A 57,671-nucleotide genomic window follows, 5' to 3' on the forward strand; every position below is an offset into this window, starting at 1 on the left:
GACTGCTCCGATGATATGTCTACCCATACAAACCCCTCCTTGATTACAGCTTGTAAAACTCGCGGGCGTTTTCGAAGAAGATTCGATGGCGCAACGATTCATCCAGCTTCGGAAATGCGCGGGTTGGAGAATCGAAATCCCAGTGAGGATAATCGCTGGAAAACATAAGGATATGCTCGGCATCCATCATGTCGAAGATCTGAAGCAAATGTTGATCGTTGTCCGGCCGTTCCAACGGCTGCGAAGTAATCCGTACATGGTCGCGCAAATATCCGCTTGGCTTGCGCTTCAGCCATGGAACTTCATAGCGCAGCGCTTTATATTCCGCGTCAAGACGCCACATCAACGGTGCAAGCCAAGAGACGCCGCCCTCGACAAGGACGATTTTGAAACCCGGAAAACGCTCGAATACGCCTTCTGTCAAGAAGCTGACCAGATGGGCTTGGAAGCCAAGAGACAGACAGGTATGCCATTCGATGTAATGGGTCGGATAACCGGGGCTTGGCTGCACGTTAATACCCATCCCATCGGTACCGGGGTGAATGGCAAAAGGGAGTCCGAATTTCTCGCACGCTTCATAGATCGGATAATACTGCCGCTGTCCAAACGGGGCTCGTGCGCCGGAATCGGTCATCACCTGCACAAAATGCGGATGCCCTGCCCATCGCTCGATTTCGCGGGCGGCTGCCGCAGGATCCTGCGGATTTACCGTAATGGATCCTTTAAATACGCCGTCATGATTATACTTACTGAGCCATGTATCTGCGAGCCAATCGTTATAGGCTGCCGCGATTGCATTGCCGAAATCGGGGTCGGGGTGCAGGTTGCAGAATGCGCGGGGCATTAGAATCGCATATGCATAGCCGTACTCCTCGACGAGCTGTTTTCGCAGAAGCTCCGGATCGGACCCCGAGGGTCCTCCCTGTGGAGGTCTTGCATCCAGGCGGTCCCCATGCACGGGGTTGCCGTAAAACCCGCGTCCTCCTCCGTTATAACGCTCCCTCCAAGGCTGCTTCAAGTAAGATCGGATCTCTCCTGCGTTTTTGGGATAAGGGTGTACATCGCAATCAATGATACCTGTGCGGGTTATTTTCGGGCTGAACTTCAAGTCCCGGTGCTGCTCCATCCTGCATCACACCTTCCTTAAATAAAGATATAGCCGTTTTGGCATTACCCATGAGCCAAGCTTTCCTATTGACTTCTCTATTATAAAAGAAGATCTTTCCTTCAATAAGGACTGAAATGTTTGTCAGTTAGTTACCTGAAAGTAACTATTCTTATGTTCATGGGTATATAACATTCTCTGAATGTATAAGCTTAAAGTTATTGAATTCAACGTTTTCTTGGGGGACATATGGCAATTCCATTCTTTATTTCAATATGTCTGATCGTATTGATGATTCTAATCATTGCCCCAAAAAGACTTCACCTTCTTGAGATCCTTTTCATGTGGGCAATCATTACATACGTCAAAGCAAATGCGTATTTTCAAATTTCGCTTAATAATGAAATGTTGCTGCTCCCTAAAGAAATGGATAAATACTGGCTCTTCATGTTCGTTAGTTATACCGTTGTACCATCACTAATTATTGCAGGTCAAAATGTTTTGTTGATCGCGAGTCGAGTATACGCAAAAATCGCAATCATCCTCGTAAGTGTTACGTGCCTAGTTGCATTAGAGTATTGGGAAATCGGGCTGCACATATTAGAGCGAAAGAAATGGTATCTCTATCACAGCATGTTATTCTGGTTTTCGTTGGTTCTTGCCGGTATAGCGGCAAGAGGATTCTTTCAGTTTATTGCTAAACGAGAGGTAAAAAATCAATGAATTTGTTACCGAATCGGTTTGATGGTAATGAATGGTTTATTATCATTACGCTTGTTATTACCTATACGTTGATGTGGAGACTTCCCAAGCGGTTTTCGTCTACGATGATGTTAATGATCTGGGCTTATTGTTTATTCGTTTCGATTACCACGGATGAAATTTTAGCCGCGCCGCCTTTTGATTTATATGATATAAACGATACGAAAAAAACGGATATCTTCGATATGCTAACGTGGTTCATGTATAGTCCGTTCGGTTATTTTTTCCTGTATCTGTATGATCGATGGCGCATCAGAAGTTTTTCTCTTATCCCGTACGTTTTACTGTGGTCGTTGTTCTCCTTGGGGTTCGAAGCATTAGCTGCATGGGCCAAAGTCTTTAATTATAAATCTTGGACAATCGCATATTCGTTTCCAATCTACTTAGTGGTTAGCTGCCTGGCGCTGCTTTATTTTCACTTTATCCGCTCGTATTTTTATAAAACAAATAAAGGATAGGCAAGGCAAAACAAGAACACAGAAAAAATAAGGGGCTCCCATCTTTGGAGCCCCTCAAGCTATCTATAAAGTAATTAGGATCAATCGCGAGTCTTCGATAATTGCCTCATGCTGCCGCGCATACGCTAACGGTTGCCACGCACGCTATTTAGCCACAAATGGCCCTTTTGAAAGGCTAACGGTTCTCAGAAAGGCTATTTGGCGATTGGGGCAGCGATTTCTTCCGATTTGGGCCAAATAACGCCTCTGGCGACCGTTAGAGTTTAAGAAAGGCTATTATTTTGCAAATAAGCACTGGAGCATCCGTTAGAAATTTCGTAGCGCTCTCTCATGCTACCCCGCACACGCTAACCATATAAAAGTTGACAAGCCCGCCAATTAAACGATGGTGGAAAGACTCGAGGTCCTAACCTGAAACGACTAATGGACATCTATGTCCTTTCATCTCTCAACCGTGACGTAATAATTCCCCTCTACAAAAGGGAAACGCTCTAGCGCGTCTTCGGCCAGTTCCACTCCCAGACCGGGTTTATCCGGAATCTCAAGCCATCCGCTCCGAATGATCGGGCTTTCCTTCACCATTCCCCATTGCAAAGGCCCCTGAATGCGGCACAATTCCAAAATGATCGGATCCGGAAGAGCGGCAACCAGATGCGCGTTCGCCATCGTCATAACGCCGTTATGCCAGTTATGAGGAATTGTCGGTATACCATACTGCATGCCGAATCGGGCAATCTTCATTCCCTCGGTAATCCCGCAAATCCCCGCATCCTGCTGAATGATCGAGTACGCTTTCCGTTCCATGTAAGGGATAAACTGCTCTACAGTCGTGTACTGCTCACCTCCGGAAACTGGCGTATTCAAGGCTGCGTTCAGCCTCGCATAGCCGTCAGTATCCTTCTGGGGGATCGGTTCCTCGAACCATTTGAATCCTCCGATTCGATCAAGACCTTTACCGAGCGCAAGCGCGATTTCTTCCGTGAGGCGCTGGTTTCCGTCAATGGCAAGCTCCATTCGGCCCTTCACTTCTTGAGACAGCTCCTGGATCAGACCCAGCATGCGATCTACGGTCACGCCATCCCAAGCCCAATGCGTGCCTACTCTGAACTTGAACACCTCGTAACCTTCGGCGATATACGATAAGGCTTCTTCGATCAGCTGTTCAGGCCGCTCTCTCCAATCGTAGCTGCAGCCGCCGGAAGCATATAAACGCACTTTGTTTATGGGGTTAGGCGAGAGCAGCTGAGCAACCGGCTTGCCGGCTAATTTTCCGCGGATATCCCACAGAGCGCAATCAATGCCGGAGATCGCACAATCGTAAGCCCAGGAATGTCCGTTCGGATGAAGTACGATGGAAGGGTCTCTCGGGTCACGGCCAATGAGCAAAGGGCTGACTCGCCGTACCGTGTCGCTGATTAATCCGGGTACGCCATAGGCGCAGGCTTCGCCGATTCCTGTGATGCCGGCATCGGTGCGAACGACCACGATTGCCCCTTCCGCTTTGATCGTCCGAAAGGTCGACGTTTTCCATTGCCTCTCGGGTTCATGCATTCTCGATAACAGAATCGTTTCCACATGCGTTATTTTAACTTCCGACATCGCATCTACTCATCCCTTCTTCTTGGCAGGAATTGAATAAAAGTATAGTCAACGAACTCTTGAAAACAAATGGACATTACTACGTTTTTTGGACAACGAAGTTGATAATTCCTTACATCTATTGCTGTTTGTCGATGATCGCCACCGTGCAGCGGGAAACGCAAATGAGTTTGTTTCGTTCATCCGTGATTTTCACGTCCCAGACCATCGTCTTTCGGCCTTTGTGCAAAGGGGTAGCCGCGGCGGTTACAATGCCGCTGCTTTTGCTTCTAAGATGATTGGCGTTAATCTCCAGACCTACCGCGGTATATTTATTGCTGTCGATATTGATAAACGAAGCGATAGAAGCAGCCGTTTCCGCGAGCAACACAGACGCGCCGCCATGCAGAATGCCATCCGGCTGATGGGTTTTGGGGCCGACCGGCATCGTCATGACAACGCGATCGGACGCCAGCTCCGAAAACTCAATATCCAGGGTCTGTATTGCGGTATTCGCTCTCACATCATTCATGAGTCGAATAAAATCGTCTCTTTGAACGCCTAGTTTCTGCAAGATTTCATCGGATACGATCATGTCAAAGAACCTCTCCTTTAATGGATGAAATTCAAGCTCCTGGGGACACTAGTTTAGAATTGGCACAAAAAACACGAAAGGCGGAGAAACGATGACAACCAGTCGCGGCCATCAAGGAGCTCATGGAATCGGGCAAGTGGAGAAACAATTGAATCAGCAAGCGCAAGCAGCCGAAGAAATTCAGGGCAGCAATGCTACGGATCAAGCGGTGCTTGAAGCTAGCAATCAGCACTCCGAAGTGTTGGAGGAAATCATCGACACTCAAAGTGAATAACGCTCTTATAAAGAGAGGCATGATCAAATCCGCGCAAATCGCGGATTTTTTTATTTTCTCAATAGCCTATTTGTGCATCCGAAATAGATTCGTTACACTTATTAGATGAAGGGAGCGAGCCAGAAATGAACCATTCAGCTCATGACATGGAAATTGGCATTAGTACTTTTTTGGAAGCGACGCCCGATCCGGTTACGGGAGCCCCGGTGAACCACGCGGAGCGTTTACGCCATGCCGTGGAGGAAATCATGCTGGCGGATCAGGTCGGGCTTGATGTATATGGAATCGGCGAGCATCATCGTCCGGACTACGCTGGCTCTGCGCCAGTGGTTGCGCTCGCTGCCGCAGCCGGTTTGACCAAGCGAATCGGTTGACCAGCGCCGTTACGGTGCTGTCCTCCGACGATCCGGTACGGGTCTATCAATCTTTCGCTACACTTGACGGTATCTCGAACGGACGAGCTGAAATTATGGCGGGCCGGGGGTCGTTCATTGAATCATTCCCGCTGTTCGGCTATAGCTTGGAGGATTACGATGCATTGTTCGAAGAGAAGCTGGAGCTGCTGCTCGCCATTCGCGAATCCGAGAAAGTGAGCTGGCGCGGCGGCCATCGCCCTGCTTTCCGGGACATCGGAATTTACCCTCGTTCCGTGCAAGACCCGCTTCCGGTATGGATTGCAAGCGGCGGCAACCCCGAGTCCGCCGTGCGGGCAGGCATGCTGGGACTGCCTATTGCATTTGCCATCATCGGCGGCATGCCGGAGCAATTCGCCCCGCTTGCCGAGCTTTATAAACGGGCTGCCAAGCAGGCCGGACATGATCCGAACAAGCTGCAGATTGCCACGCACTCGCACTGCTTCGTCGCGGATACGACAGAGCAAGCAGCGGATGCCTTCTTCCTGCCTACGCAAGCCCAGATGAATGTCATCGGCCGCGAACGGGGTTGGGGCCAGCCTTACTGCCGTGCAACTTACGATGCCGCGAGGAGCCTGCGCGGCGCCCTATATGTCGGTGATCCGGAATATGTCGCCGAGAAGATCGTCCTGCTCCGCAAAAATCTGGGCGTCACAAGATTCTTCCTGCACGTGAACGTTGGAACCATGCCGCATCGCGAGGTCCTCCATGCCATTGAACTATTGGGTACGAAGGTCGCTCCGATCGTCCGCAGGGAGCTGGCACGATTAAAGCTATAGCTGCATGAACAAGAACGACGTCAGAGAGCCGGGAATCGTTTTGATCCCCGGCTTCTTTCTAGGCTTTATACACAGCCCGGATATTGGCGTCCCCGCACGAGCAGATGCGGGTTGCGCGTTTGGTTCTCTTGTTTCGATCTCGCATTTAAATAATGCAGGACGTATGCGCGTCTCTGGCGATCCGTCGTTACGTTATCCCCCGATCGATGCAGCATCGTCCCCGGGAAAAAGACGGCCGATCCTTTCGGAAGACGGCATGGAACTTCTTTATTCTTATTCGCGGCATGAACTTCCGAAAAATACTTCCGCTGGCGCTCGTCAATCGGTACTTCGTGCGGATAAATCGGCCCGCGATGGCTCCCCGGAATAACATGCAGGCAGCCATTTTGTTCATCGACATCGTCCAGTGCGATCCAGACGCCGATTAACGTGTCCGGCTTGGATTTTAAATAGTAGGAATCCTGATGGTAAGGTTGACCGACCCCTAAATGTTGGGGCTTATCAATATACATGCTTTGAATGCACTTAATATCTGATCCGACCAAATCGACCAGGACATCTGCTATTTTGTCATGCATCGCATAGTAACGGAAAATCTCATCTGACATATGCATGCGATGGCCTATTTTAAACAGATAAGCCGGATCGGGCTCATCGTCCGTGACTAGCCCTAGCGCGACCGCCTCCGGTTCCATATAGATTCCGTTTTTTGCGCCAAGAGGTATTTTGCCGGTAATCATATCATTGGCATTCTGAATCAGTTCATCGCATTCGGCGATCGTTAATACTTGATCTACGATTAAGTAGCCGTCCTCTCGGTATTGATTAATCTGTGCTTCGGTTAGCGTAAAATTAGTTTGACTAGTCAATGAATTAGCCTCCTAAATCGTTTTCTCTAAATGATCTTCTACGCCGGCTTCACGTTAACCTGCACGATGATAGAACAAATTATTGCGCGAGTCGAATCAGCTAAACAATCGGTAGAGGGTGTCGATCGTATTGTCCCATCGCCAATTCTGGACGGTAGCCATGCCATTTTGAGTAAGTTGCCGACGCAGCTCGGAATCATGGATCAACCGATTTAAACTTTCCTTCGCCGCGTCCTCGTTGCCAAGCGGAACGACCAAGGCATTATAGCCATCGATAATGTACTCTTCATGACCCGTGCAATTTCCCACTACAGCAGTACCTCCGCAGGCCATCATCTCCATCGGGGGCCCGAAAAATCCTTCAACCTGACTCAATTTCAATAAAATATCGCAGCTGGAATAGATGTGCTTCATGTGCTCCATCGGAACATGGGAGAAAAACCGGTCGCATCGCCAATCAGGCTCGGGTTCTCCATTGCTCGAAACACACCATACTTCGCAATCCAGATCTTTGACAACGCGGAATGCTTCTGCCATTCCCTTGAGCGGATTAAGAATCGGGCCTTCCAGCAGCACTCTAACCCTGCCGCTTTTCAATTCAATGGGTTCAGTGGGATGAAATAGCGCTTCCTCTATGCCATTCGGTACATAGACGGATTGATGGCCGTTGTTTTGCAGTAACCAATTTTGAATCCAGTGTGCCTCTGTCATATAGATGAAAGGCAGTGTATACGTTTGCAAGGCGGCTTCAAACTCGGGGCTGCCCTCGGGATAAAACCGGCTTTCGATCGATTGGACGAAATACACTTTACGGTCTGCGGATAATTGAAGCGCAGGGTGAGCGGTTGACCAATGCGTGGCTACTACGACGTCGAAATGCCGCTGCGAAGCAGCGTCAAGCGTAATGATCGGCACATTCTGCCGAGGGAACCAATCTATGGTGCTTCTAGCTTGATCCATACTAATCAGAACCGTACGAAGACCTCGGGCTTGAAGTCTGTTCACGTGCTGGCATATAACGGCGACTCCGCCCGATATATCGCAGCTCGAAATGACATAACCGATCGTTTTCGGTTTTTTCCGAACGATGCGCTTACGTCTATTTCGAATTTTTTTTCGAAGCGGTCGCTTTTTTATCTTTCGAAGGGTTCGTTTTCTCCGTTGCTTTGGTTTGCCTTTCACGATACGGCGATTTCGCCGCTTCTTTCTTCTGTTAGTCGCAGCCACCAGAGCAGACCTCCCACGTACAACTTTCCAGACAATCTATTCAGCTGCGCATATGAAATTGTTAGGCCGGTTACACGGAATTGGTTTCTGGCAAGCCTGTTTGTTGGCGCAAAAAAAGCACCCGGATATTTCCGGATGCCTTGATTGGTTATTAATGCGAGGGGACCCATCCCAAGATTTGGAAAATGGTAATGAGCACTTCGATCACAATCAGAATGACAACGATCCATTCGACGAATAGGCCTCTGATCGAATGACTGATGTCCGAGAACCCTTCCGTGATGTGATATAAAATATCCGTCTTGCTCTTCAAGATTTTATAGCGGTCGTTCAACTCAAAAAAATCCATCATCCCATCGTAAAACTGACTTGCTGAGTGATGGGTCCACGTGACCTCGGGTTTGTCCAAAATCATGATATAGGCAAGGGTATTAAATTCATGGCGGACGATTTTTGCCGTTGTTCTGGCTAATTCTTTGTTCCCAATCCGAAGCTTTCCTTTCTCCAGCCTGTCGATCATAAGTTCCAATTTATCTTGAATGATCCCTAACTGCTGCTCTGCCTTTTCAAGCGCTACCGATTTGGCCAAAACCGTGGAAATCAACTCAGGCAAAAAGTATTCATACTCATTCACGACTACGTACTCGTCGGTCAATTCCATGCTCTCGATCTCTTCGATATGAAGACTATAATCATCCGTGAACATCTCGGCTTGCGTGAGATCGATATCCGGCTCAAACGTTTGGATGAATTTCAAAAAGCTATAGATTTCGTCCTTGTGCGAGTGATTCACAAAGACGACGCTGCCAAATGAAAATACCAGCACTTGCTGTAATTCATGTACATGAGTTAGGTAAATCTGTTTAAGCTGGTGCTCTCTAATGATTAGAGGCTGTTCCCATGTGAATTTTTTTGGAATGCCCAAGTGGATTGCAATTTTGTTTAGATCGATTTCATTTGTGATGGATAAGGCTTTAAACGCAATATTTTTCATCGTTCTCCATCTTCCGCTGCTAGAAGTTATGCTTTCCAGTTTTCACATGAAATCTGAATTGTAAACTTAACTATGTCCCACAAAAAAAAGCACGCGGATTCGCGTGCTTTCCTTGCATCTTATCGACATTCAAATTATAACGAAACACCCAAAAAGCCGCGCGTTAATTGGAAATCGACGTTACCCTGCTGGTAAAGACGAGGCGTATAGGCATGCTCAATGGTTTGCTTTATGCGCTTGAGAATCTGTTCCGTCCAAGCGTTCGCATCTCCCATGAGCAGCAAATCCAAATCATTGTCGTAGTTTTGCAGCATAGCCGGTTCCGATGCGATTTGCAGCATAGGAACGAACGGATGCGTCTGCATCGGACGATTGCCGACAAGCGCGATCATGATTTCCACTCCCGTGGCGGCTAAACCCGTAACCGTCTCCACCCAATGCTCCGTCGGCGTCTCCATGATGTGGAAGCCGTTGCAGCGTACATGCTCACCATAGGCGATTGATGGCCGGACATTGGATGTAGCGAAAATTGGATTTCTGTAAGCAGCTGTGGAAAGAAGTCCGCTGTTCTCAGGCACGACCACCAAACCGCCTGCGCCGGCCACCATTTTGGTCAGCTTCGCCAGCTGCTCTCCGGCTTCGTCGGAGATGGGACCATCGCTCATGATGCCAATACGCAGCCCTTCCAGCCCGACCGTCTCCTTCTCTGCTTCACCATCGGCTGCCAATTGACCGGCAAACCACGCGACTACCTTTTGCGTCACCTTCGTAATTCCGCCGTCAAGCTGAATGCTGGCAAAGCCAAGACGGCTCGCGTCAACGCCCATCTCATCCATCTGATGGCGCATGTAGTCGTTATGGGTTTTTTCGCAGCCATGCTCTAACAGCAGACAATGCTTCACCATCGGGTGGGTGACATAGCCGATCATCGTTCGGGCATGCAGCTGCTCGGCTTGTCCCCCCGAATTCCCGCAGCCTTCGGTATGAGCCAAAGCCACATAACGCGAGATGACGGGTTGCCCGGCACCCTGTTTGTTCAGCTGCTGCGTAATCATATTGGCTACTTGTCCGGCGCAAAGACTGGTCGGCAGGATCAAGCCGATGCTGTCGCTGGACCGGCCGTCATGCTGCCTTGTGAAACTAAATTGGATTGGGCTAGCCGTGGCGGCTCCTTCCTCTTGAATTTCGATAGGTTCGCCGGTCGGCGCAGGAGCATGAAGCAACTTCTCTAGCTGACTTGCATCATTTTGCCGCCAGTTGCGCCAAATCTGTACCTGGGCATGGCCCGCTTTCTCGCCTACGCTGCGCTGACCGGAGGCGATTTGGATCGTCAGCTCGAATACCTCTTTTCCGAGCTCATCCATAGACGTGCCTTCCAGATACTGACCTGCGTTGACATCCATATCATTGGACAGCAATTGGAACCTGTTCGTCGTCGTGACAACTTTGACCGTCGGCACATAAGGGAAATTGGTAATCGAACCGTTACCTGTCGTAAAGAATATCATGTTGCAGCCTGCAGCCACCTGTCCGGCGATGCTCTCGAGGTCGTTGCCCGGGCTGTCCATGAAATAAAATCCGCCGCCATCCTTCATGAGTTCCCCATACTCTGTGGCATAATCGAGGCGGGTGGTTGGATCCTTCTTGCGGGCCGCACCAATCGATTTGAGATAAATGTTATAAAGGCCACGGTACTTGTTGCCGCCGGATGGATTGCCTTCCGCGCTGGAACCATGCCAAGCCGTGCGCTCTTTGAACCGTTCCAAGAGCTCCATAAATTTACGGGCGGTTTCCACGTTGCGAACCTTCGATAGGACATAGGGCTCCGCGCCGATTAATTCATCGGTTTCAGCCAGGCTGGCAGAGCCGCCGTAGCGCACCAATTCTTCCGAAATCCAGCCAAGCAGCGGGTTCGCCGAAATGCCGGAAAAAGCATCCGAGCCACCGCACTGCAGTCCGATCTTCAGGTGGCTTATGGATTCAGGCGTCCGCTGCATCGCATTAACCGTCGGCAGCCACTCGCGGACCATCGCTTCGCCTTTGGCCAGATTCTCTTCAAAGCCGCCTTGGAGCGACATAAACTTGTGCAGCACTTCATCGATCGGGTAATTGTATTCGCGTGAATAGGCCTCCACCATCTTGTTGGTTACCGGTTCAATGCCATAATCAACAACCAGAACTGCACCGACGTTGGGGTTCACCATAAATCCGGCGAGCGTCCGCAGCAGTAAATCCAGATTATTCGGCTTTTCCGTGCCACCCTCTGTATGCGCCGCTGGTACAATCCCATCGATATGGGGGTAGTTCTTCAGTTCGCCTTGCAGACGAGCGGCAAGCTGCTTCACAAAGCTGCCTGTTCGCGAGGTAGTGCCGAGCAGAACCACGTGATTGCGAGTACCTACACCGCGGTTTTCACTGCGGCGATATCCCATGAACGTACGCGTATCCGAATAAGCGGGCGATGCCGGGGCAGGCTGAAAGTTTGCCTCGTCCAGCGCATACGGGGGAATTTGATCCGTAAAATTGGGCTCAGCCGGCAGAGCAAAATCCAGCTGACGCACGCTAAGCGCGTCTAATACCGCCTCATTGATCACATATTGACCGGGCTGGATCGCTAGTGTCGCCACGCCAAAAGGCAATTCCCAAGAAAGCAGCTCTTCGCCGGGAGCTATTGCTTTCACAGCAAAACGATGGCCCTCCATAACCGTATAATCCAAGGTCAAAGCATGACCTTCATAATAAATGACGGTACCGGCGTTCAGTGGGCGAATCGCAACGGCGCAGTTATCCCCGGGTAAGGGAAGTCTAGCAACCTCGTCAAATTGATAACTTGCATTCATCGATTCCACGCTCCTTATCACGATCACATGACCTATAAATATACATCGAAAGCGCTTGCAAATCCTAATGAACTAGAAATGAAATCCGTCCATCGCTAGTTCAGATTATATACTAGTTTTACCTAAAAGTCTTTTACGAGTGACATTGATGCTATCTTTAAATTCCCAGCCCTCGCCAACGATCCAAATCACGAAATGATCATGTATGGTATCGTCCTCATTGTATTTCCAAACACAATTCCAACTGGTTATGTTTCCGAATGCTGCGCAAACGAGCTGCCTGTTCTCCCATTGTTGAGTTCCCGTCGGCACTCTCCACACTTTTATCTCCTTTGCGTTCGAGGTTTCTACGTGAATGATCATTTCTCCCCTGCCTTCGGGGATATAAGTCCAGCCTCCTTCGGGAGCAGGAATGGTTTCGATTGTCGTTACAGGAGTCGATTGTGCATTAGACTCAAATAAGCCAGACAGCATAAATAGACAAAGAATCATTTCAACCCTCTTCACGAACTTCCCGCTCCTTGACGCCTCATAAGCGACAAGCCAAGTATGATCAGCGGCAGCAACACGCCGAAAGTCAGCGAGTAAAAGCTCCAAATCCGCGTGACGATGTGAAAGAAGTAAGTTGTATTCGGGTATGAAATGATCGAGAGCACAATCAATGAGAAACCGAGCGGCAAATACAGCTGCCGGCACTCCTTTAGCTTGAAAACATGCGCTAAACTTACAGTTGAAGCATAATAGCAAATCGTTAATTTGAAATAAATCGTAATAAACCAGATCCCGGCCATAATGACTTCCACGCGCTCCAAAAAATGCCCCACGCTTATTTTTTTGGCTAATATGTAACTCGGGAACATTTGAACGGCGGTAATCTTAGGACCTAATACCAAGATGGTAGTCATCACGATCAGAAATAAAATGAATCCGGCAATCAGGACTCCAATTGCAAATGCTTTCCCCGCTTTGCGGTTGTTGCTTACATAAGGATACAACACCAGCAACGTAATAAGCTCAGCATAGGGAGAACCGATATAAGGCAAAGCCGCTCTAGCGACCGGAGCGATGCCGTAGCCGACGACCGGAAGAAGATTGTCGAGCTTAAACTGGTACGGGAGCAGCACGATCAAGAAAAGAAAGAAGAGAATGACCCATGGCAAAAAGATTTCCGCCGTACGGGTAAACACTTCGAGTCCGTTTCTGACGCCGGAGATGACGACAAGCACAAACAAGATATGGATATACTGAATCGGCGTGTTGGGCAGTACCTGCGTCGTCATAAAGTCGCCGAGATTGCGGAGAACAAGCGCTCCAAGGATGAAGAAGAAGAAAACATACAGCAATGAAATCGCTCCGCCGATCCATTTGCCGAGCGTATGCATAACAATTTCAACAAACGTCAAAGCCGGATAACGCTGTCCTAGCAAATGATACAGCGCCACGAAGATCAAACCGACAGCCGGACCGATCAAGCTGGATATCCAGGCATCATGCTTCGCTTCGAATGCGAGCCCCGATGGAATGATGAGAATGGTGCTGCCGACCGTGAATAAAATGACCAGAATCGTAAATTGATAGGGCGCGATTTTGCCTTGCTCAATCATGGTTTCACCTGCTTTCATTTCGATGCCCCAAGTAGTGCGTATACAAAGTCGCTGATCGGCTGGTAGACGGCCGTAATCATATCCAGCGGATTCGGCAATGGGATTTTGATCACTTCAAGGACCGAAAGCAATATACCGGCTGCCAGTAACATGCTGAATACAAGCAGCTCCTTCTTATATCCTTTTCGCCTTAGATAAGGGACTTCAACCCCAATGACGAATAAGCTTGCCACGATGATTCCCGATAGATTCCAGAACAACTTTGTCTCACTCCCATGACTCGATCGCCGAGTTGCTGGTGGTCCCTAAACGGCGTATCCGGGTGTCCACATTGATGTCAACATCCAGGTCGGAGAAGCGATCCGGCCAATCGTTCTTGAGCTTTTGCCATTGCCGCGGATGGGCGTTTTCAATGGCTTGTCCAAAGCCGAAAATATCCGCTTTATTTCGTTGCGCCTTTCGAATCGCCGATTCCATCATTGTCGTGAGCTTTTGATTGGACAAATCTTCGATTTCCCGGATCGTCTCCGGCTTCGTGAGATCGATTTGACATTGGACACCGGCAACATTTTCCTCGATAAACAGATTGATTTTGATTTTTGGCTTGCCGTTCGAGAGGATCCCTTTGATTTTGGAGATTGTACGTGTAACATCGACGGTCAGCACGCCATTGCCATCGGGACATCGAATATGGCCGATTGAATTTTTTACATTGCCGACGATATAGTTATAGCCTTTACTTTCATCCTGGTTCAGCCAATCCACGAGACGATCCCCCTTAAAAACGGCAATCCCCGAGTATTGCAGTATTGCTGACGGTACGATTTGCTCCACATTGCTCAATTTATTTCCCGCGCTTGCATCGCCCGCAATTCGAATCCCAGTCAAAATATTTTCTTTCGAAGGGTCGGAAAGATCAGCCATGAATTCGAACAGCTCTACTTTCGCAGCAGGAGCCCACGTGCCCTCGGAAACTTCAAGGGAACTGAACATTTTGTTGGACGGTATTTTCTCGATCGGATTCAAAATCGAAAGTACGCTCTTCGCTGTCGTCCCTTTCGGCACGATGATATAAAAATCGGACCGAAGCTCATGGTTTCTTGAGATGCTGTCCATCACTTCCGCCACGCCATTTCTCGCCAGTGCTTCGCCGATTACGAGTATGCGCAGATGAGAAGAAAACACTTTCCGCGGTGAGACGGAGGTGATTTTGCGAAGCGCTTCTAATGTTGTCCTTTCCGTCGCGGTAAACGTAGTTACCGGTGCGCTGTAGCCCCCGCCTCGCTTCGTTGCGACTTCAGAAGGGTTAACGATCTGAGTCGACACTTGAACTTTATTTCCTTTCTTGTCCAAGCCCATCCCGACGGAAACGGCAAGATCATTGAGTTCATTGCTGTCCCAGCAACCGGATAAGACGACGGAGATCAAAGCCAAACAGATCAAGAGCAGATATCGATTCATTAAGTCAGTACTCCCGGATAAATTTATTTCTTATTCGGCTTAGTCGTCGGCGGATTTGCTTCCCGAGTTTTATTTTTATCCCCGATAAACCGAGGCCGCGAGAACAGCCCCCATAACGGCAAACGAAGAATGGTATCTTTCTGGTCGGGCATATTTAGCGGTGCCATCGGCGACATGTAAGGAACACCGAATGACCGCAGACTGCACAGATGCTGCACCATCGCGATCAGTCCGACCGTTATGCCGAACAAGCCGAACGTAGCGGCAAAGAGCATCATTATAAATCGGATTATGCGAATAGAGATCCCCATATTGAATGAGGGGATGACAAAGTTGGAAATAGCCGTGACCGCTACCACGATTACCATGGCCGGGGATACGAGACCCGCTTCGACGGCTGCTTGACCGATAACCAGCGCTCCAACGATCGATACGGCTTGACCGACCGTTTTCGGCAACCGTACACCCGCCTCGCGAAGAATTTCAAATGTCAATTCCATCACAACCGCTTCGATGAATGCAGGGAAAGGGATCCCTTCACGCTGGGCGGCCAAACTAAGCAGCAGCTGGCTCGGCAGCAATTCCTGATGAAATGTCGTAATGGCGATATACAGCGATGGGGCGAGCAGCGAAATAAAAAAGCAGATATAGCGCAGCAGCCGGATCAACGTTGCGAATTCGAAACGCTGATAGTAATCCTCCGCGGATTGATAGAACTGCACGAATAAGGCCGGAGCGAGCAATACGAATGGCGTCCCGTCTACAAAAATGGCAACCCGTCCCTCAAGCAGTCCCGAAACAACGACGTCGGGCCGCTCTGAATTGTAAAGGGTCGGAAATACCGTAAACGTTTCGTCTTGAATCAATTCCTCGATGTAACTGCTTTCTAATATTCCGTCAATGTCAATTCGGGATAATCGGAGACGGACTTCCTCAACGATCTTGTCGCTGGCGATGCTGTTCACATACATAAGCGCCACTTTGGTTTTGGTAACTTTGCCGATTTCCATGGATTCAAGCCACAGGTCGGTCGATTTGATCCGTCTTCGTATCAGTGCAATGTTTGTGTTTAGATTCTCCGTGAAACCTACCCGCGGTCCTCGTACGACGCTTTGAGTCTCCGGCTCTTCGACGGAACGGTCTTCCCCGCCCTGTGTGCAAACCGCTAACCCTGTAGAGAAGCCATCAATTAATAGGACCGTGACGCCGGTCATTACGCTTGTATACAGACTTTGGAAATCGATGATGTCCTTCATTTTACCGGCAGGCGCAAGTATGCCTCGGATCAGGTCAAGCTTGTTCGGTTCGTCTGCCTCGGTAAACACATCGATCCACCTGCGCAAGGATTCGCAGGACTCAAGCATCATGTTCTGGACTAGTGCCGAGCTCACCAGCCCTTCGGTGTAAATATATCCGATCTCCAAATGACTGCCTGGAGCAATGCTGATGCGCTCGGTTACGATATCACTGCTGTTTCCGAACGCCGCTTTAACCTTGTCCATGTTCGACTGCAGGTCGGATCCGAGCAGCTCCGGCTGTTCAGCCCGTTTTTCCATTCCCATTCGGATACCTCAATTCCGGTTCATGCTTGGATTTATTCTGTCTATTCGCTGGAAAATTATCCAAACCTAAATAAAGAGCCCGGAACGCATGTTCCGGGCTCTTTATCATTACTTCTTCTCGTAGTTGCTTACAACATATTTATCGTCATCTTCGATCCATTTCAGTGAATAGACACCCTGATCCGATGTAGTAAGTGTGTATTCTTTCTTACTGCCCTCAATCTTAACATCGTCAAGTTGAGAGGTTGATAGAATTGAAGCGCTGAAGAAGGGCTCATTATTTACAATAATATTGTCCCCGTCTTTTTGATCCGTGATATAGTGGGCAAGGATCTTGTCAACTAACGATTCATCAAAGTAACTAAGAAGCAACTCTTTTGCTTTCGCTTCAGTGCCAATGACAGGATCAAGGATTGGCGTCTTCTCATCCTTTAGCAGTGCTGTAGCGAATAATGTATTTACTTTATCTTCTGCGATTCTAGCTGATGTGTATGCGTTCTCTTTATCCATATCTGAACCTTCATCCTTGTTTGAGCATGCTCCCAGTACAAAACCTATGGATAGTACCAACAAAATCATCATTAGTTGTCTCTTTAGCATCTTTCTTCTACCTTCCTTATTATGATTTGAATGCTGCATGATGTCGTATCCTCCTCTCGTTCCTATTATGCTACCGGTAAAAAGGGAAAAAAAGTGAAGAATCTATTGAACTTACTTCCCCTTTTATGATCCCGCTAGTAACAGAATAAATAGGCATTATCTGCACATAACTAATGCAATCTCAGGAAAGGAGCAATTAAACATGACCGAATCGAGACCAAACGGCTCGCAACATGCCGCACCGCCATCGAATGATCCGAAGAAGCAAGGCAGATCCGCGGCTAAGAAGAAATCGAAGTAACTCTTGCGTTTAAAAAAACAAATCCCCTTCTCTACCGCATATTCGGGTAAAGAAGGGGATTCGTTGTTGTATTCAAATTCAAACTAGTGGTTGATATCGCATTTGTTTAATATGAACGTGATTTGATTTTCAAGCCGATTGACCGCTTCCTGTGTTTCATTGTCGTCTGCTTGACGGCTTCGAAGCGATTCGAGCTCCTGCTTGAGTTGATGCAAATCATCGCCCGCATTGGCGCAATCATAATTGCTCTCGAGGTTTTCGAGCATGTTTAATCCTCCAATCCATAGTAGGTGCACTTGACTATTATGGTGGATATTACTTCAAATATTCATTTCCCTCGGATTTCGTTGTCAGGTCTCTGCTCTTAGAAGGAATTGTGGAAGTGAATCGTGAATGCATGTACTGAATTCGCAGGTAAAAAGGGGATAATGGAGCATGAACAAATTCATTCGAGCGGTGAAAGCCTTAGATGCTGCAGGGATCAAAGAGTTGCTTCAAAAAGAGGCAAAGTGGCTTCAGTGGTCGGAGGAAGACGGCAAAAATGCGCTCCATTATGTGTGCGGTCTGGCTACTTCGAGTGACCCGCAGAAGGTGGAAGCGAGTCTTCAAATCCTAAAGCTGCTCTTAAACGGCGGCATGGACATGAATGCCGTTCATCGAATTCCGGATAACAATTGCGGGTTTTTCCCTGCCACCCCGCTGTGGTACGCATATACGCGCGGCAGAAACGAGAAGCTGTACACCTATTTGCTAAACGAAGGCGCGAATCCCAATCACTGCATGTTTGCAATTGCTTGGTACGACGACGTCGAAGCGGCCGATCGATTTAAAAAACACGGAGCGGACATTGAGGATGGAGCCTTTCTTGCCGCGTTCAATTGGAAAAGATTCGGAATGGCGGAATGGTTTTTAAAGAACGGCACGGATGTCGATTTTGCCGATCCGGATGGAAATACGGCGCTGCATCAAGCGATACAACGAAATTATAGATTGGAGAACATTCAATTGCTGCTGCGGTACGGGGCAGATTTCAATCAAACGAACAAAGAAGGAGAATCCCCGAAAACGTTGGCCGAACGCAACAATCGAACAAAATTGCTGCGGCTTTTTGGAACGAAATAAAAAAAAAGCCGCAATCATGCGGCTTCTAAATCGGATCTGTTGACCGGTCATCGTAACAGATTTAAGTATTTTTCAGCTTCCTTGAATTCCGGCGAATCTTTCATTTGTTCATATAAGGCTTGGAACTCTTCCGGGTTGAAAGTACCGTTATCGATTTGGCGAATGTATTCGTCTATCTTTAGATTGGCCTCATCCGAGTGCGCGGCGAGTTTTCCGTGCATGCTCTTTAATTTTGCCGGGGGCTCCGTCTCAACAAGCTTCTTCATTTCTTGTTTTACCGTTATTAATTCTTGTTTGATTTCTGCTTCTGCCGACTTATCCGGTTTTACTTCGGAGTCCGTTCCTTTCTTTTGATTTTCCTTTGCTTTTTGAATCAATGCTGGCATCTTTTCATTTACCGCATTTACGGTCGATACGGTTTCCTTCGTTTGTTTGGCGAATTGGACCGTTCCCATAATGGTGTCTTTAAAATACAGGAAGGTTCCGCCCAATATGACAACGAGAACACCCAGTACGATAAGCAGTTTTCGGAACATTCGTTTTATCCCTCCATGCTAAAATTGCATAATTCTATTTAACCCTCTGACTCACAAGAAAAACAGTTACTAGTGCATGGACGAGCTGGGCACCGAATTTGTTGCAGCCATCCCCCTGTACGACAAAAAAGGCACCATGACATGGTGCCTTTAAACAGGAGTAACTCCAGTAATCACAAGGTTTAAACCTGACATAAGAATCCATTTGATGCAAAATTGATGCAAACCGTTGTTATCCAAAACTTTTCTTTGCGGAAAGAAGCGGGTGCGCAACCAACGCAATTTTGTCGGGACGTCCATCCAACTATCTGCCCGTTAGCTGAACGAAGGCAGCCGATCGTCTCCGACCTGGCACACACCGTCTAACAGGTTACTGGTCTTATCCAGAACAGTAAGTCTCTCCATGACCTCACCTCAGCGAGAAGCCTTCCCTCTAAACGGGTTTCCTGTCGATTCCTCTTATTGCTCTATCAATTGTACCACTTGATCGGCCAGTTCCAGCAGCTTCGCCTTCAGCTCCGACGTGATCTGCGACTGCAAATCCTCCGCGTTCAGATTGCTTCGGAACCCGTTGAACTGAGCCGCGGCGGCGTCCTTGTTGCCTTTGCCGAACTGCTTCTCGGCTTGCTCCAACCAATTAAGCAAATTCGATTTGAGCACCGAACCGACGTTGCCGGATTCGATCAGCTCGCGAAGCTCGGCAATACCTTCAGCCGGGGTCGCGATCGGTTTGGCGACGAATTTCATATCGCCCCAGTTCAGCTGGTTGTCGCCGTCCCCGAGCCACATGATCTGACCCCAGTTGTCCGGGCCGTCATTGTCAGTCGCCAGCAGCGTCATCCCGACCGTCTTGCCATCGGCAGGCGAGAAAGGCATGACCTGCAGGCTGCTCCACGGAATGGCTACTTCCATCGTGTAGCCGTCCGTCCGCACGGTGGAAGCGATCGCCCCGTCCGTGTACGGGAACTCCTGCACGCCGCCGTTATGGCCTTCGCGCATGAACATGTGCGGCTGGCCGTCCGGACCGCTCGGCGTTACGAATATCGAGTAGTCGCCGTCGCGGAACGCGGTGCCGTTCTTGCCGCGGTCCAGATCGAGGAAGAGCAGCGTCGCGTCGGACAAATACATTCTCGATCCGGTTTCCGTAAATTGCAGAGCGTCGTCGGTCCGTTCCTCCAGCAGGTACAAGTTGTCGTCGTCCCATTTGATCCGGTACTTGGAGGTGATGTCCGGGGCGTCCGTCTCCGCTCCCCAGACCGTTCCGTATTTGTTCACGTCCTCGGACTCGGGGCTTACGATCATTTCCGCGGCATCCTCCCACTCGCCGGGTGCTGCAACGCCGTCAACAGCGATAGCAGGCTTCGCTTCCTGCGACTCGTAGTTGATCGGGGCCTTCACTTCCCACGGCTTCGCTTCTTTGTAGAAGCGGAAATACGTGTACGGGTCGACGACCTCGAACTTCAGCTCGGGATAATGCTCTTTCACATAATTGACGGCATCGACGACCATGCTTGGCTTGGTCAGGATGTTCCGGAACATGAAAAACTTTTGATTCTTCTTCAGCTGCGCGGCGATCTGTTCGCCGTATACGGCGGCATCACTTACTTCGTGTCCCAAATCCTGCACCCAGGCGAACGGCGTGCCGTTCACGACCGGCTGCTCGAATCCGCCGTTGTTGCCGACGCCGTTCGGCGAGAAGCGGCTGTACGATTCCTGGACGCGGAGCGGAACCGAACCGCTGTTGCCGCTGATCAGGAACCCGGTGATGTCGATGTCGAATTTATCGTACATCTCGGTGTTGTACTGCTCCCAGACGTGCAAGAAATCCGGCAGCCCGTCGGGACGGTTCTCTTCGAGCAGCATGATCGGGTTCAAGTACCCGGCTCCGTTATCGCCGGCTACGAAATAGTCGTTCGGCGACATCGTTTCGTAAAGGTAGTTGAACATTTGCGGAATCCGTTTGGACAGGCCCATAACCGGCGGCCATGCGAGCGGCAGCTCGCCACGCTTCGGGTCGTTCCAGAGCGCGGGCAGCGCTCCGGCCGTCCATGCGCCGGCATCGTAGTCGCCCATGTAGAAGGCGACATACTTCGTGGCAGGGTCGTACGTTTTGCCATTGTTGCCTTTATCGTTCTTCTGCGTGAACGTCGCATTCAGCGGTACGTTCTTGAACGCCGATGCGTTGGACAAGCCGATCAGGCCATAGGCGTCCGCGTCTTTCTGCGCATTGTATTTGGAGATGATGTCGGCGTACTTCCATTCCGCTTGCACCGGCTCCAGCCCCGCTTGCGAATCGGCATGCTTCGTATACTTGATCCACCACGGCACGAAGCCGCCGATCGTAAAGATCGTTTCACCCGCTCTGGCGTTCTGGGAACGCAGCAGCTCGATTAACGTATTGTAGTCGGTGCCGAGCGGCTGGTTGCGGTCGTCTATAGGCTTCGTCGTCTCGTCCGGGCTCAAGTCGAAGAAGAACGCTTTGTTCGCGATAAAATAGTCGGCGTTCGGCAGGAATGAGTTGAACAGGTCGGGATAGACGAATTGCTGCCCTTCCTGAGGAACGGGCACTTCGGCCGGAGGCACGGTCGACTGGTCTTCGGCCGTCACTTCGATGGTCCGCTGGATGCTGGCGCCGTACCATGTCACGCCGTCGCGCACCATGTCCGCGTCGAATTTGTAAACGCCCGGCACATTCGGCGCGATGATCGAGAAGCGGAATGTCTTCTGCTGCCCGCTTGCGATTTGCTCATCCGCGCTCATGAATACCCGTTGATTGGCCGGATCGATCGAGAACCCACCGTTCAGGTTTCCCCATTTGAACTGGTTCGTGCCAAGCGCGCCGAGCCGGTCGTTTGTCGCCATCGTCCAAGCCGTCTTGCCGGTGTTCTTGAACGTGACCGCCACTTCAATTTCCTGGCCGACTTTCAGCTTGGCGGGCATGGCGATCGATACGACTTGACCGCTCAAATCTTTGGCCGATTGGTTGATCGACCAGGATACGCCGTCCAGCCCGTAAGCCATCATCGTCGGGTTGGTCAGGCCACTGTCCAAATAACGAACTTTTGCCCACAGGTAAGCATCGTTCTTAGCGCTGCCTGTCGAAGTGAGGTCCGTGTCCGGAATCGTCCCTTGTCCGGTAAATTTGCCGACCAGGTTGACCGCTACCGGCATTTGCCGTTTCACGACCAGCTCGTCGTACGGGCTGCCCGGCGTTTCATCGAACCGTACCGGCAGCAAATTTTCGGCACCAGCCGCCGTCGAAGCGACGTTGGCTGTCGCGGGAACGTTCTGATCCCATACGACCACGCCATTGAATGCGCTTGCAAACTGGTCGAGTACGGCGGAGAACGATACAGCCGTTGTCAGCGTGCGCGACGCCAAAGCGCCGCCCTCTTTGCGCAGCTCGTCCAGCCAGAAATGGTCGATATCCATTCCCGCCTCTTTGGCGATCGAATTGGATTCGTAGAAATAATACAATCGCGTATTCGTCCGGTTCACGACGCCCTGCAGCGCCGTAGCCAGCTTCAAGTAGTCATAGCTTAACTTGGATGTCGGTTGGGCGGCGATGAACGTCTTTAAATCGAACACCGTCAATTCGCTGGTGTCGGGCTCGCCGGCAGCGGGCGCCGTTGCGCCGTTGGCCAGCGCGGGCGGCAGCGCGAGCGTGAATATCATCAGCAGCAGTAAAGCGAGTCGGGATCGTCCCAGCAATTTCCTCATTATCAAAAGCCCTCCCTTAACGCGCGTATTCGTTCTGTTCGGCAACTTATCCTATCGAGCGTTCTTGATTGCAACATCCCTGCTCAAAACCCGAAAGTTCTGGAAGTGGGAAAAACCATGGGAGAAATTTTAGAGTGTTTGATATCTCGGTTTTTGCATGAAGTTGAATCCTAGAATCAATAATGAAAACTGTGACAATTTTGCATCGCAATGGGGCAGCCGACTGATTATCGGCTGCTGATGCAAAACTCAGCGCAACTCATGCACACACAGTTTCAGCGTTTCCGCACCCTGCGCGGCCTATCTCCTACTCAGCGCAACTCGGGTTAACACCATGGCATGGTGCCTTCTGATTCGATCCGATCTTATGGACGTACGATCGTGCCGTCCGCCTTCCGGTCGATCGGATACGGCTGATGATAAATCCGTGTCCTAGCCTCCGGATTCACAAGCTTCGCCGCTTTCTCCTCGTCGATATCTATGCCTAGCCCAGGTCGCTCATTAGCATAGAGATGTCCGTCCTTCAGAACCGCATGCCCCGGGAATGCTTCCAGTTCCTCAGCCCGGAACGTATTTTCTTCCTGAATGCCGAAGTTCCAGATGGCCATATCCAGATGCATGGCCGCAGCCTGGTTGACCGGATCGTTGTCGCCGCCTTCTTGCCATGCCGTGCGGACGCCATAAGCTTCCGCAAAGGCGGCGATTTTCCGGCAGGCTGATATGCCGCCCCCTTTGGACACGCGGACGCGGATAAAATCGATCAACCTCTCTTGAATGAGGGGCATCCATTCATGCGGACTCGTGAATAACTCTCCCATCGCTTGCGGCGTCGTGCTCTGCTGCCGAATCGAACGGAACCATGCGATCTGCTCGGGCGGCAGCACATCCTCGAGGAAGAACAAGCGATAGGGCTCTAGCCGCTTAGACAATATGACAGCACCTTGCGGGCTGAGATGCTCGTGTACGTCGTGCGTGAATTTAGCGCCTGGTCCGAACCGTGCGCGAAGCTCCTCGAACATGTTAGGGATCGCATCCAAGTAAGCCTCTTCGTCGAATACGGCCTTAGCCGGCCAAGCATTTGCCGGCCTCTTTGCCTGTTCGGCGGGGATGAAGCCTCCTCCGCCGTAATTGCCCAGCTGACATCGGATCACCGGATAGCCTTCTTCCATATAGCGGGCAATATCCTCCGATAGCTCTTGGATATCCCTTCCGCTTGCATGCGCATAGCAAGGGACAGCCGAACGGCATGGGCCGCCAAGCAGCCGGTACACGGGCATGCCGGCCTCCTTCCCCTTGATGTCCCAAAGTGCCATATCGATTGCGCCAATTGCGGTCATGAGAGCGGAACCATTGCGCCAGTATCCGCTCTGGTACATGGACTGCCAAATATCCTCGATGGCTCCGGCATCTCGACCGATCAGCGTTGGCGCAAGCAGCTCCTCGATAACGGCAGCCACTGCGCCTGGATTGAAATAATCGTTTGCCGATCCAATGCCGTACAGCCCATCCTGATCGGTTTCCACTTTCACGATCGTCCAGCTTGCGTTTTCGCGCGTGCGAATAATCCGAATCCGTTTAATCTTGGACATCTATTAATCCTCCTCTGGATTATATAACGATAAAAAGGCCGCTGTTCAGAGCGGCCCTGATCGTGGCTATTTGACCATATGAACCGGGTAATAAGGCGGGATCGGTTTCGTGTAGGTCTCCTTAGCGAATTTAATTTGGTTCGGCGTCCATTGCGAATAGAACAAGCGGGTATCATGATCGTCGCTTAGCGCGAGCACTTCAGGTACCGTCGCCCAGTTGGTCAGCGGGTAGCTCGTCGCCCGCGAATGATAGTTGTGCATCGTCCGCCGGCCATGCGTACAGTCCGCTTGCCCGCCCTTGCGCGTATGATAGGTCGTAATGTTGTACAGCACGGCGGTACCGGCTTTGCCCCGAATAGGGATCTCCCGGAAAGCTTCCCCCTGCTTCTCCTTCGCTTCATCGAGCGTTGCATACATATGGCTATTTGGGACCAAGCTGAACGCCGGGCAGCAATCGTGTACGTCAGACAAGTAATAAATGACACAAGCGTACGTGCTGATATAGGGATTCTCCGGATCGTAGATTTTCCCTCCTATCGTGCCGTAATAGCTGATATCGCGGTGGTAATTCATTTCGCTGGCGCTCGCCCGCTCGACGGAAACATCGCGGAAGTCAAATTGGGCAAAACGCGCCTCTCCAAGCAGCACTTCCTGAATGAGCGGAAAAATTTTGTGGTGACGGATGAATTTATCCATCTCTAGAGGATGCTTCGCGAGAAAGCTGCCTGTGCCGACTGCGCCCTCGATCGGCTTATGCCAGTGCTCCGGAGTTTCTTTCAGAGACTCATCCACCAGGCCGTTCAAGTAGTCCAGCTCCTCCTGAGACAAAGCATTGGGAATGACGGCGAAACCGTTTTCTTTATAATGCGCCAAAATCTCCTCTTTCGTCGTTTGAACAGCGTTCGAACTCATAACCTACCTACCTCTCTTTCGCTTTGCGTAATGGTTAACCTTTGACAGAGCCCAGCATAATGCCTTTGACGAAATACTTCTGCAAGAATGGATAGACAAGGAGAATCGGCACGATCGCGAAAATGATGGTAGCGGCCTTAATATTCTCCGGCTGGACGATTAATCTGCTCGAATCATTCAAGGTATTCGTGTTCTGCGTTCCCATATTGAGCATGTTGAAATCGATAATTATCGAACGCAGCACCATCTGAAGCGGCCATTTGCTGTTATCGCTGATGAAGAACAGGCCGGAGAAGAAATCATTCCAATGACCGACAGCGTAGAACAAGCCGACCGTCGCGATAACCGGTTTGGACAGCGGCAGAATAATGCTCCACAGCACGCGCATATCCGAAGCCCCGTCGATTCGGGCCGACTCCTCCAGACTTTCCGGGATGCTCCAGAAGAAGTTGCGCATCAGGATCAGGTTAAAGGGGGCGACGAGCGATGGGATAATCATGACCCAGATGCTGTTAAGGAGTCCTATATTTTTGAGCAAAATATACATCGGGATGAGTCCGGCGCCAAACAGCATCGGGATAATGACGATCCATAACAAAAAACGATGGCCCGGAATATGCGTCTTCGATAAGCCATATGCACCGGTTGCCGTGAATAGAAGATTCAAGAAGGTACCCACGAGGGTGACGAATACCGTGATCCCGAATGCTTTCAACAATACCTGCGTATTGAAGATGTACTTATACGATTCAAGCGTGAACGATTTGGGCCAGAGCATCATCGGATTTTTATAAATCTCATGCGCTTCGCTGAAGGAAATCGCCCATACATTCACCATTGGCAGCAAGGTAATCAAGCCTGCGCCGATAAGAATGAGGTAGATCAGGCTTTGCGCCCACCACGGATTCGCATCCAAGCTTCTCCGCGTGCTAAACTTCAGCTCACTGACGGGTTGTGTGGCATGAGCCGTTTGTTCTACCATAACGATTTCTCTCCCATCCTGCGTATGATGGTATTGGCTGTGATGATGAGGATCATCCCTATGACGCCTTTGAACAAACCGACGGCCGTTGCGAGCTCGAACTGCGATTGCAGAATCCCCAAACGGTATACATACGTATCGATGATGTCACCGACATCATATAGAGCAGGATTCAGAAACATGAAGATTTGGTCAAAGCCCGCATCGAGTATGCCTGCGAGCTGCAAGCAGAACAGCAAGGCAATGATCGGCCTGATTCCGGGCAGCGTAACATGCCAAATTTGCCTTAGCTTCCCGGCCCCGTCGATTTTGGCAGCTTCGTACAGCTGCGAATCAATGCCTGACAATGCGGCCAAATAGATGATTGCTCCCCAGCCGAATTCCTTGAGGATGGCCGTTATGACCACTAGGGTACGGAAAACGTCCGGGTTGGTCGTAAAATTGAATTTGTCCAAGCCGGTATTCACCAGAACCAAATTAATAATTCCGCTTGGGCCGATAAAATTGTAGATGATTCCCGCGAACACGACCCATGACAGGAAGTGAGGAAAGTATGTAACGGTTTGAATGAAGCGTTTAAACAACATGTGCCTTACTTCGTTAAGCATTAAGGCAAACAGAATCGGAATCGGGAAGCCGAATAGCAGCCGATACAAACTGATAATGATCGTGTTCTTAAGCAGCGTCGGAAATTTCTCCGAGGTGAACATGGCTTCGAAATGTTTAAAACCAACCCAAGGACTGTCCATAATGCCCGCAATGATCTTGTAGTCCTTGAATGCGATTGTGATTCCATAGAAGGGCGCGTACGTAAAAATGGCAAAATAGATGATGGTCGGCAGAATCAGCAGATAGATAAATCGCGACTTCCAGATCCGTGTACCTAGAGCGTGGACGGGTTTTGCGCTCACTGGAATCACTCCTTTCAAAGGCAAAGAACGGAATAGGGCAATTGAACTGCCCTATTCCGGCAACTGGCCCTTAATCTACATAGTTCGGTTCGGACTTATTCTTCTGCAACTCATTGATCTCGTCGATAATCTTCTGCCCGCCCGCGTCCAGATATTTTTGATAGGCTGCCTTGTACGCGTCCTTGGTCAGATTCATGTCGGTCAAAATACTTCCGTCTACCTTCGCCATGTAATCCTCCCAAATCTGCGGCCCGATCTCGGCTTGGGTCGGTGAAGTTACGGTCGGATCTTTATAATCGTTGTAAGCATTTGCGGCGTATTTCTCGAACATGCCCTTGTAATATTCGAACTTATCTTGGATCCCCGCGCCGATGAAGTTCAGCTCTTGCGCTTCCCAGTCCAGCTTCTCGCTCATTGGATCAATGAACTTAAGCGGCTCGATCTGCGCTCCTTTATAATCATTTTCACGCTCATCATCCGGAATCGGTACTTTTTTGCCTTCCGGATTTACGGTAAACATCTTTCCTTCAATGCCGTATCTTCTTAGCTCGGTGCCATCGGTCAATGACCAGTTCAGGAACTTGAAGAATTGGTCCGCTTTATCCTTGAATTTCACGTTCACGTAGAAGCCACGGTCCTGAGGGAACACGACACGCGTTCCGCCCTTCTCGCCATTCAAGCCAGTCAGCGGCGACAAAGTCTTAATGTCCGCGGTAGGCACGCTCTTCTTCAGCTCAGGGTAAAGGGATTGAAGATTCCCGCCAAGAATAACGGCCGCGCGGCCGGCTTTGAATTTCGTTTCTCCGAAGGAAGCGTCCGGGTTTACGCCGGCTTCTTCATCGAATAATCCTTTTTTCTTCATATCCTGCAGCCAAAACTTGTAATTCAGATGCTCCTCTTGCATTTCGGGAGGAACGATCTTATTCGGGTCGTCTTTGGAAGGTGCCCAGCCCGAGCCGGAACCGAACGCCGTTGCCAAATCCTTCCCTGCCCAGAAAGGAACCGTGTTTCCCATAGTCATCGGTACGATGTCTTTGCCGCTGGCTTTGATTTTCTCCAATGCCGATTGAAGCTCGGCAATAGAAGTCGGCTCAGCAATGCCAAGCTCCTCGAAAATGTCCGCACGGTAGTTAATAAAGAACGGAACAACCGGATAGATCAAGTTCGGGATGAAGTAGATATCGCCCTTGTCGTCCGCCATCTTGTCCCAGATGCCAGCCGGCACGGCGTCTTTGATCGCGGGATATTGATCCAGATATTCGTTGATCTTCAGGAAAGCGCCTTGATCCTGCAAATCCTTCCAGAACGCATCAACCGGACCCCAGCCCCAGATTACGTCAGGCATATTGCCGCCGGCTGCCGTCGTCTTGATCGTGGCATCGTAGTCAACGACCGGAATAATCCTAACATCGATATCGACATTGCCTTGCTTAAATAACTCCTTCTCATAGGCGCCGCCTTTGGTATAAGTGGCAGGTCCCCACGTAGGCCTTGAATAACTGAATTTTAGAGGCTCCGAACTATCGCCGCTCGTATCGCCGGTCTCATTATCCCCCGCCGCTTCCCCATTCGTGCTGCCCTCTGTCGATGAGCTTGTATTGTTGTTGCTGGTACAACCGGTGAATAGACTGAGCAACATGATGACTACAAGAGATAACAATCCGGCTTTCATCAATTGTTTCTTTTTCGTTTTCTGTTGATCCATGTTCATCCTCCTTAGTGACATTCAACAATTTCTCGAGCCAGAGCCAGGTTGAAGCAGAACGGAATCTTCTGCGTCGTGATGTCAAGACAAACATAGCTTTCTAATCCGACGATCGATCGATAGCCCCCTTATTCAAAGTCTGATCCAATTTATGAAATATTCCGGATTCGGAATGTTTCAACACACCTTAGGGAATGCGCTTACAATTTGCGAAAAGCTGCGGGCAGGTATCATAGAGATGAGTGCAATGATTGAGCTTGCAGATGGGCCTGTGATGGAGAAAGCACTGAATTGTGCGACGAGGTTGTGTTGTGTTCGGATCCCTTGTAATACTTGGTATGTACTTGTAATATTCAGATATGAACATATTATGTACTTGGCATGAATAATAGCATTGGAGGAAAAAGTTGTAAATGGCAATATAGCGCCAATTAACCCGGTTTTATGAAGAAAACCGCCCCATTTTGCTCATTTTCGCAGATATACTCCATTTTGGAATAACATTCACTCTTCGATCCATTTGACTTACGCTGACCTTTACAATTTTTATACCAACCTATAAGATGATATATAACAAGTCAAATATGCGTGGGGTCATACTATGGCGAATAACGTACAACATTTATCCCTCTATGAGCAAATCAAACAATATCTTCTTACGGAGATCGAACTCGCGCATTTGCTGCCCCATGATAGGCTTCCTTCCGAGAGCGAGTTGACCAAGCAATTCTCCGTAAGCCGCATTACCGTTAAGAAAGCCATGTCCGATCTGGTTGAACAAGGGATCGTCTACCGCATCCAAGGGAAAGGCACCTATGTTGCGGCTTCCGACAGGAGTCACGCGGCGGGAGATCCGGCTGTCAAGCCGAAGATAACGAAGTCGGTTGCTCTTCTGCTCCCTTTCATCAACAACCAGCATAACGCCCTGCTGCTGAATGGCGTCGAGAGCATTCTATCGGAAGCCGGCTACTCGCTTCTCTTTTGCAACACAGAGAACTCCATTGCGAAGGAAGAACGCACCATCCGGGAGATGGTAGAACGAAATGTAGCTGGCATGATCATCTATCCTGTCGACGGCGAGTCGTATAACCGCGAAATTTTGCAGCTCACGCTTGATTCATTCCCTCTTGTTGTCATGGATCGCTATTTGCGCGGTATCGACACGAATTGCGTATGTCCGGATAACTTGAAGGGCGCACAGGAAGGCGTCAATCATTTGATCTCGCTCGGTCACCGTCATATCGGGTTTCTATCCACCGAAATATCCGGCACCAGCAGCATAGAGGACCGTTTGGCAGGCTATGAAAAAGCGCTTGCGGAGAATCAAATTCCGATCGACCGGCGCTATCGGTATGTCGATATCGAGCTCGGCGAGCCCAAGCCTATTAAGGAGAAAATTCGCGATTTTCTGCTTAGACATCCCGAATTAACGGCAATATTCGCCATTAACCCGGGACTTGGGCTGCAAGTTATTAAAGTGGCTTCGGAGATGGGAATTCGAGTGCCGGAAGACCTTTCCCTTATTTTTTTCGACGATTTTGAACTCTCAGAATTCTATAGCGTTATGCCGACATTCATCAGCCAGGAGGAGAATCTGCTTGGCAAAGAGGCCGCCAAGCTCCTCATCTCCATCATCGAAAACCCGGAGCAAGATACGAAGAAGCTGTTCTTTCCACCGAAATTAACGATCCGGGAATCGACCGCGAAGCCGCGCAGCGCTAGATCATCGATATAGATCCGATTTACGAAAAGAATCCCCTTCTTCACCGCTTAATCCGGTAAAGAAGGGGATTCATTTTTCAGACTGCTACTTTTTCTCGGAAGTGAAGGCATAAACGTTGCCGTCGAATGCGCCTACGACCAGCGAGTTGCCGGAAATGGCCGGCGAAGAAGCAACCCATGCTCCGATTTTGTACGACCACTGGACGGTTCCGTTTTGCTTGTCCAGCGCGTACAGCTTACCGTCGTTGGAACCGATGTACACCGTAGCTCCGGATACGGCTGCCGAAGAGATAATGCCGCCTTCCGTCGCTGCGCTCCAAAGCTTCTCTCCGTTGTCCGCTTTAAGCGCCTCAACTTTTCCGTTCGGGAAGCCCATATAGACGACCCCGTCGACCACCGCCGGCGAAGATCCGGTCGTGCCGCCCGCGATATAGGACTCGCCCTCGCTGCGATAACGCCATACTTCCGCACCGGTTTCCGCATTAAGCGCGACAAGCAATCCGCCGCCATAGCCCATGTAAACTTTGCCATCCGCAATTGCAGGCAAGGAGTGCATCCAGCCTCCGGCCGGTTGCTTGCGCCATACTTGCTTGCCGTCCTTCGCATCCAGCGCAATCAAATAACCGCCGTCCGCACCGACGTATACTTTGCCATCCTTAACGACAGGAGCGTTTTCCGCGATCCAGCCCCCTGCGAGCTTGGCGGTCCAAACCGCGTCGCCCGTGCGCGCATCAAGCGCCATGATTTCGCCGCCGCCTTTGGAGCTGTATGCCTGATAGACGATCCCATCCGCCACGGTCGGCGAATAATACATCCACGCACGCTGCACGTCTTGCTGCCCGATTGACTTCTCCCAAAGCTTTTGGCCTGTTTTTACATCAAGCGCGTAGAGCGTGCCGCGGATGGAAGATGCATACACAATGCCGTTCGCTACCGAAGGAGACGCTTGAATTTGCGCATCGGGAACGAATTTCCAATTTTCGCGGCCTGTCTTCAGATCCAAGGACAACACGCTGTTTTGCTCCGTGCCGTTCTCGTCCCTAGTGCCAATGAAGACGCTGCCGTCCACGATCGCCGGCGAAGACGTCAAAATCGTCCCGTCCGTCAAATGGCTCCACGCAAGCTGAAGTTCCGGCGAGAGTTCATCGAGAGCTTCGCCTGTATGCTGCGCGTTGCCATGGAACATCGGCCAGTTCGCGCCTTGAGCGGGAATTGCGGCTTCATCCGCGCCGACCAGCGTAAACCTGCTGCTCTCCGACCATGTGCGACTGCCATCATCGGTGACGCGCACCTCAATCGTATGCTCCCCGAGCGCCTCTTTGTCCGCCTTCCATTCCGCGGACCACGTCATTTCGCCGGTTGGACTGAGCTTATGCCATTCTTGTCCGTCGATCCGATACATCGCTTCGGTCACGCGGCTTGACGTGTTATACGCATTCGCTTGCAGTTGAACGTTCCCCTGCGGTACTTTGCTTCCGGGAGCCGGACTTACGATGACGAGATTTTTATTTACGCCGTACATTTTGTAAGGATGCGTTTCTTTGCCGCCATGGAACGAAACGACGCGGAAGCCGTTTGGCGTTTGGTCGATCGTATAAGAACTCGAGTTCGTTACGACATGGTCGGCCGATTTGATCGTATCCGTTGCCACATCATTCACATGCGTATGACCCATCAGCACGAGGCGGGTATTGTACTGCCCGAGCAGATCGATATATTTCTTCGCCTCAGCAGCGTCAGGCGTTTGCGGGTTGTTAAACGGCCGATGGGTAATGACAACGATCTCCGTATCCTTGCCGGTTTGCTCAAGGTCGGCCTTCAGCCATGCCATCTGATCCGCTTCTCTCATGCCCAAGTTGTTTTCCAGGATGATAAAGTGTTTCTTGCCATAATCGTAGGAATACCATTCCGGTCCCAGATAATTGCGGTAGCGGTCGATCCGCGCCGAGAAATCTGCTCCGCCCGTAAAGTCATGGTTGCCCACCGCCGGGTAGACCGGAAGCTTCGAGGTGGCCGTGCTAGCCGTAAAATCCTTGAACTCGTTATCCGACGCGCCGTTCGTAATATCGCCGCTGATCGTGATGAAGGCCGGCGAGCCCGTGAGTTCGTTTAATTGTGCCAGCTGCCCCGTAAAACGTTCGCGGTTGTTGGTCGTTCCGGCCTGTACGTGAACGTCGGCAATGCCGACAAAGTCGAAGTTCGGATTTTGCGTCTCAGGTGCCGGCTGCAGCGCGAAATCCGCCACGCGGCTCTCATCGGCTTGAAGCTGGCCCAGATTTTGATAAAACTGAGGAATCATCGATTCATTGACCGGCACCTTATACCCGTCCGGAACCGTGACGAACACCAGATCCGTTTTGCGTCTGTTCGGGTTCACCGTCAACGTATAATTTCCTTGCGAATCCGATACGACGATCGATGCGCCGTCCGATACGCGAACGCCTGGAATCCCTTGCTCGTTAATATCTCGTGCGCCATTCCCATTCTTATCCGCGAAAACGACCCCGCTCACCGTCGATTCCGGCGTTCCCGCCATAACGGGCTTAATGACGGCGGCCAGCGCCAATCCTGCCATAGCGGCGGTAGTGACGGCTTGAAGCTTTTTCTTATTGCGTTTCAATTTGCGTGCGAAAGACAATTTTATTTCCTCCTTTAATTTTATGAAATGGATGATTACAGCGTTGGTTCTACTACTCTCTCAGGCATCACCCCGATGGCATCCCCCCTCTCAATGCGATTGCCTCCAACTTGACCGAAACCGAAAAAACTAAGCCGCCATCCGCTGAACGTACCAGAACAAACCGAATGCAATGATGAGCGTAACGGCCGCCGCCTGCGCGTGTCGTGCTCATTGGAACTTGCGGATGTAGATCAAAACAGGGAACAGAAGCGAGATGACGAGCAGCTGCCCCAGCTCGACGCCGATATTGAAAGCGGCGAGGGACAGCAATGAGCTTGTACTAACCGCACCCGTCATTTCCAAGGCGCCGGCAAAGCCGATTCCGTGAACAAGTCCGAAGCCGAAAACGACGAATGGGCGTATTTTGCTGCCGCTCAGGAAAAAAGCCTCGACTGCAACATAAGCGATGCTGAGCGCGATTAACGGCTCTATCACTTCTGCCGGCACGTTGAGCACATGGAATGCGGTTAATCCGAGCGTAACGCTGTGGGCCAACGTAAAAATCGTCGCGATCTTGATCAATGAACGGAAGCTGGTCGCTGTCAGCAGCAGTGCGATCACGAACAAAATATGGTCGAGACCGATCATGATATGGTGAAAGCCCAGCTTGATGAAGCGCAGCGCTTGTCCGACAAACCATGTGTGACCGAGCCCGAGCTCCCTGTCGCTGCTGTTGAAGACGAATTGCCCCTCCTTGCCGTCAAACTCGAAAGCGGCAATATTGCGGTGCATCGAATCGTTGTCGTCGAAAAAAATGTTATAGTCGACCTGAACCCCCTTCGAATTCGAAGCATTCGGAAACCGCAGGCTTAGACTGGCGTAATACCGGCCAAGCTTTGAGATGACCTTCAATTCATCAAGCTCCGCGTCGACCGCTTCCCCTTCGATATAGACCTTAAGATGATTTCCGATATAGCCGCCGACTTCTTGCTTGTGCAGTTCCAGCAATCGGTGCAGTTCGCTCGCCGGTGCGCCAGGACTCGCGTCAAGCATGACAACGCGTCCCAGTTCGTAGTAATCGAGCATCAATTCGTACCTGAGTTCCCCAGGCGCTGCGGTGATCTGGGAGAAACCTTCACTGTTGTCGGTATGCGCAAAGACGCGGGAGCCGGGAAGCGCAATAACAGACAGCAGAACAGCTGCGAGGATAAAACGGAACCATTTCCTAACCAATTTGACTGCCTCCACTCTTAAAATAGGAATGGCACCAATTTAGTGCAGTTTTGTTTGCAGAATGATAGGAGGAAGTAAATATCTAGTAAATCCGCAAAAATGGTTCCATACTCCCTGAATCGATAACTCATTTAATAGGTCTATCGAATTAAAAAAACAAAAAAAGATCCGCAGTCTCTGCGGATCTTCAACTCGTCTGATTTCATTTTTTCTCGGAGATGTTAAACATTTGCGTTATGGTACCGTGTTTCTCTAAGGCTTCTATGACAATATCGCTGTCCGACATAACCGCACGCCGGCCGCCGATTTCTAATTCATTCTCATGTCCTCTGCCGGTGATAAGGATACAATCATTGGCATTTGCCATGCTCACGGCTTGCAGTACGGCATGCTGCCGATCCGGAATGACCAAACAACGATCCCGCTGTTCGACATTCAAGCCGTTTATCATGTCTGAAAGAATAGAATCCGGATGTTCCGTCCCCGGGTTATCCGAAGTTAAGATCACGATTTCCGCATGATCGGATGCCAAGCGAGCCATAATGGGCCGCTTCTCTCGGTCCCGATCTCCCCGGCTCCCCATGACGACGAGCAATTTTCCTTTTACGCCTTGTTTTGTCGCGTGAATGATCGCATTCAAGCCGTCTGGATTATGGGCATAATCAACAACAACCCGGTAGGGTTTCCCGGTGGGAACTTCTTGCGAACGGCCTCTAACGCCGTCGAATTCGCTCAAGCCTTCGCGAATCGCCTGCATGGGAAGCCCTTCCACTAAACAAACGGAAATCGCGGCAAGCGCGTTGTAAACGTTATGTATACCCGTAAGAGGCAAGGCAAACTCGCCATCCCCCCAAGGAGTGCGCACAGTAAATGTTGTTTTATCGCTGCGCATATCGATGTGATGTGCCGTGATTTCCGCGTGCTCCTTCAATCCATAACGCAGCACTTGCGCGCTCGTATGGCTGGCGATTTCGGCGCTTGCCGGATCATCACCGTTCAATACCGCCGTTTTGCGATAAGACTCATGACCGTTGCCTAATTGGGCGAATAATAGCTTCTTGCTTGCGAGATAACGTTCCATCGTGTGATGAAAGTCCAAGTGATCATGCGTCAAATTCGTGAAGACGACCGTACGGAAATCGCAGCCGCGAAGCCTGCCTAGTTCAAGGCCGTGTGAGGAGGCCTCGATTAAGGCATACTCGCCGTTCTGCTTGCGAATCCGGGCTAAATAGTTCTGTATCGTCAAAACATCCGGGGTTGTGTTCCGGGTATATTCGTGCTCCGCTCCCATACGGAATCCCAGCGTGCCGATCATGCCTGCGCTTCGACGTGCGAATCGGAGAACATGATGAATCATATGCATGGTTGTCGTTTTTCCGTTCGTGCCCGTAATGCCGATCAGCTTCGTGGAATTGTCGTCATTCCCGTACCAGATGTTCGCCAGCACGGCTAAAGCTTTGTAGGTATCGGGAACGATTACGGCAGCCGCAATGGTTTTGGGAAGAGGCAGCTCTCTCTGGATCACAACCGCTGCGGCACCGTTTCGCGCGGCCTCTTCGATGAAGTCGTGGCCATCCACTTTGAAACCGTGAACGCATACAAACAGATCTCCGGGCTTAACCGATCGGGAATCCGTTTGAATATCATAGATCGTGATGTCGGCGTCGCCAATGATAGTTTTCACGAGTAAAGCATCGACGAGACAATGTAGTTGCAGCATGCGTTCACCTTCTTCACATAACCACCGTCCAAGTCTGGATATGGCGGCTATTGCTTTTGTTTATAAGATGCCTTATTTTTTTTCAAAAAACACCTTTTCCCAGATCTGAAATACAGATTTGCTTAGAGATAGAGACAACTCCAAGTCTAACCCAAATATGCATAACAAAAACCGGCTCCCGTTGAGAGCCGGTTTTTTACCGGAATTATAAGTTATTTTACATCAATCTCAATCCCGTGCGCCGTTGCCCACGTCCCGATTGGAGATACCTCATACGTCACCCCGGCAGCCAGCTTGCCGCCGTTTAGGATATCGAAAATTCCGGTCCCTGCTTTGCGCGTTTGCACTCGATATTGAGCGTTCAGCATCGAACCGTCATTGCCTTCTAACTGGACGGAGCGATATGCGAACAGCTCGTCACCCGGATCGGCGGACAGCGATAAGGAAATCGATGCCCCGTCGATATTCGCGGCTGAAGCAATCACGAGCGGTTCGGTTTGCTGAGCGGTGAATTTGTTATTCTCAAGCTCAAACCAATCCGAGGTCACGGTATACGATACGCCTGGCTGGAGCGATATGCCTGCAGGCAGACGGAACTTCGGTTCCTGTTTGCCATCGGTCGACTGCGTGAAGCCTACATAGTTCACGGTAATCGGCATGCCGCCTTCAGGCGTTAGCACTGCCTGACGGCTCGCAAGGGAAGAGATGATTTGCAGCGGCTTACCATTGTAGCTGTTGTCCTCTTCAAGAACGATCGCATTCGCGCCGCGGCCACCCGCATAAGCGGAAATGACATAGCCATAATCGATGACGCCTTCCTCGCGCGAGGAGCTAACCTCGAACGTGTCGCCGGTTACTTGCCGCACGTCTTTCAGACGAATCGCTTCTTCGCCGGACGTCACGCTGAATGTCTGCTTGCCTTTATACGTCAGCGAGAATACCTCGCCGGATTTCATCGTCTGGACAGGCACGATATAGGTCGCGATCGATCCCGTCTTCAGCCTAGGCTGATTGACAAGCTTCAAGCCGTTGCTTAGCATCATATTCGCTTGCGCGGCGGCCGTCGTCTCGTCTCCCAACGTCATTGGCCTGTCGAACTTAACTTCCAGCGTGATCTTGTTGAGCGCTTTTACCGAAACGATCGACGCAGACTCGCTGCGGACCGCTTGCTGCGCGAAAACGAGCAGCCGTGCCGCTTCGCCGCGCGTTATTTTATGTTGACCGATTTGTAAAGTCTGCATCCAATATTGCACCGATTTGACATCGCGCTGCAGCGCCTTGGCGATGATCGGCGCAAGTTCGGAGCCTTCAGCCTGTTTATTCGGATGGAAGGCTGCATCCCCTTGCAGCAAGCCTCCTTTAATCGCGGCGTTTACGTAGGCATCGTACCATTTAGACTGCGGCGATGGGGCTTCCGTCTGATCGAGCTCCAAGCCAAGCGCCAAGACCGCCATCTTAATGAATTCGGCGTTCGTTACTTGACGCTCTTCGTGCAGCTTTCCATCTCCTGTTCCTTGAAGGATGCCTTGCTTCGCCAGTTTATCCACTGCTTGCTGGATGGTGCTGCCTGCTTTTGCGACGCTTGCGCTTGCTTCCGAAGCAGGCGTATGAAACGGTAACAGAGCTCCTCCTCCGATTACAACCGCCATCGCGATTTTAGCTGCTTGCTGCTTCGTCTTGTTCATGTCCATCTTCCTCTCGGCTCTGGTTTAATGGCGTTCCCTTTGACACGTTTATCATAGCGAACGGCTCTAAACCGGCTTCTAAGAAAGTCTAAACAATATATAAACAAAGACGAAACAATGTTTAAACCGGATGGCTAGCTATACGGTAAACCGATAGCCCGCGCCCCAAACCGTCCCGATAAACTGCGGATTCGCCGGATCCTCTTCAATCTTCTCCCGGATCCGCGAAATATGGACGGTCACCGTTGCGATCTCGCCGCTGGATTCAAGCCCCCAAATCCGCTCGAATAGCTCTTCTTTGCTGAAGACCCGGTTCGGATGTTCGGCCAGAAACAGCAGCACCTCGAATTCTTTTGTAGTCAGCGATACTTCGCGGTCGCGCACGAAGACGCGGTAAGCGGCTTTATGGACCGTGAGCTCCCGAATCCGGAGCACATCCGGATCGGCTTTCCGCTCCGTCGCCCGGTTTTTCGTAAAGCGGTCATACCTGGCCAAATGCGCCTTCGCCCGCGCTACCAGCTCGCTTGGACTAAACGGCTTTGTGACGAAATCGTCCGCGCCAAGCCCAAAGCCTCTAATTTTCTCCACTTCCTCATTCTTGGCCGATACGATGAGCACCGGAATGTCCAGCCTCTCCCTCACCTGCTTGCATATATCGAAACCGTTGACTCCCGGAAGCTGCAGATCAAGAATGAGCAGATCGAAGCCCCCGCCAAGCGCTAGCTCCAGCCCTTCACGCCCATCGTGTACGATCTCGGCTTCCATATTGTGCAGTCCAAAATAATCCCTCTGCAGCTCTGCGATATAAGGATCGTCTTCAATGATCAAGATTCGTTTCATATGCGCATCACCGTCTTTTCTTTAGTAGTGGAAGTGTAAAATGAATCTCTGTCCCTCCGCCCTCTTCGCTTCGGGCAGTTATCGACCCGCCATGGCCTTCAATGATTTGCTTCGCAACCGCCAGGCCCAGACCGCTTCCGCCGGCAGCCGATGCGCGGGATTCGTCCGCCCGGTAGAAGCGGTCGAACACGAGCGGCAGCGCCTCTGCCTTGATGCCCGGTCCGTTGTCGGCAAGCATGACGGATACGAACCTTTCCTCTTCAACCGCGCGAATACTGACGGTTATGATTTTAGGTTCGCGCGTCATGAATTTGAGGCTATTGGAGAGCAGATTGCGGATCACGCGCTTAAGCTTCTCCCGATCTGCCCGGATCAAGACCGGCTGCACAGGCATTTGCTCCCACTTCAGCTGCACGCTTTCCCGTTCGAAGTCGATCGCATGCTCGTCCACAAGCTCGCGCAGCAGCGACACCGCTTCGGCTTCCTCGAACGTGAACGGCTCCTTCTTCAGATCAAGCTTGGAGTAATAGAAAAGCTCCTCCACCATCCGCTCCATATCGGAGGCGCGGGTATGAATGGCGCGCGCGTACTGCTCCAGCTTCTCCGGCGTCCGCGCCACGCCGTCCCGGATCCCCTCCGCATAGCCTTTTATCGTCGTGATCGGCGTCCGCAGGTCATGCGAAATGTTCGAAAGCAGCTGCTTCCGGTTGTCCTCGTATTGAAGCTGCAACTGGATCGAGTCTTGCAGCCGCCGCCTCATCTCATCGAAGCTCAGAATGAGCTGTCCGACCTCATCTTTGGATGTCGCCCGAAGCTCGCCTTTAAGATCGCCTTCCTTGATCCGTTCGGCCGACTTGCGAAGCCCTTCGAGCGGAAGAACGATCTTGCGCGTCACATAGCGATAAAGCACAAGTCCGGTAAGCAGCACAATGAACGCGAACAACCCCACGAAGACAGGCAGCATGTTACGAACAAGCTCCGCAAACGGGCTCCGCTCACGGATGACGAAGATACTCCCCATCTCTTGCGCCGCTTCATCGAAATAGAAATCGAATTTGGCGTAGGCGAAGAAGCGGCTGCCGACATTCATCGTATTGCGGATCGAATAGTTCCCCATCTCGTAATCGGGCAGCGCCTGCGCAAAATCGCTTTCCTGCATATTCGGAGTCATATACAGCAGGCTGTCTCCCCTGCGAACAAGCAGGCCCGCCTGCACCATTTTGAGCTGGGTGTCGTAATCCTTGAGCAGCGCAAGGTCCTTCAGCTTGGCCGGGTCATGCTTGGCCAAATATTTTAAATCGAGAAAAATGCTCTCCTCTTCTTCCGACAGCGGGTGAAGCGAGTAATGGATCGTGTAGAAGCTTCGAACGCTCCGTAGATCTCCCGTAACCGCGACGGATAACAAGTACGCTGCCAGCATAAACAACGTCACCGAAACGATGACCACCGATGTAAACGAGAATAACAAACGAAACCGAATTGACAACCGAACGCCCCCCATCCTGCACACTGGCTTTATTCTAGCATAAAGGACGAGCTATTTCTGAAATCCATTTAAGCTGCATTTAAGTAACCCCGCCTATTGTTAAGGTATCAAAAAGATTGGAGTGACCGACAGATGACGCAAAAGAAGAGAAAGCCGCGGCGAAAGCTGATCATCGGCCTGACCATAACTTTAACGACCGTTGGGGCTGTTCTATACGGATTGGCGGACCGGTACTTGATCGAACACGTGGAGGTGGTCGTCCAGCCGGCGTCGGCGGCCGGCACCGCCGTCACTGCAGCGGCATCAGCCAACTCGTCAACAGAATCGAATTCAGCAGCAAATCAGGCAACGTCCGACGATTGGAATTATTCCAGCGACACTACGGATATTGCGATCAAGAAAGTGGAAAACGGCACCGGCGAGGATAAAATCACCTATTACGTAGCCGATGTCCAGGTAAAGGAGGCTTCAAAGCTGCTGACTGCTTTTGCGGATAACGCCTTCGGCCGCAACATTACCGAGGCTACATCGGAGATTGCTTCCGCGAACAACGCGATATTCGCCGTTAACGGCGACTATTACGGATTCCGAAATGACGGCGTCATTATCCGAAACGGTACGCTCTACCGGAACGAGCCCGCGCGTGACGGACTAGCCTTGTATAGCGACGGCACGATGAAATCGTATAACGAGGAGGAAGTTTCGGCCGATGAGCTGCTCGCAAGCGGCGTTACGAACACCTTCTCCTTCGGCCCCGTCCTGGTGAAGAACGGCGAAGCTATCGACAATTTCGACAACCTGAAGATTGATACGAACTTCGGCAACCGCTCAATCGACGATGCGAACCCGCGTACGGGAATTGGCGTCATCTCGCCAAATCATTATGTCTTCGTCGTCGTTGACGGCCGGCAAGAGAACTACAGCAGAGGCATGACGCTTGATGAATTCGCGCAGCTGTTCAAGGATTTAGGCGTAACCGAGGCCTACAATCTCGACGGCGGCGGCTCGTCCACCATGTATTTCATGGGCCGCGTCGTCAACAGTCCAGGCAATAGAGGGAATGATGAGCGCGGCGTCAGCGATATTATCTATCTCGCCGATTAATGGCAGTAATGGCAGTGATTGATTACCAAGGAGGCTGAAAAAATGAATGTACTGATTCCGGCTTATGAACCCGACCATAGACTGCTATCGCTGATCGAGAATTTGAAGAAAGCGGAGAGCGATATGAATATTGTTATAGTCGATGATGGCAGCGGCGATGCGTATCGCGATATTTTCAACGGTGCCCGCGAGGCCGGATGCACCGTGCTCACCCATCCGGCCAATCTCGGCAAAGGCCGTGCGCTTAAAACGGGATTCCTTTACTTGAGCGAGAGCGGCTTGTCTGAGGGAGTCGTTTGCGCGGACAGCGACGGACAGCATCTGCCATCCGATATCATTCGGATCGTGGAAGCCGTGGCCGAGCATCCGAACGAGATCGTGCTCGGAAGCCGGCATTTTACGGGTACCGTCCCGCTTCGCAGCCGCTTTGGCAACAACGTGACCCGTTTGGTTTATACCTTTACGACCGGCCGGCGTATTCAAGATACCCAGACCGGCCTGCGCGGATTCTCGGCATCGATGCTGGATTGGCTGTGCCAAATTCCCGGCGAGCGATTCGAATATGAGATGAACATGCTGCTTGCGGCTCAGAAGGATGGATATAGGATGCACGAGGTGCCGATCGATACGGTTTATTTGGAAAACAACAAATCATCGCATTTCCGCCCGATTGCCGATTCGCTCCAGGTGTATGCGCCGATCCTGAAGTTTTGCTCGACTTCCGTACTGTCGGCCGCCTTGGACTGGATTCTCCTCGTTCTGCTGCAGATGATGACTGACAGTTTGCTCATCTCGGTCTTCGGCGCAAGGATTGGCAGCTCCCTATTCAATTATGCGATGAACCGACGCTACGTATTTGACCGCAAGCAAAAGTCCTCCATCCTATCTTCGGCACCGAAATATTTTGCGCTCGTCGTTTTGATCCTGATGTTTAACTACGGTTTCATGTACCTTTTCAAGGAAAGCCTTGGACTCCCCCTTCTCGTCGCCAAGCTGTTTACCGAAGGATCGCTGTTCGCGTTCAGCTATTGGTCGCAGCATCAATTCGTCTTCCAGGCAAGGAGGCTTCCCCGAACGTCCAGAACGATAACTTAATTCATAGTCCAAACGCCAGCTCCTCTTGTAATGGAGCTGGCGTTTTTTGCGCTTACAGCGTTACAATATTATTAGGGTGTTTGTCAGAGGGAGTTGGGGGATTCGATGCGTACGTATGCAATTGTTGGACTTATTTTTTTCTCCATTCTGCTAGCCAGCTGCGGCTCGCGTGAAGAGGCGATGGTCCATCCGACGACGGAAGTCGCTGTTACCGAAGGCGATTTCACCTACCGCCTCGTGACGGCGAAGCCCGAATACAGCCGCGGGGAAACAGTTCCGATTTACGCGGAGTTGACGTATATCGGGGATGAAGCGAGCATCACGATTAACCATTCCGCTTCGCCGTTTAATTTTCCGATTCAGGAGCTGACAACGGGCTACGTTATCGACTACGCAATGACCGATGAGGGCGCCAGCACGAAGCTGATCAAAGGCAAACCGCTGCGCGGCACGTTCAACATCCGAGGCGGCAGCTATAGCGAGAACGACCCGAAAGCCTATAAGGACTTTATCGATAACTTCCGCAAAAACGGATATGCCAAAGGCCATTACGCAGTGAATGGCTTTGCCGATTTTTCCGTGGCGGACCAGCGGGTGCGAATAGGTGCGCAAATTGATTTTCTCGTCGATTAAGTTTACCTAGTTAAGCCAAGGTAAACTTGACTTTGCCGCTGCCCAAACCTTTCGCCGCGGCCGGGCGATCGCATTTTTGGAGAAGCTTCGTCTAATGCGCTCAACCCTGCAACAGCAGCTCAGTCAACCGGAGTATGAAACGATCAAGCAAGTGGTCAGCGGGGAACTGAATGCCGTCGATGCCTTCATTCAGGAGTTTATCCATACGTTCGAGCTTCACGAGGCACCTGATGTGCAAATGGATCAAACACTTGAACGGAATGAAGATGAGGACAGCCATGCTTGATGTACCGGAACAATACTGCCTTCATGATGACTCCATTTCCTTAATCAAGTAGCCGACGCAAATGAAAAGAGGCAATTTCCCTTCTGCCGCAGCGGGAAATTGCCTCTTCTATTCTTACTTATTCAGTTAAAACCTTTAGCTGTCTGCACCTGCGCTTGGAGCACTGTCCGGGCCGCCGCTTGGAGCGTCCCCGGGAGGCGCATCGCCAGGAGCGCCTTGACCTCGGAAGCCGCCGCCGTGTCCGCCACGGCCGCTTCCTCCGCCGCCGAACCCGCCGGTCCTAGCCGTTGTAACGCCGGATTCATTCACATAGGTGACTTTGTCGCCCATCTCGAACGTGACAACCTTGGTGCTGCCGCTCGCCGATCCGCTTTCGAAGAAACCGTCGGTTGCTTTGCCGCTAGCCGTGCCGCCTGTTGCGATCGTGTAGGATTCGCCGCTCTTCAGATCCGGCGAGGAGATTACGATGCTGCCAAACGTTTTCGCCGGCTGGAAGGCTGCAACGACCTTACCGGAGCTGTCCGTCAGCGTGACCAGGGTTCCTGCTTCCAGCGTGCTTGGGAATGTCATCATCACGGCTAATTGCGAAGATGTATCGGATGGCGCTTGTGCCATGCCTGCGCTGCCGGCTGCGATCAGCTTACCGCCAGCTCGCTCGCATCTTGACTGGCCAGCTGCACGGGAGCGGAATTCGCTGCAGTTGTCTGCTCTGCCGCGGCGGCAGCAGTCGCGGATGCGCCGGTTGTCGCTGCGGCAGTAGCGCCAGTCGTCGTATCGGCGGTTTTTGAGCTGCAGCCCGCAGACAAGATCGTACTGAAAAGCAGAATGGTAATCATCTTAGTTTTATTTGGATGGTTCATTTTTATTAACCTCACTCGTGTATTAATATTCCTGTACAACAGGATTCATCGTCAGCGTAATATCCAGATTGCCGTTGCGCGTACGTACGGCGTCGAGCAATTCCTTTTGATTCGTGTGCGGCCCGAGCTTCACCGAATAGATGACCTCATACAGACTGCCAAGCTCGGTCGTGCGCACTTTTTTCAGCTCATACTCGATGTTGAACTTCTGAAAAATTTCGTTGAATGCTTCCTCGTAGCCCAAACTTTCGGGAATCGTCACCTTCAGCGTTTTGTATGCCTCTTTGCTTGCGCCGAACTTCAGCTTCTTCAGAACAAGCATCAACCCGCATAGTAAAACCGTGAACAGCACCGCATATCCATAAGCGCCGACACCGCAAGCTAGACCGGCTGCCATCGAAAACAGCACGTACGAGATATCCTTCGAATCCCCCGGCGCGCTGCGGAACCGGATGATCGAGAATGCCCCGGCCAGACTGAAGGCGCGGGCGATATTGCTTCCGATCAGCATGATAATGATGGTGACGATTGCCGGCAGCACCATCATCGTGAGCGTAAAGCTCGTGGAATACGAATGCTGTGTTTTCATGTAAGTCAAACTAATGAGACCGCCGAGCAAAATCGCGACTATAAAGGACAATACCGCATGGGTAAACGTTAATTCCGTCACCGTTGTTGTTGAAAAAAGTGATTCGATCATAGGATGCTAAGCTCCCTTTCCATTGGTTTCTCATTTGAATTCGCGTCCGCATGTGCGTGGCGGATCGATTTTTTATATTCGTTGCCATACTTCGAGAAGCTCGTCCGGTACATTTGAAGCTCGGACAGCAATTTAGACAGCCACACCGGAATCGTCTTCTCCGCCTTCACTTCCATCAGCCACTGGCCCTTCTCCATCAGCTGTTCGCCATAGTCGCCGGCCTCGAGCCGCAGATCGTATCGACGCGACCGGATATTCGTGTCGAACGTTATCCGCAGATCCCGGTTTCCTTTGCAAAACATCGCAATCCGGTCATAGGCCAAATAAACCATCGGCTGCAGCTCATATCTGGACAAGAAGTACTCGATTTCTTGAATGACCTGCCGGTTCATTCCTTCCCGGAACGAAGGCGCTTGCCCGGTCCGAACGAACTCATAGGCTTCTTGCAGCTTTAGCGCCGTCCGCCGTTTGTTGACGAGACCGAATACTTTTTTCTTCAGCTCCAGGTAGACTTTCGCATTCTCCTCCGGAACCCCGTACGCACGAACGCGCAGCTTCTCCCTGTATTTCGGCTTTGATAGACTGTTCCGGATCAGCGTATGATGCTCGTTGTCATAGTACAGATTACTGATGGAGTAAAACCTGTCGTTCTTGTTGTAAGCATCCAGCTCCATATAGTCCATGAGACGGTTGCATAAGTGATAGAACCCTTTGGTATCCATCAGATACTTGTTCTCATATCGGTTAAACACTTCAATCGCCATGTTCAGCGCCCCTTTCCAAATTCTCAAGGCGTTTAGCCCTTCCATGTCTGTAGATTAAGACGCGAACCTTTAACGAATCTTAAATGGTTAAGGAATTGTAAAAATAAAATGAGCGCACGGATGATTGGAACCTGACCTTACGCCATCTATAATAAGTAGAAAACGGGAAGCACGCTTAAGGTAGATTAAAGGTTTCTTTCCTACACTATAGACATGACAGCAGAAAGAGGTGGGGCTATGCGAATTCTAATCGTAGAGGATGAGGTCAATCTAGCGGAGGCGCTTTCGCAGATTCTAATAAAGAATCATTATGCCGTCGATTTCGTTCATGACGGGCAAGAAGGACTGGATTACGCGCAGAGCGGGATTTACGATTTAATTTTGCTGGATATTATGCTTCCCGGCATGGACGGAATCACGCTGCTCAGGGAGATTCGAAAGCAGGATATCGCGACGCCGGTCATCATGCTAACCGCAAAGGGCGAAGAGCCGGACAAAATCGCCGGGCTCGATTATGGCGCAGACGATTATATGGCCAAGCCCTTCTCGACCGGTGAGCTGCTTGCGCGTATCCGCGCAGCTCTTAGGCGCAAAGGCGAGGTCGTGCCCGAGGACGGGCTGAGATTCGGAGATATCGAGCTGAATGCGGGACATCTGAAGCTCACATGCAAAGGGAAGGAATTAAAGCTCATTCTGAAGGAAAGCCAGCTTCTCGAGCTGATGTTGACGAGGAAGCAGGCGGTAACCTCCAAGGAACAGATCATCGAGAAACTGTGGGGCTTTGACTCGGACGCGGAGCACAATAATGTGGAAGTGTACATTTCATTTTTGAGGAAAAAGCTTGCCTTCCTCCATTCGGCGGTTCGTATCAATACGATCCGGGGCGTCGGCTATGTACTCGAGGAGGCGAACGCCTAATGTTCAACAGGCTTCGCAACCGGCTGCTGCTCATGAACATGATCATCATTTCGCTCATCATGCTGGCCGCCTTTACGACTATTTATGCCATTACGTACCGGAACGTCCAGAACGATATTCATCGGGAAATCAGGCGAATGGCCGATGTCGGCTTCTTAATGGGCGGCCCTAAGGGACCTCCCAGACCCGAGGGAGATTTTCCGATAAATACTCATGAACGCTCGGCGGTTTTCGTGCTGAAGACTGACTTGGAGTGGAATATTACGGAAGCCAATTCTCCCTTCGACTTGGGCGAAGATATCTATGCCACCGCTGCGGAGAAAGCGTCCGCAAATCCTGTCGAGTTCGGCCAGTTCACCATGGACGGAACGCGCTGGGCGTACAGCGTATCGCCGACTCCTTCGGGCTATTCGATTGTCTATATGGATGTTACTGCGCAGCAAACCATATTAACGACACTTACTTATACCTTTTCCTTAGTCGCTATCATCATGCTGGGGGTAATCTTTTTAGCTAGCCGCTATTTCGCCGGGCGCTCGATTGCACCGGTCAAGGAAGCTTTCGAGAAGCAGAAGCGATTCATCGCCGATGCCTCCCACGAGCTGAAGACGCCGCTGGCCGTCATCAATACGAATGCTGACGTTCTTCTCGCCAATGGCGAGGATACGATTCATGCGCAGGCCAAATGGCTGAATCATATTAAGTCGGAAACGGAACGTATGAAAACCTTGACGAACGATCTGCTCTACCTTACGCAGATGGACGACGCCAGAGAGCACATGATCCAAGCGCCTTTCGATCTTAGCGAAGCCGTGGAAAGCGTCATCCTCACGATGGAAGCCATTATCTACGAGAAGGAGTTGACCTTCGATTACGATATTGAGCCTAATCTGATGTTCACAGGCAGCAACGAGCAGATGAAACAAGTGGTCATGATCCTCCTCGACAATGCGATTAAATATTCAAATCCGAACGGTTCCATACAGGTTGCGCTCAAGAGGCATCTTGGCCATATCCAATTGTCAGTGACCAACACCGGTCCCGGCATACCCGCCGAGCATTTGGACAAAATATTCGACCGCTTCTATCGCGCCGATACCTCCCGCGCCCGCAAAAATGGCGGCTACGGCTTAGGTCTCGCGATCGCCCGGTCCATCATCGGGCAGCACCGGGGCAGAATTTTTGCCAAAAGCGTGCCGAACGAGAAGACCACGTTCTATGTACAATTGAACTGACCAGCAAAATAGAAAGGCGAGATCCGCCCGTTAACCGGGCAGCTCTCGCCTTTTTCTATCTTGCCGTCTTCCTGCCGGCTTTTACATGTTTAAGTTGGGCAACGATGATGACGCTTATGATGACCAGAAGGAACCATGAACTGATCTTGCTGACGCTAACCAGCTTCCATTCAAGGTGCTGGTCCGGATATTTCCAAGCATTGAAGAATGTAGCGATATTTTCGGCTAACCAGATAAAGAAACCGACAATGAGAAAAGCAAGCGTCAAAGGCATTCGATACGTTACGGTCAGAACCCGATAAATGATCCAAGTTCTCCAAAAGACGATAAGCACGAGCGCAGTCAGCCACCAGCGAAAATCAGGAATGAAATGATGGGCGAAAAAGTTCAGGTAGATGGCTCCACCTAACAATCCCGCAGCAGGAAGCCCCGGCCAGCCGGTCATATCCATCCTGAGCCTGCGCCAGACCTGACACATAAAGCTTGCTACGCTTGCATACATAAATCCGCTGTAGAGCGGTACTCCGAGCAGCTTCGTAAACCCAGGCTCAGGGTATGACCATGAGCCCATCCGGACCTTGTATAGTTCCAGCAGCAGCCCAATAACATGGAATACACAGATTACTTTGATTTCATCGCGTGTTTCTAATCCGCTAAGGTACATCAGAACCTGCACGCCAAGCAGAATAAGAAGAATGGCATCGTACCGGTACATGAAGGGCACCTCTACGATACCGGAAAGGGCTAACGTGCCGAAGATCGCAACAGGAAAAATGCAGCTCATCGCCTGATGATAAACAAAATGCAGCAATTGTTTGATGGGCTTCACCGCCTCTTTCACGTTCAACCGAGGCAAGTACCGTTGATCTAGTCCGTTCACATAGGATCGATTAGTTTGGATTGGTTTCATCATTTTTGTACTCCAAGATATCCCCGGGCTGACAGTCTAAAGCTTTGCAAATCGCCTCTAACGTTGCGATCCGAATCGCCTTTGCCTTTCCGTTTTTCAAAATGGACAGATTAGCCATCGTAATTCCGACCCGCTCCGATAGCTCCGTCACGCTCATTTTCCTTTTTGCCAGCATCACGTCTATATTAATGATAATCGCCATGTTCTCACCTCAGACCGTTAAATCGTTTTCGGATTTAATATCGATGGCTTGTTTTAATAGCTTCTGAAGAACGGCTGCAAAGACTGCAATCACGAATGAAGCGAACATGACGACCATGCCGAGAACGATGGCGCCCGGGGCATCGTCTTCATCAGCAATGAAGTATACGAATGGCATGGCTGCTGTAAACAAGATGCTGATCGTGAATCCGCAGGATTTGATTTTTTTTAGCGCTTCTACCGATAAGTCCGTGAAAGCCTGGTTCTTGTCAATATAGCTTAATAGTTTCCAAGCCTGGAACAATGCAATGAAATACGGTATTGCGGCTGCATAGATAATTGCTAATAAGGGATATAACCAATAAGCCGAATAAAGATCCGCTGCCCCCTTAGCGAATATAGGCAACCCAACTACGCACAAAGCAAGAATCGGAATTGCGAGCAGAAAGACAGTGACCTTTAAAAAGAGGGCTGTTCCCCATTCCATAACTTGCACCTCGATTCGTTTATTTCAGGTTGATTTTAACACCCCATTTATCGTATTGCAATAAATAATTGCCGTTTAACAGAAACCGTGCCCGAATAAATAAGTGATGTTACCTCGCACATTCGTTCGTATGCAAACATTTGCTTTATATTCTGCAAAAAAATTTAAAGGATTTAACGCTATTTTGTCTAATTTAATTCCTTATACTGGAAACCATTAGGTTTAGGAGGAAATATGGCTGCTAAAGTAAACTTTTCACAACAGCATGAACTGTTCACTAGTGCTTTCAACTATGCTCCTATAGGCATGGCATTAGTATCAACTGAAGGAAAATGGTTACAAGTCAATTCATCTCTATGCCAAATGATCGGTTATTCGGAACCGGAGCTTCATGGAATGACATTTCAGGACATAACTCATCCAGATGATGTTATCGCCTCGAAAGATGTTATGAATCAATTCTTGGATGGTAAGTTGGACGTTTACCGACTCGAGAAACGTTATATTCATAAAAATGGTTTTATCGTATGGGTTTCATTAGTTCTCTCGATCATGAGGGACGAGCATATGCAGCCCTGCTGTTTGATCGCACAGATTAAAGACATTTCGGAAAGTAAGCTTGCCGAGAAGGAACTAAAAGCAAAAACCACGCAATTAGAGTCTTTTATTCAACATAATGCGGATGCAATTTGGATGATTTGTAGGGAAGAAACCATTTTAGAAGTGAATCCCGCTTTTGAAAAGCTGTTCGGATGGACCGCTGATGAAGTGAAAGGTAAACAGCTTCCTATCATTCCTGATTTCCTCAAGGATTCCATGAGCCAAATCCATGGGCTCATAAAAGCCGGAGAAACGGTGATCGGTTTGGAAACCATCCGCCAGCATAAGGACGGTCGATTGCTGGATGTGGAGGCTACTCTATCCCCCCTTCGGGATCATTGCGGAGTGGTAATCGGCATTACAGGAACTTGCCGGAACATTACTCGCAGAAAGCGTGCCGAAAAAGAGCTTCAAGCCAAAACGGCGCAATTGGAGTCCTTTATCAAACACAACGCGGATGCCATTTGGATGGTTAATGCAGAGGAAACCATTTTAGAAGTGAATCCCGCTTTTGAACTATTATTCGGATGGTCCGCAGAAGAAATAAAAGGTAACCGGTTACCCGTCATTCCTGATTTCCTCAAGGATTCCATGGGTCAAATCCATGAGCTTATAAAAGCCGGAGAAACGGTGATCGGTTTGGAAACCATTCGCCAGCGAAAAGACGGTCAATTGCTGGATGTGGAGGCTACGCTATCCCCTCTTCGGGATCATAGCGGAGCGATCCTCGGCATCACCGGGATATGCCGAAACATTACGCCTAGAAAACATGCTGAACAAGAGCTTCGAGCAAAAACGACGCAATTAGAGTCTTTCATCGACAACAATGCGGATACCATATTAATCTTTAATAACGAATGTCAGGTTCAGAGAGTCAATGAAGCTTTTGAACATACGTTCGGATGGTCGAAAGAGGAAGTGATTGGTAAGAAGTTGAACGATCTTCCGATCATTCCAACAGATGGTTTGGATGAAGTGATTAACAATTATGAAATGGTTAGAAACGGACAATCGGTAATCGGGGTTGAAACCATCCGAAAACGAAAAAACGGAGAATTGATGAACGTGATTTTAACGGGTTCTCCTATTCTCGACGGCAAAGGAAATCAGAATGGCTGGTCGGTTACGATCAGGGATATTACAGAGTGGAAATTGGCTCAAGAACATATGAAAAATGCCGAGAAATTATCCGTAGCCGGACAATTGGCTGCCGGTATCGCCCATGAGATCCGAAATCCCATTACCTCTATTAAGGGATTCGTACAACTAATGAAAGCAGGATTTGGGGAGAAACAGAGATACTTCGATATCATGACCTCCGAAATCGAACGGATTGAAATGATACTAAGCGAGCTATTAATCCTTGCCAAGCCGCAAACGATCAAGTACGAGAGAAAAGATATTCGAGTGTTGCTGAGTCAAGTGATGACGCTGCTTGATTCGCAAGCTAACCTGAACAATGTTCAATTTACGACTGAATTTAAACCGGGTGTTACCCATCTTTACTGCGATGAAAATCAATTGAAACAAGTGTTTATCAATTTTATTAAAAATGCGATCGAGTCCATGCCAAAAGGCGGAACGATTAACATTCAAGTCAAATGCGTGAACGATCACGAGATGTCGATTCGTCTCGTTGACGAAGGATGCGGAATTCCTAAAGAGGTGCTAAGCAAATTAGGGCAGCCTTTTTATACGACGAAGGACAATGGAACCGGACTAGGTTTCATGGTAAGTAAAAAAATCATAGAAAACCACTCCGGTCATATCCATGTCGAAAGCGAAGTAAACAAAGGAACCATGATTGATATCACGCTGCCAATCTCGCCATAGACACAATCTATAGAATCATGGTCGCCGATACTGGGAAGCATACCCGGTGGAGGTGTGCATGGATGCCGAACAACAATTCAAACTTCGAGGAAATCTACCATCAGTACCGCCAGCAAGGCCAGCAGCAAGCAGCGCAGGAAATTCAAGATGAACCTGGCAAAGAGCAAATCGTAGCGGTTCGAAAAAACGAAGAAGGCGATCTCATTGCGTTCAAAACGGATTCCGGCAGAGAACTCGATTATTTGACTGCTCTGCAAGAAGCGAAAAGCGGTAATTTGGCTCACGTGGATGTGTTCCATAAATACGGCCGTGACATCATTCGCAGTGAACCGGACGGATTTGCCGGTAATAATTTAGATAATCTGCCCACGTTTTGAGGTTGTCGATGCAAAAATAAATCCTGCCGAGCAAACGATCTCGGCAGGATTTATTTTTTCTCGCGTCAGCTCATTCGTACGATCCCTTTTACGCCAATCCGATCAAAATCAACGGAAGCCACTTGTTCAGGAGTAAACTCATCCGTGATCAGCCCGCTTAATGTGCCGGGGTAACAGCGCTCTACTTGATGAAGCCGATCGATCGCACGAAGGAAATCAGCTTTGGACGCATTCACTGAACCTACCATGCATTGATTGCCCATGACGAAATTTTGGTTGATCCGATCAATCGGCACCGTAGTATGGCGGTCCATAGCCGTAACGCCGAGCAAGCCGATACTGCCGTTTCTATCGAGCAATTGCATCGCCTCACTAAGCAGCGGAGTGAATCCGGTGCACTCGAGCACGACATCAAAATTCAGATGGAGCCTATCGCCATAATGACGGACAATACCATGGCTGCCTGAGCCGTCCGATTCGTCGGTGTACGCACTTTGAAATTGAGCACCGATGTTAGCCAGAACGTTCGCCTGAATACTGTCCTCAGCATGCAAAGACCATACATGCGTTTCGAGTCCCATGGATCGGAACGACAAGGCGGACAGCAAGCCCATCGGGCCGGAACCCAGCACCAGCGCCCGCTTAGGCTTCCAAACGAATCTTTGCTGGATATGGGAGATCGTCGACCATATTTTCTCGAAAATGCTCTGCGGCTCTACCCACACGCCCAGATGTTTAAGGCTATCCGGAATTTTCACCACATAGTTCGCATCCTCGACCACGTATTCGCACATGAATCCGTGCGAGCCTTTGATTCCTCTTTCCGTGTAGGTGCCGGTCTGGCAACAGTCCGAGCGGTCAGCACGGCAATTCAGACAATCCGGATCCAAGCATGGTCTCCTTACCAGTACGGTTACAGCGTCCCCTACGCTAAACCCGGAAGCAGCTCCGGCTTGTTCCACTTCGCCGATCAGCTCGTGTCCAATGATGAGATCGTCTTCTCCTTCAGCCGGCACGCCGTAACGATGTAAAATAATCTCCTTGTCGGTGCCGTCGAGTCCGACGCTCAGCACTTTAATGCATACTTCATGATCAGACTTCAATTCAGGGCGGGGTTTCTCCGCTACGATGACTTCCGCGGATTCAGAATTGGCGTTTTTCAAGACGATTGTTTTCATAAGTCCGCTTCCGCTTAAATACTGCGCGATTTTGGTTTTGATGAAATTGACCGATTCCTGCAGCTCGTCCAGACCGTTTACTCCATCTTCAATCGAGATCCAGCCGCCAAACTTCTCTTCTTGGAGCATGCGGAAGATCGTATCGTAATCGTTCATCCCCTTTCCTATGACGCCATGCTGCAGCGCATTGGAGTAGCCTTGATCCAGATATTCGCGAATATCGTCCATCGTATAGCCTTCTTTTAAATATCGATCGCTGGCGTGCATGGTCGATACTCTGGATCGGATCTGCTCTAGTAAGAGAATTGGATCGTAACCTGCAACGATGGCGTTGGAAGGATCATAGTTGGCGCCGAACCAACGCGATTCGATCTGACTGATGATCTCTAAATAAATATCGCATGGCAAAGCGAATTCCGGCGCGGTCCAATATCCATCCTTATAATGGTTCTCCATTACCAAGTGGACCTTCTTCTCGGCGGCATAGGGCAGAAGCTCTTGAATGCATTCGACCGTCCAGCGAATGCCGTCCTCCCTGCCGACTTCATTCCGCCTTTGTCCGGACAGCACTCGGCAGCTTCTGAAATCTTCAGGCCCGAGAATGGCCATGACATCGATCATCGATTTGATGTACTGCATTTCCTCTCTTCTTCGAGCTGGATCGGGCTGCGTGAAATCCGGTGACGAGCACATCATCGGGATGGCTAAATTCACCTTGTCGCACGCTTCCCGAACAGAATGGAGGTAGGACGGTTCCAAGCTTTCAAGAAACCGCGGATACATCTCCAAACCATCCGCACCGAGCGTGCCGGCCAGTTCGATCCACTCCCACAAGCTCATCGTGCCTTCGGAGAGCTCATTGATAAAGCCTTTTGGGAAAACCGCTACGCGTGCTGCCGATTTCATATGTCACCTCTCGACCTTGTTCGCTTTAACGCGGGTCACGAATTGCTGCAGAATGCCTTTCAATTGCTCGCGGTCCGAGCTTGGTTTAAACTCCTGCTTATCGATAACGAGCGGAGCGCCGATAACGACTAATGGCGCGCCATGCTTCGGCATATCTGCAGCTTGATCGATGGAAAGTCCGCCAACTGCCTGTACGGGAACATTCACCGCCCCTACTACGGCTGCCAAATGATCATATGGCGTACGTTCCTTATCTTCGCCCCGCTCATCGAATCCGGTATGGACGATGATGTAGTCGACCCCGTTCGCTTCCAGCATTTTGGCGCAAGCTACAGGATCCGGCGAAGCCATAATATCGCCCATGACCTTGATCCCGTAATCGCGGGCTGCTTTCACTACCGCGCGAATCGTGGCTTGATGCGCCACACCCATGACGACAACGTGAGTAGCACCGGCCTTCGCCATCATTTCGGCCTCAAGGTAGCCGCCATCCATCGTTTTCAAATCGGCCACGATCGGGTGATGCGGGAATGCTTTGCGGAGCGCCGCAACCGCATGCAGTCCTTCCCCCAGCAACAGCGGCGTCCCGGCTTCGATCCAATCCACGCCTGCCTCCACGGCAACCTCGGCCATTTCCAACGCATCCTTAATCGTCGTTAAATCCAATGAGATCTGCACAATCGGTTCCATAGTCCTATCTACTCCCTCTCTATGATTGTTGAGGTAAAATGATAGATTTGGCGTGCTGTAAAGAATCCATCTCGTCAAAAGCCGCTTTCCAATCGTCGATGCCATAACATTTGGCCATCGGCAGCGGGTTGATTTCACCTTTTGCCATCATCAGAAGCACTTTTTCCCACATCGGATAGTTATGGCTGAAGGAACCTTGCAAACGGGCCGCTTTCTGAATTAACGGATCGAGCGAAAATCCGACAGGTGCCGGACCCCAGCCGATCTTCGTAATTTGTCCGTTCGGTCGAACGGCATCTATGCTTTGCTTCAATGTAGCGGATACGCCTACCGCGTCAAGGATGAGATCGGGTCCAAATCCGTCGCCGTACGAGAGCAGTTCGCTTACAACGTCTCTGCCTTCGGCTTCGATGACTTCATCTGCGCCGAATTGCAACGCGACCTCAAGACGCTTCTTGTCGCGGGCTGTACCGACAACCGTAAGGCGTCCCGGAGAAAATAGCTTGGCGATCTGCACGCACATGAGTCCGATTGGGCCAGGACCGAATACGACAACATAATCGCCTGGGCGAATGCGCGAATGATGAGATACGGCGTTATAGGCAACGCATGCCGGCTCCGTTAGCGCAGCCATCTCGAACGGAATGCCGTCCGGTACATGGTGCACGATCGCTTCTCTCGTTTTGACGAATTGGGCCATAGCGCCGTCTTCCAGCACGCCGAAGCCTCTGCGTGTCGGGCATAGATTGTATTGGCCGGTACGGCAGTAAATGCAGGTTTCGCAAATGTAGGCCGGCGTTTCGCTGACAACGCGATCCCCTGCTTTGAATGCGGTTACGAGCGAGCCGACTTTTTCGACCACGCCGGCATATTCATGACCAAGCGTAACCGGCCGTTTGACCGGGAAGCCTTGGGAATCATGGTACATATGTAAGTCGCTGCCGCATACGCCGGCGGCTTGCACGCGAATCAACACATCTTTCGGTCCCAATTCAGGGACCGGCACTTCACGGACTTCGACTCTACCGGGTCCGGCTTCGTAATTGACAATCGCCTTCACTTCGTAACCGCCTCCACTATTAATTTTTACTATCTTTTTCTTTATTCACTATTTCAGCGCGCGGCCGGATATGTACACGTACCTTTCGAATCGCGCCATGACATGGCTTTTCTGCGTTGGGTAATTCTCGTACAAATAATCGATGAAATGGCCTGGGTGCTCCGTGTTGCCGTCGAACATGTCGTAATGCGCCGGAATGACCGTATCAATGCCGGCTGCGACCGCAAACTCGGCAGCTTCACGGAAGTTCATGTTGCCGACAATATTACGAGCTAGCCGGAAAGGATCGCGGCCGTTAATCGGCAAAAGCGCGCAGTCGACGTTTTCTGCTTTCACGGCCTCGATCAGTCCTGGATAAATCGTCGTATCGCCCGCATGATAGAACGTCACTCCGTTCAGGTTAAGCACATAGCCGACGAACCGGTGGTCGAGCTCCGGATCATACTCCAGCTCTTCATGCGCCGCAGGAATCGGCTTGCAGCGAAACCCTTTCAGCTCCTGCCATTCGCCTGTCTTTGCATGCTTGCGCCGTTCCGAAGGCACTCCGTATTCGGCGAGAGCGTCGAGGCAATGCCCTGGCGCCATGAACACCGTATCGCTGTTGATCTTCGCCATCCATGGAATCGTATCCGGATCCAGATGATCGATATGCTCGTGAGTGATCAGCACGCAATCGGCGTTTGCCGCCTGCTCCGGCCGGAAAGGCGGCTCAAATCGCCGATATGGGGCATTGGCCAGATACGGATCAATATAAACGATCGTATCGCCCCCTTTAACGACGACGCTGACCTGCCCGAGAAACCAGATGGCAAGCATGCCATAAGGAACACGGGTTTCGTTGATTTCACGGATTAGTGCCTCGCCTGTTCTTACAATAGGGTTACTCATTTACTTCCTCCTTCTAACAATCGGCTTCTAGTATTAATTCCATTCGCGCTACTATATTTCCTTTTCTTTCTTTATGAGAATGCAGAACAGGCTGCCGATCGAGTCGGCAGCCTGTTATCTTTGCGGTATCTATCCATTTACATGCTTGAGTTTATCTGGGTTTCTGACAAAGTAAAGGTTGAGAATTCGGTTGCCCTCGACATGCAGCATCCCTACCGTATGAATCCCCTCGCTGGAACGAATAATCAAACTCGGTTGCCCGTTCAATTGCACCATTTCGATCATCACAGCGCCATTAATCGTAGCCAAATTACGAACCGGACCGAGAAGAAAGCGCGCAACTGCATCTCGCTTCTCGATGGGATCCACGGCGGCAGGCACTTTGCCTCCCCCATCCGAGACCGATACAACATTTGGATCAAGCAACGATAAGATTTGATCCATATTCCCTTGTTTAAGCGCTTCTAAAAAGCCCCGAACCCACTCTTGGCTGGCTGTTTCGGTATGAACGATCTCTTCGGCGTCAAGTCCCATCTTTGAACTAGCGCGGCTGAATAGCTTACGGCAATTGACTTCGCTTTTCTCCGTAAACCGGGCAATCTCTTGATATTCAAAGCCGAGCGCCTCGCGAAGAACGAAGACAACCCGTTCAGAGGACGACAGCCGCTCCAATAGAACGAGCATGGCATAAGACAAGAGATCATCGTTTACAACGGCATCCATCGAATCGGTATAATGGCT

At 50.5% G+C, this 57,671-nt stretch carries 52 protein-coding genes and 1 pseudogene (2 of these 53 running past the window's edge); 13 read left to right on the forward strand and 40 right to left on the reverse strand.

Going from position 1 to position 57,671, the window contains the following annotated elements; all coding sequences use genetic code 11:
• On the reverse strand, positions 1–27 hold the 5' end (the start) of the coding sequence (locus tag DL346_RS09775) for a Rieske (2Fe-2S) protein (protein WP_112881957.1). 372 nt of this gene lie to the left of the window's left edge; 27 of the gene's 399 nt are visible here — the first part of the coding sequence; the start codon lies at positions 25–27; the stop codon falls past the left edge of the window.
• Between the two features lie 16 nt (positions 28–43).
• Entirely contained in the window at positions 44–1,126 is a 1,083-nt protein-coding gene (locus DL346_RS09780) for an amidohydrolase family protein (protein ID WP_112881958.1), read from the reverse strand.
• 228 nt (positions 1,127–1,354) lie between these two features.
• On the opposite strand from DL346_RS09780, the gene DL346_RS09785 reads away from it, so the two are divergent.
• A complete protein-coding gene (locus DL346_RS09785) occupies positions 1,355–1,828 on the forward strand; it encodes a hypothetical protein (RefSeq protein ID WP_112881959.1) in 474 nt (157 codons plus the stop codon).
• 938 nt (positions 1,829–2,766) lie between these two features.
• On the opposite strand, the gene DL346_RS09795 is transcribed toward DL346_RS09785, so the two are convergent.
• Positions 2,767–3,924, reverse strand: a complete 1,158-nt coding sequence (locus DL346_RS09795; RefSeq protein ID WP_112881961.1) for a mandelate racemase/muconate lactonizing enzyme family protein — start codon at positions 3,922–3,924, stop codon at positions 2,767–2,769.
• A gap of 118 nt (positions 3,925–4,042) precedes the next feature.
• Complete coding sequence (locus tag DL346_RS09800; protein ID WP_112883044.1) at positions 4,043–4,435, reverse strand: hotdog fold thioesterase; 393 nt, start codon at positions 4,433–4,435, stop codon at positions 4,043–4,045.
• A gap of 154 nt (positions 4,436–4,589) precedes the next feature.
• Here DL346_RS09800 and DL346_RS09805 point away from each other — a divergent pair, with 154 nt between their 5' ends.
• Both DL346_RS09805 and DL346_RS09810 read left to right on the forward strand, forming a co-directional pair.
• Positions 4,590–4,772 carry a hypothetical protein gene (locus tag DL346_RS09805; protein ID WP_112881962.1) on the forward strand — a complete coding sequence of 61 codons (183 nt, stop codon included), beginning with the start codon at positions 4,590–4,592 and terminating at the stop codon, positions 4,770–4,772.
• A 146-nt stretch (positions 4,773–4,918) separates the two neighbouring features.
• Positions 4,919–5,964: pseudogene (locus tag DL346_RS09810) on the forward strand (LLM class flavin-dependent oxidoreductase).
• Positions 5,965–6,029: 65 nt separating this feature from the next.
• On the opposite strand, the gene DL346_RS09815 reads toward DL346_RS09810, so the two are convergent.
• From DL346_RS09815 to DL346_RS09865, 11 genes are all read right to left on the reverse strand, one after another.
• Positions 6,030–6,833 (reverse strand): phytanoyl-CoA dioxygenase family protein, encoded by an 804-nt coding sequence (locus tag DL346_RS09815; RefSeq protein ID WP_112881963.1) that lies wholly within the window; start codon positions 6,831–6,833, stop codon positions 6,030–6,032.
• Positions 6,834–6,929: 96 nt separating this feature from the next.
• Entirely contained in the window at positions 6,930–7,793 is an 864-nt protein-coding gene (locus DL346_RS09820) for a glycosyltransferase family 4 protein (protein ID WP_133257511.1), read from the reverse strand.
• A gap of 418 nt (positions 7,794–8,211) precedes the next feature.
• Positions 8,212–9,054 (reverse strand): RMD1 family protein, encoded by an 843-nt coding sequence (locus tag DL346_RS09825; protein ID WP_112881965.1) that lies wholly within the window; start codon positions 9,052–9,054, stop codon positions 8,212–8,214.
• A gap of 134 nt (positions 9,055–9,188) precedes the next feature.
• Positions 9,189–11,894: a UxaA family hydrolase gene (locus DL346_RS09830; RefSeq protein WP_112881966.1), complete on the reverse strand. Its 2,706-nt coding sequence runs from the start codon at positions 11,892–11,894 to the stop codon at positions 9,189–9,191.
• Positions 11,895–11,999: 105 nt separating this feature from the next.
• Positions 12,000–12,401, reverse strand: a complete 402-nt coding sequence (locus DL346_RS09835) for a hypothetical protein (protein WP_112881967.1) — start codon at positions 12,399–12,401, stop codon at positions 12,000–12,002.
• Entirely contained in the window at positions 12,398–13,516 is a 1,119-nt protein-coding gene (locus tag DL346_RS09840; protein WP_112881968.1) for a GerAB/ArcD/ProY family transporter, read from the reverse strand. Before DL346_RS09840 ends, DL346_RS09835 begins: the two co-directional genes overlap by 4 nt.
• On the reverse strand, positions 13,513–13,758 hold the full coding sequence (locus DL346_RS09845; RefSeq protein WP_112881969.1) for a hypothetical protein: 246 nt from the start codon (positions 13,756–13,758) through the stop codon (positions 13,513–13,515). The genes DL346_RS09840 and DL346_RS09845 overlap by 4 nt, the downstream gene beginning before the upstream one ends.
• Positions 13,759–13,765: 7 nt before the next feature.
• A complete protein-coding gene (locus tag DL346_RS09850; RefSeq protein ID WP_112881970.1) occupies positions 13,766–14,959 on the reverse strand; it encodes a Ger(x)C family spore germination protein in 1,194 nt (397 codons plus the stop codon).
• 23 nt (positions 14,960–14,982) lie between these two features.
• A complete protein-coding gene (locus DL346_RS09855) occupies positions 14,983–16,521 on the reverse strand; it encodes a spore germination protein (protein ID WP_240633116.1) in 1,539 nt (512 codons plus the stop codon).
• A 108-nt stretch (positions 16,522–16,629) separates the two neighbouring features.
• Positions 16,630–17,160 (reverse strand): hypothetical protein, encoded by a 531-nt coding sequence (locus tag DL346_RS09860; RefSeq protein WP_112881971.1) that lies wholly within the window; start codon positions 17,158–17,160, stop codon positions 16,630–16,632.
• A gap of 345 nt (positions 17,161–17,505) precedes the next feature.
• Positions 17,506–17,688, reverse strand: a complete 183-nt coding sequence (locus DL346_RS09865; protein WP_112881972.1) for a DUF2524 domain-containing protein — start codon at positions 17,686–17,688, stop codon at positions 17,506–17,508.
• Positions 17,689–17,857: 169 nt separating this feature from the next.
• Here DL346_RS09865 and DL346_RS09870 point away from each other — a divergent pair, with 169 nt between their 5' ends.
• Positions 17,858–18,544: an ankyrin repeat domain-containing protein gene (locus tag DL346_RS09870; RefSeq protein WP_112881973.1), complete on the forward strand. Its 687-nt coding sequence runs from the start codon at positions 17,858–17,860 to the stop codon at positions 18,542–18,544.
• A 47-nt stretch (positions 18,545–18,591) separates the two neighbouring features.
• On the opposite strand, the gene DL346_RS09875 is transcribed toward DL346_RS09870, so the two are convergent.
• The 7 genes from DL346_RS09875 to DL346_RS09905 all read right to left on the reverse strand — a co-directional run bounded on the left by DL346_RS09875 (position 18,592) and on the right by DL346_RS09905 (position 28,899).
• Complete coding sequence (locus DL346_RS09875) at positions 18,592–19,080, reverse strand: DUF6376 family protein (protein WP_112881974.1); 489 nt, start codon at positions 19,078–19,080, stop codon at positions 18,592–18,594.
• 459 nt (positions 19,081–19,539) lie between these two features.
• The gene (locus tag DL346_RS09880; RefSeq protein ID WP_112881975.1) at positions 19,540–22,800 is read right to left on the reverse strand and encodes a sugar-binding protein; all 3,261 of its coding nucleotides are present in this window, start codon (positions 22,798–22,800) and stop codon (positions 19,540–19,542) included.
• A gap of 365 nt (positions 22,801–23,165) precedes the next feature.
• Entirely contained in the window at positions 23,166–24,389 is a 1,224-nt protein-coding gene (locus DL346_RS09885; RefSeq protein WP_112881976.1) for an enolase C-terminal domain-like protein, read from the reverse strand.
• Between the two features lie 66 nt (positions 24,390–24,455).
• Positions 24,456–25,301, reverse strand: coding sequence for a phytanoyl-CoA dioxygenase family protein (locus tag DL346_RS09890; protein ID WP_112881977.1), 846 nt, complete (start codon positions 25,299–25,301; stop codon positions 24,456–24,458).
• A gap of 34 nt (positions 25,302–25,335) precedes the next feature.
• A complete protein-coding gene (locus DL346_RS09895; RefSeq protein ID WP_112881978.1) occupies positions 25,336–26,283 on the reverse strand; it encodes a carbohydrate ABC transporter permease in 948 nt (315 codons plus the stop codon).
• On the reverse strand, positions 26,277–27,194 hold the full coding sequence (locus tag DL346_RS09900) for an ABC transporter permease (protein WP_240633117.1): 918 nt from the start codon (positions 27,192–27,194) through the stop codon (positions 26,277–26,279). Before DL346_RS09900 ends, DL346_RS09895 begins: the two co-directional genes overlap by 7 nt.
• 70 nt (positions 27,195–27,264) lie before the next feature.
• On the reverse strand, positions 27,265–28,899 hold the full coding sequence (locus DL346_RS09905; RefSeq protein ID WP_165822449.1) for an extracellular solute-binding protein: 1,635 nt from the start codon (positions 28,897–28,899) through the stop codon (positions 27,265–27,267).
• 601 nt (positions 28,900–29,500) lie between these two features.
• On the opposite strand from DL346_RS09905, the gene DL346_RS09910 reads away from it, so the two are divergent.
• Complete coding sequence (locus DL346_RS09910; protein WP_112881980.1) at positions 29,501–30,634, forward strand: GntR family transcriptional regulator; 1,134 nt, start codon at positions 29,501–29,503, stop codon at positions 30,632–30,634.
• 72 nt (positions 30,635–30,706) lie between these two features.
• On the opposite strand, the gene DL346_RS09915 is transcribed toward DL346_RS09910, so the two are convergent.
• From DL346_RS09915 to DL346_RS09940, 6 genes are all read right to left on the reverse strand, one after another.
• Positions 30,707–33,259: an outer membrane protein assembly factor BamB family protein gene (locus tag DL346_RS09915; protein WP_112881981.1), complete on the reverse strand. Its 2,553-nt coding sequence runs from the start codon at positions 33,257–33,259 to the stop codon at positions 30,707–30,709.
• Between the two features lie 210 nt (positions 33,260–33,469).
• Positions 33,470–34,474, reverse strand: coding sequence for a HupE/UreJ family protein (locus DL346_RS09920; RefSeq protein WP_112881982.1), 1,005 nt, complete (start codon positions 34,472–34,474; stop codon positions 33,470–33,472).
• A gap of 202 nt (positions 34,475–34,676) precedes the next feature.
• The gene (locus DL346_RS09925; protein ID WP_240633118.1) at positions 34,677–36,194 is read right to left on the reverse strand and encodes a UDP-N-acetylmuramoyl-L-alanyl-D-glutamate--2,6-diaminopimelate ligase; all 1,518 of its coding nucleotides are present in this window, start codon (positions 36,192–36,194) and stop codon (positions 34,677–34,679) included.
• Positions 36,195–36,406: 212 nt separating this feature from the next.
• Positions 36,407–37,879: an S-layer homology domain-containing protein gene (locus tag DL346_RS09930; RefSeq protein WP_112881983.1), complete on the reverse strand. Its 1,473-nt coding sequence runs from the start codon at positions 37,877–37,879 to the stop codon at positions 36,407–36,409.
• A gap of 138 nt (positions 37,880–38,017) precedes the next feature.
• On the reverse strand, positions 38,018–38,719 hold the full coding sequence (locus DL346_RS09935) for a response regulator transcription factor (RefSeq protein WP_112881984.1): 702 nt from the start codon (positions 38,717–38,719) through the stop codon (positions 38,018–38,020).
• Between the two features lie 7 nt (positions 38,720–38,726).
• Entirely contained in the window at positions 38,727–40,205 is a 1,479-nt protein-coding gene (locus DL346_RS09940) for a sensor histidine kinase (protein ID WP_112881985.1), read from the reverse strand.
• Positions 40,206–40,337: 132 nt separating this feature from the next.
• Between DL346_RS09940 and DL346_RS09945 the strand changes: the two genes are divergently transcribed.
• The 4 genes from DL346_RS09945 to DL346_RS09960 all read left to right on the forward strand — a co-directional run bounded on the left by DL346_RS09945 (position 40,338) and on the right by DL346_RS09960 (position 43,323).
• Complete coding sequence (locus DL346_RS09945) at positions 40,338–41,309, forward strand: phosphodiester glycosidase family protein (RefSeq protein ID WP_112881986.1); 972 nt, start codon at positions 40,338–40,340, stop codon at positions 41,307–41,309.
• 42 nt (positions 41,310–41,351) lie between these two features.
• Positions 41,352–42,404, forward strand: coding sequence for a bifunctional glycosyltransferase family 2/GtrA family protein (locus DL346_RS09950; protein WP_112881987.1), 1,053 nt, complete (start codon positions 41,352–41,354; stop codon positions 42,402–42,404).
• 105 nt (positions 42,405–42,509) lie between these two features.
• Positions 42,510–43,037, forward strand: coding sequence for a hypothetical protein (locus DL346_RS09955; RefSeq protein ID WP_112881988.1), 528 nt, complete (start codon positions 42,510–42,512; stop codon positions 43,035–43,037).
• Positions 43,038–43,131: 94 nt separating this feature from the next.
• Positions 43,132–43,323, forward strand: coding sequence for a hypothetical protein (locus DL346_RS09960; protein WP_240633119.1), 192 nt, complete (start codon positions 43,132–43,134; stop codon positions 43,321–43,323).
• A gap of 135 nt (positions 43,324–43,458) precedes the next feature.
• Here the strand turns inward: DL346_RS09960 and DL346_RS09965 are convergent, their stop codons facing one another.
• From DL346_RS09965 to DL346_RS09980, 4 genes are read right to left on the reverse strand one after another with little or no spacing between them, the layout of a single operon-like run.
• A complete protein-coding gene (locus DL346_RS09965; RefSeq protein WP_112881990.1) occupies positions 43,459–43,938 on the reverse strand; it encodes a hypothetical protein in 480 nt (159 codons plus the stop codon).
• 20 nt (positions 43,939–43,958) lie between these two features.
• The gene (locus tag DL346_RS09970; protein WP_112881991.1) at positions 43,959–44,183 is read right to left on the reverse strand and encodes a hypothetical protein; all 225 of its coding nucleotides are present in this window, start codon (positions 44,181–44,183) and stop codon (positions 43,959–43,961) included.
• 22 nt (positions 44,184–44,205) lie between these two features.
• Entirely contained in the window at positions 44,206–44,883 is a 678-nt protein-coding gene (locus DL346_RS09975) for a DUF4956 domain-containing protein (RefSeq protein ID WP_112881992.1), read from the reverse strand.
• Entirely contained in the window at positions 44,880–45,647 is a 768-nt protein-coding gene (locus DL346_RS09980) for a polyphosphate polymerase domain-containing protein (protein ID WP_112883048.1), read from the reverse strand. The genes DL346_RS09975 and DL346_RS09980 overlap by 4 nt, the downstream gene beginning before the upstream one ends.
• Positions 45,648–45,884: 237 nt before the next feature.
• On the opposite strand from DL346_RS09980, the gene DL346_RS09985 reads away from it, so the two are divergent.
• Positions 45,885–46,565, forward strand: a complete 681-nt coding sequence (locus DL346_RS09985; protein WP_112881993.1) for a response regulator transcription factor — start codon at positions 45,885–45,887, stop codon at positions 46,563–46,565.
• Positions 46,565–47,800, forward strand: a complete 1,236-nt coding sequence (locus tag DL346_RS09990; RefSeq protein WP_112881994.1) for a sensor histidine kinase — start codon at positions 46,565–46,567, stop codon at positions 47,798–47,800. Before DL346_RS09985 ends, DL346_RS09990 begins: the two co-directional genes overlap by 1 nt.
• 55 nt (positions 47,801–47,855) lie before the next feature.
• Here DL346_RS09990 and DL346_RS09995 read toward each other — a convergent pair whose 3' ends face one another.
• The 3 genes from DL346_RS09995 to DL346_RS10005 all read right to left on the reverse strand — a co-directional run bounded on the left by DL346_RS09995 (position 47,856) and on the right by DL346_RS10005 (position 49,398).
• Positions 47,856–48,629 (reverse strand): DUF817 domain-containing protein, encoded by a 774-nt coding sequence (locus DL346_RS09995; protein ID WP_112883049.1) that lies wholly within the window; start codon positions 48,627–48,629, stop codon positions 47,856–47,858.
• A 61-nt stretch (positions 48,630–48,690) separates the two neighbouring features.
• Complete coding sequence (locus tag DL346_RS10000) at positions 48,691–48,912, reverse strand: helix-turn-helix domain-containing protein (protein ID WP_112881995.1); 222 nt, start codon at positions 48,910–48,912, stop codon at positions 48,691–48,693.
• Between the two features lie 9 nt (positions 48,913–48,921).
• Positions 48,922–49,398 carry a DUF2975 domain-containing protein gene (locus DL346_RS10005; protein WP_112881996.1) on the reverse strand — a complete coding sequence of 159 codons (477 nt, stop codon included), beginning with the start codon at positions 49,396–49,398 and terminating at the stop codon, positions 48,922–48,924.
• Between the two features lie 234 nt (positions 49,399–49,632).
• On the opposite strand from DL346_RS10005, the gene DL346_RS10010 reads away from it, so the two are divergent.
• Together DL346_RS10010 and DL346_RS10015 are read left to right on the forward strand one after the other, a co-directional pair.
• Complete coding sequence (locus tag DL346_RS10010; RefSeq protein WP_112881997.1) at positions 49,633–51,831, forward strand: PAS domain S-box protein; 2,199 nt, start codon at positions 49,633–49,635, stop codon at positions 51,829–51,831.
• Positions 51,832–51,893: 62 nt separating this feature from the next.
• Positions 51,894–52,208, forward strand: a complete 315-nt coding sequence (locus tag DL346_RS10015; protein WP_112881998.1) for a DUF3892 domain-containing protein — start codon at positions 51,894–51,896, stop codon at positions 52,206–52,208.
• A gap of 65 nt (positions 52,209–52,273) precedes the next feature.
• On the opposite strand, the gene DL346_RS10020 is transcribed toward DL346_RS10015, so the two are convergent.
• The 5 genes from DL346_RS10020 to sigJ form a co-directional block, all read right to left on the reverse strand.
• Positions 52,274–54,292 carry a TIM barrel protein gene (locus DL346_RS10020; protein ID WP_112881999.1) on the reverse strand — a complete coding sequence of 673 codons (2,019 nt, stop codon included), beginning with the start codon at positions 54,290–54,292 and terminating at the stop codon, positions 52,274–52,276.
• A gap of 3 nt (positions 54,293–54,295) precedes the next feature.
• Positions 54,296–54,982, reverse strand: coding sequence for an orotidine 5'-phosphate decarboxylase / HUMPS family protein (locus DL346_RS10025; RefSeq protein WP_112882000.1), 687 nt, complete (start codon positions 54,980–54,982; stop codon positions 54,296–54,298).
• A gap of 19 nt (positions 54,983–55,001) precedes the next feature.
• Positions 55,002–56,042: a zinc-binding dehydrogenase gene (locus tag DL346_RS10030; RefSeq protein WP_112882001.1), complete on the reverse strand. Its 1,041-nt coding sequence runs from the start codon at positions 56,040–56,042 to the stop codon at positions 55,002–55,004.
• Between the two features lie 48 nt (positions 56,043–56,090).
• Entirely contained in the window at positions 56,091–56,930 is an 840-nt protein-coding gene (locus DL346_RS10035) for an MBL fold metallo-hydrolase (protein WP_112882002.1), read from the reverse strand.
• 129 nt (positions 56,931–57,059) lie between these two features.
• Positions 57,060–57,671 carry the 3' portion of an RNA polymerase sigma factor SigJ gene (gene sigJ, locus DL346_RS10040; protein WP_112882003.1) on the reverse strand. The gene runs 252 nt beyond the window's last position, so 612 of the gene's 864 nt are visible here — the last part of the coding sequence; its start codon lies off the right edge, out of view — the gene reads right to left on this strand; the stop codon is at positions 57,060–57,062.

Source organism: Paenibacillus montanisoli, from assembly GCF_003268025.1.
GTDB classification, from domain to species: domain Bacteria; phylum Bacillota; class Bacilli; order Paenibacillales; family Paenibacillaceae; genus Paenibacillus_Z; species Paenibacillus_Z montanisoli.

Coding starts and splice junctions, on each gene's coding strand:
- DL346_RS09780 (WP_112881958.1), bottom strand. CDS start 1,126: ATGGAGCAGCACCGGGACTTGAAGTTCAGCCCGAAAATAACCCGCACA.
- DL346_RS09785 (WP_112881959.1), top strand. CDS start 1,355: ATGGCAATTCCATTCTTTATTTCAATATGTCTGATCGTATTGATGATT.
- DL346_RS09795 (WP_112881961.1), bottom strand. CDS start 3,924: ATGTCGGAAGTTAAAATAACGCATGTGGAAACGATTCTGTTATCGAGA.
- DL346_RS09800 (WP_112883044.1), bottom strand. CDS start 4,435: ATGAATGATGTGAGAGCGAATACCGCAATACAGACCCTGGATATTGAG.
- DL346_RS09805 (WP_112881962.1), top strand. CDS start 4,590: ATGACAACCAGTCGCGGCCATCAAGGAGCTCATGGAATCGGGCAAGTG.
- DL346_RS09820 (WP_133257511.1), bottom strand. CDS start 7,793: ATGGATCAAGCTAGAAGCACCATAGATTGGTTCCCTCGGCAGAATGTG.
- DL346_RS09825 (WP_112881965.1), bottom strand. CDS start 9,054: ATGAAAAATATTGCGTTTAAAGCCTTATCCATCACAAATGAAATCGAT.
- DL346_RS09830 (WP_112881966.1), bottom strand. CDS start 11,894: ATGAATGCAAGTTATCAATTTGACGAGGTTGCTAGACTTCCCTTACCC.
- DL346_RS09840 (WP_112881968.1), bottom strand. CDS start 13,516: ATGAAAGCAGGTGAAACCATGATTGAGCAAGGCAAAATCGCGCCCTAT.
- DL346_RS09850 (WP_112881970.1), bottom strand. CDS start 14,959: ATGAATCGATATCTGCTCTTGATCTGTTTGGCTTTGATCTCCGTCGTC.
- DL346_RS09855 (WP_240633116.1), bottom strand. CDS start 16,521: ATGGGAATGGAAAAACGGGCTGAACAGCCGGAGCTGCTCGGATCCGAC.
- DL346_RS09860 (WP_112881971.1), bottom strand. CDS start 17,160: ATGCAGCATTCAAATCATAATAAGGAAGGTAGAAGAAAGATGCTAAAG.
- DL346_RS09865 (WP_112881972.1), bottom strand. CDS start 17,688: ATGCTCGAAAACCTCGAGAGCAATTATGATTGCGCCAATGCGGGCGAT.
- DL346_RS09870 (WP_112881973.1), top strand. CDS start 17,858: ATGAACAAATTCATTCGAGCGGTGAAAGCCTTAGATGCTGCAGGGATC.
- DL346_RS09875 (WP_112881974.1), bottom strand. CDS start 19,080: ATGTTCCGAAAACTGCTTATCGTACTGGGTGTTCTCGTTGTCATATTG.
- DL346_RS09880 (WP_112881975.1), bottom strand. CDS start 22,800: ATGAGGAAATTGCTGGGACGATCCCGACTCGCTTTACTGCTGCTGATG.
- DL346_RS09885 (WP_112881976.1), bottom strand. CDS start 24,389: ATGTCCAAGATTAAACGGATTCGGATTATTCGCACGCGCGAAAACGCA.
- DL346_RS09890 (WP_112881977.1), bottom strand. CDS start 25,301: ATGAGTTCGAACGCTGTTCAAACGACGAAAGAGGAGATTTTGGCGCAT.
- DL346_RS09895 (WP_112881978.1), bottom strand. CDS start 26,283: ATGGTAGAACAAACGGCTCATGCCACACAACCCGTCAGTGAGCTGAAG.
- DL346_RS09905 (WP_165822449.1), bottom strand. CDS start 28,899: ATGGATCAACAGAAAACGAAAAAGAAACAATTGATGAAAGCCGGATTG.
- DL346_RS09910 (WP_112881980.1), top strand. CDS start 29,501: ATGGCGAATAACGTACAACATTTATCCCTCTATGAGCAAATCAAACAA.
- DL346_RS09925 (WP_240633118.1), bottom strand. CDS start 36,194: ATGCTGCAACTACATTGTCTCGTCGATGCTTTACTCGTGAAAACTATC.
- DL346_RS09930 (WP_112881983.1), bottom strand. CDS start 37,879: ATGAACAAGACGAAGCAGCAAGCAGCTAAAATCGCGATGGCGGTTGTA.
- DL346_RS09935 (WP_112881984.1), bottom strand. CDS start 38,719: ATGAAACGAATCTTGATCATTGAAGACGATCCTTATATCGCAGAGCTG.
- DL346_RS09945 (WP_112881986.1), top strand. CDS start 40,338: ATGACGCAAAAGAAGAGAAAGCCGCGGCGAAAGCTGATCATCGGCCTG.
- DL346_RS09950 (WP_112881987.1), top strand. CDS start 41,352: ATGAATGTACTGATTCCGGCTTATGAACCCGACCATAGACTGCTATCG.
- DL346_RS09955 (WP_112881988.1), top strand. CDS start 42,510: ATGCGTACGTATGCAATTGTTGGACTTATTTTTTTCTCCATTCTGCTA.
- DL346_RS09960 (WP_240633119.1), top strand. CDS start 43,132: ATGCGCTCAACCCTGCAACAGCAGCTCAGTCAACCGGAGTATGAAACG.
- DL346_RS09965 (WP_112881990.1), bottom strand. CDS start 43,938: ATGGCACAAGCGCCATCCGATACATCTTCGCAATTAGCCGTGATGATG.
- DL346_RS09970 (WP_112881991.1), bottom strand. CDS start 44,183: ATGAACCATCCAAATAAAACTAAGATGATTACCATTCTGCTTTTCAGT.
- DL346_RS09975 (WP_112881992.1), bottom strand. CDS start 44,883: ATGATCGAATCACTTTTTTCAACAACAACGGTGACGGAATTAACGTTT.
- DL346_RS09980 (WP_112883048.1), bottom strand. CDS start 45,647: ATGGCGATTGAAGTGTTTAACCGATATGAGAACAAGTATCTGATGGAT.
- DL346_RS09985 (WP_112881993.1), top strand. CDS start 45,885: ATGCGAATTCTAATCGTAGAGGATGAGGTCAATCTAGCGGAGGCGCTT.
- DL346_RS09990 (WP_112881994.1), top strand. CDS start 46,565: ATGTTCAACAGGCTTCGCAACCGGCTGCTGCTCATGAACATGATCATC.
- DL346_RS10000 (WP_112881995.1), bottom strand. CDS start 48,912: ATGGCGATTATCATTAATATAGACGTGATGCTGGCAAAAAGGAAAATG.
- DL346_RS10005 (WP_112881996.1), bottom strand. CDS start 49,398: ATGGAATGGGGAACAGCCCTCTTTTTAAAGGTCACTGTCTTTCTGCTC.
- DL346_RS10010 (WP_112881997.1), top strand. CDS start 49,633: ATGGCTGCTAAAGTAAACTTTTCACAACAGCATGAACTGTTCACTAGT.
- DL346_RS10015 (WP_112881998.1), top strand. CDS start 51,894: ATGCCGAACAACAATTCAAACTTCGAGGAAATCTACCATCAGTACCGC.
- DL346_RS10020 (WP_112881999.1), bottom strand. CDS start 54,292: ATGAAATCGGCAGCACGCGTAGCGGTTTTCCCAAAAGGCTTTATCAAT.
- DL346_RS10025 (WP_112882000.1), bottom strand. CDS start 54,982: ATGGAACCGATTGTGCAGATCTCATTGGATTTAACGACGATTAAGGAT.
- DL346_RS10035 (WP_112882002.1), bottom strand. CDS start 56,930: ATGAGTAACCCTATTGTAAGAACAGGCGAGGCACTAATCCGTGAAATC.